The organism is Amycolatopsis sp. lyj-112 (genome assembly GCF_046549055.1).
In the GTDB taxonomy this organism is placed as follows: domain Bacteria; phylum Actinomycetota; class Actinomycetes; order Mycobacteriales; family Pseudonocardiaceae; genus Amycolatopsis.
Window position 1 is genome coordinate 113,915 of the sequence record NZ_JAJPWS010000014.1, and the last position, 57,671, is coordinate 171,585.

Here is a 57,671-nt window from a genome sequence, read left to right on the forward strand (position 1 = left end):
CGGTGACGCCGGACGCGCGCAGGTCGCCGGGCACCCGGTCGACCCCGGCACGACGCTGCCGGACGGGCGCGCCGAGCTTGCGGAGCAGGCTCCGGCACGCGCCCGCGACGGCCTGGATGTCCCGGCCGTGGAAGTACTCTTCGGCCTCTTTGAGCCATCCGGCCGGATCGCCCCAGCCGTCGGCGGCGGCCGGTTCGGCGATCAGGCGGAGGCCGAGGTGGCGGGCCAGGGGATAGGGCGCCGACGTCTCCAGCGCGGCCGCCACCGCGCGTTCGGCTTCGGCCGCGTCACCCCGTCTGCCGTGCTCGACGGCGTGTGCCAGTTCCACGAACTGGCGGTTCCACCGCATCCCGCTCACCGCGGACTCGGCTTCCGGGCAGGCGGCGCCGCCGAGGGTGTCCATGAGGGTCCTGAGCCCGTGCTGCCCGGCGAGGTGGAACCGGCTGGGCCGCTGTTCCTCCAGCGCGGTCACCTGCCCGAGTTCCCGGCGCGCCCGCTCGAAGTCCTCTTCGAGCAGGGAGCAGAAGACCCGCGCGAGCCCGATGCTCAGCACCATCTCCTGCGCGTTCTCGCCGCCGATCTCCCGGAAGTCCTCCAGCGCCCGCTCCATCGCCGGCCGGTCCGCCCGGTGCCCGGCCGCCATCGCCCTGGTCATCTGCGCGTACTGCAGCAACGCGGTGAGCCGGAGCCTGCCGAGCACGGCGAGGTTCTCCTCCAGCAGTGCCTGCGCTGTCTCGAACTCGCACCGCAGGATGGCGTGCATCGTGCGCACGGAGTCGACCGCGCAGTGCAGGGTGATCGACCCGGTCCGCTGCGCGTCGGCGCGGGCGAGCAGCAGGGTCTGCTCGTCGCCGTTCATCAGCACCCGGTGCCCGCCGAGCCGGACCAGCGCCTGCGTGCGGAGGTGGTGGAGATGGTTGTCCTCGGCGGTCCGCCGCGCGAGTTGCATGTAGTGCTCGGATTCGGTGAGGTCCCGCGAGAGCGCCAGCATGCCGAGCACCTGCAGCGCCTGGCAGACGACGAACGGCTGCTCCGTGGCCTCGGCGACGCTCCACGCCTGCCGCGCGAGCCGTTCCGCCTTGCCGGTCTGGCCGGGGACGTCGAGCCAGAGGTTCGCTTCGACGGCGTCGAGCGCGGCCTGCTGAGCCGGGGAGATCGCGGTACCGAGCGGGGCGCGGGCGCGCTCGATCTGGCCGAGGCATTCGTCGTGCCGCCCGGCGATGTAGGCGGCCCAGGCGAGCTGGGTGTGCAGTTTGGCCGCGCGTTCGAGTGTCCCGATCTCGCCGAACCCGGCGGAAAGCTCGACGGCACGGTCGAACTGGCCGATCTGCCCGAGCGCGTACAGCAGCGTCTCCAGCACCTCGGCCCGGTCACCCGCGTCGGCCCCGGCGAGCAGGTCGGCGGCCTTCGTAAGCATCGTGACGGCGGAGTCGGCGGCACCGGTGTCGAGGGCACGGCGACCGGTCTCGGCGAAGAGCCGTCCCGCCGCGCGCTCGTCCATCGCGGTCAGCCGGAGCGACGCGACGAGCGCGCACAGGTCGCCGGGCAGGCCGGGATAGAGCTTCTCGACGGCGTCGGCGGCGTGGCGTGCGAGCGCCGCCTTCCGGGCGGGGACTTGGCGTTCCAGCAACGCTTCCGCGGTCAGGGGATGCCGGAAGGCGTACCAGCCCGGGGTCGTTTCGTCGGTGGTCACCAGGTTCGCCGAGACCGCCGCGGTCAGGTGGTTGTGCAGGGTCCGGTCGTTCATCCCGGTGACCGTCTGCACGACCGACAGGGGAAAGCGGCGGCCGATGATCGCGGCGACCGACAGCAGTTCGCTCGCCTGCTCGCCCAGCTGATCCATCCGGGCGCCGATGCTGGTGACCAGCGCGGCGGGAACACGGGCGCGGAGTTCACCGATCACGCGCCAGCCGTCGCGGCCCTCGACCAGCAGGCCGTCGTTCACCATGCCGTGGAGCAGCTCCTCGACGATGAACGGCAGACCGGCGCTGTTGCGCCACAACAGTTCCGCCGCGGCCGCGGGCAGCAGGTCGGGCTCGGTCTCCAGACAGGCCGCGGCGAGCCGCCGGGTGTCGGGGAGGTCGAGGCGGCCGAGTTCGAGGACGGCGCAGCTCATCCGCTGCGCCCCGGAGGTCGCCAGGCGGAGCGCGTCGGACGGTTCGTTCCGCAGCGTGCCGACGAGCAGGGTCTGTGCCCCGGCGAGGTTGTCGACGAGGTATTCGACGATGAACAGCGTTTCGGCGTCGGCGTCCTGGAGGTCGTCGAGGACCAGGAGCGCGCCGCGGTCGCGGCCGGTGATGGCCAGCAGCCGGTACACCGCCTCGGCCAGGACCATCAGGGACGCCGGTTCCCGCGGCCGGTCGCCCTGGCTCCAGTCGGGGATCAGCTGGGCGAGCACGGGGACGAAGGGGTCGAGTTCGGCGACCGCAGGCGGCCCGCCGCCGCGGAAGTGCGAGAGCAGCGCCTGGGTCAGCGGCCGGAACGGGACCAGCGGTCCGATCGAACTCGCCCTGCCCTGCAGCACCGGGATGTCGGCGGTGACGGCCCGCGACGCGGCTTCGACGGCTAGCCGGGACTTGCCGATCCCGCCTTCGCCCACCAGGAAGAGCGCGCCGCCGCGGCCGGCGATGGCGCTATCGAGAGCTCCGGAGAGCTCTGCCAGTTCGGCGTCGCGGCCGATCACCCTCGACGAACGGATCCCCACCGCCGAGACTATAGCGAGCGGATTCCCCTGCTACGGCGAAGAGTTGATCACGAAAGCGGGCATAGTGCCGCCCGCCTTCGTGAGTCTGTCTCAGATCCAGCCGCCGGTGAAGACGCTGACCACGGACGGCGAGTTGGGGTCGCCCGAGAGCGTGGCGAGCGGGTTGGCGCTCAACCGCGGCTTGTTGCCCGCCAGCGCGTGGTTGCGCGAACCGACCTCGAGCGCGCGCGGCAGCGACACCGCGCCGAGCGCGTCTTCGGTGGCGGACAGATCTCTTTCGTACATGCGGTGTATCTCCTCATACTCGGTTTCCTGGCGGGACGACGGTGGCCGCGGGATGCGGCCGGTCGGGGCGGAGCAACAGCGCGGACGGGACCCGGTCGCCGAATCCCAGCCGCAGCAGGCCGTAGCCGATGCCCGCCAGACCGCTCAGCAGTCCGGGTGCGGGCACCGCGCCGGGGGTCCCGCAGCGGGCGCCGCGCTGGTCGATGGCGGCGAGCAGGTGACCGGTCCGGCGTCGTACCGCGGCGGCGGCGCCAGTGTGCCCGTTCTCGGCCAGCACGCACAACACCTCGGTGACCCCGGTTTCGCCGTGGCACAGGCTCAGATCCTTCAGGGGTGCCCCGTCGGCCAGCAGTTTGACGCTCCGGTCGAGTTCCCGGGCGGAGGCGGGATCGGGCAGGTGGGCGGCCTGGCCGAGGGCGGCGCCCGCGAGTCCGGCGCACCAGCCGGCGGTGCTTTCCGCCCGGGCGTCCGCCTTTCCGGGCACTTCTTCGCCGGTTCGATCGTGTGCCCGCAGAACCCAGTCGACACCCGCCGATCCGCGCGCGAAATCGGTCCTTTGTGGACGCTCGCGGGCGAGGAGCTGTTCGGCGTAGACGTCGGCCCGGGCCAGCGCCGTCTCCAGTCCTGTTTGGACATACACCGAGCGCATCGACGCGACACCGCCGGCGAGCCCGGTCATGAACCCGGCCGGGGTGTCTGCGGTGGCCTCGGGCATCAGGTCGACGGCCTGCTCGACGAGGTCTCCGGAGGGGAGACCGACCAGGGTGCTGAGCCGGGCGATCGTGTACGCGACCCCGCCGAGCCCGAGCAGGCCGCCGCAGCCGGCCGTGGCGGCCAGTTCCCGGTCGGCGCGGAGCGTCGCGAACAGGCCGGGCAGCGGCGCGATCGCGTAGGCGGCCAGGTCGCGGTAGCGCGCGATCCCGGTCAGCTCGGCGAGCTGGGCGAGGAACAGCGCGACACCGCAGTAGCCCTCGCCGAGCCCGGCGCCCATCGGCAGTACGGTCCAGTACCGGTCGTCGACGAGTTCGATCCCGAGCCAGTTCGAGCGGTGCTCGTCGGAGAAGGCGTTCGCGACGAGGTGATCGCCGATCCCGCAGGCGGTGACCAGCAGCCGGTCCGCGTCGGGTGCCTGGTTCGGCACCGCCGTCTCCGCGGTCTCCCCGCTGTCCTCATGCCCGGTGGTCGCGGTGCTGATGGCCAGCGTCGACGAGATCAGCCATTCCTGGTCGCGCTGGTCGAGCGGGTCCATGTCGGCGACCTTGGCCAGCACCGTCTCCAGCGACGGCCGGTCCACCACGCCTTCGACACTGTCGCCGCGTGAATCCAGCAGCGAGGTCGACCCGGGATTCGAGGTGAACATCGGGACGTCGCCGTCCCACAGGTCGGCCCGCTCGTGCGGGACGAGCCGGAGCAGCTTCTTCTCGCCCGCCGAGTCCTCGTCGAGAAGGTCGAACGCGCGGTCGCGGTCGGCGGCGTCGCGCAGCAGGTCCGGATGCGTGGTCTCGTCCAGCAGCCGGAAGTAGAAGTTCGTCGGCCGGATCAGCACCCGGATGGGATCGGCGGCGCACCGCCGGAGGTGGTCGGAAAGCTCGTCCCGCGCGGTGGAGATCGCGTCGTAGCCGATCCGGAACCCGGCCAGCAGCGCCGCGCTGTGCTCGGCAGGGGCGACGTCGCGGCCGTCTAGGCGCGGGAGGTTGTTCCCGCCGGACAGTTCGCCGGGCACGCGGACCAGCCGCATCCGGTCGGTACCGGCGTCGGCCCAGTCGACCAGGTCGGTGGGCAGCCTGCCGCCGCGGCCGGCGAGCCCGGAGATGTCGACCGCGCCGTGCTCCCCGGCGAACAGTTGCGGCAGCAGCAGGGTGCGCTGGACGGACCGCGCCAGCATCGCGGCCGCGGGATCGCCGTCCTGCGGTTCGGGCGGCGACGGCTGGAACAGCGTCTCGATGTCGATCAGCACCGGCTGGTCGCCACTGGCGATGATGTTCTCGTAGTGAACGTCGGTCGCGTCGAGGGCGTGCAGCAGAGCCAGCAGGATGCCCTGGCGCCGGTAGAAGCGGTCGACGTCGGCGATGTCGGAGCACGGCCGGTGCTCGACGAACCGCAGCCACCCGTACCCGTCGCGCAGCAGCGCGTCGGCGGTACGCAGTTCGAGGCCGGGCAGCCGTTTGTTGAGCCGCTCGACGACGTCGGAGAACCGATCGTGCAGCACCAGCGGGCGGGGTTTGTAGATCACCTGGGCGCCGCTGGAGAACCGGAGCAGCTTGACCGAACGTCCTCGGGCGTGCGAGTCGCCGATCCCGCCGGCCACCTCGACGAGCGTGCCGAGTTCGCCGTCCATCACCGAACCGGGCAGCGCGACGGCGTCCTCAGCGAACCGGGTGAGCATTTCGGCGTGCGCCTCGGCGGCGTGCTGACAGGCCTGAGCGAGCAGGCGGGCCAGCACCGGGTACTCGCTGAATAGACGGACGAGGCCGGCCGGGGTGGACTGCTGCCGGGCGAAGTCGGCGAAGCGCTCTTCGGACGTCTCGCCCCTGAGGGTTCCGGCGTTGCGGGCGCGGTGGAGTTCCAGGACCAGCGTCCGCACCGAGAGTTTGAGCAGGTGCTGGTCGAGCTGGACCACGAAACCCCTGCGGAGCGCGTCGACGTCGGCACCGGCGAGGTCTCGCGGGACCGCTTCGAGGACGGCGGCATCGACGAACGACCTGAAGACCCCGGCGAACTCGACGCGCCAGTCACCATCTGGGGGGCGCCCCGGCAGAGGCGAAGTGACGGCGCGTTCGGCGAAGTCCGCCCATGCGGGCTTGTCCGCCTTCCGTTCGCGCGGGGCCTGGCCGTGCACCCACCACTCCAGCGGCAGGGACGTCGCCGGTAGTTCGGGAGTCACGTCACTCATCGTGTCAGCCGGTGAGGACCCGCACATGGGGGCCGAGCCCCCACATTCGCCGCACGCATGAAGATGCCCGGAGAGTGACGGCCCGCAAGTAGTCCTCTGGTTGCGTTCGGCTTCAGCGCGCCGCGGGAATATGGGGTCCCGCTACCCATGCGCCGGGACCGGTCCCGGCCCGATCATGGTCGAGTGGGAGGAACAGCCCCGACAGCGGACCGGAGTACCCGCGGCGGTCGTAGGGGGATCGCCGCGGCATCTCGGAGATCGAGATCCGACTGAGCGGGCGCGGGCCGGTTTACTGGGGGTCCGGCCCGCGCCGCCGGAAGGGGCGCTCGCCGCCGCGCTGTCCCTCAGACGGTGGTGACAGGTCGGGGGATTTCCTCGCTGGTGCTCACGACCTGATGGTCATCCCGAGGACCCGGAGAGAGCCGCCGCTACTTCTTCGACCAGCGTTCGTCGGCCGCCTCGGCATGGACGACGGACCCGGAATGCCCCTGAGTGGGCCAAGCGCGGACGTAAGCGCACCGGCAAGCTGCGCGTCTTCGCCTAACATTTACGCCTGAGTCAATCGATGTTTCAATCACGATTCGTCCAGCCTTACCGAAACATTCTGGAAGCCTCCATTTTTCCATTTTGCGGAGCCGGTCATCTTCGTTGGCTTAATTCCCTGACACGAAGTGGGCTTAAGTGTGTATATGGGTTGATTCGAAATCACTTTTCCCGCAGGGTCGGTCGTCAGGGTAAGGGTCAGCACATTTCCGGATATTTTCCATGACCCCTTCCATTTGCTCGTAGCCTCGGCTCCTTGTGCGGCAAAACCATGAGCCCAGACTGCGGATTTCGGATAGACGTTGAACTCGCGGATGGCGGGGAAGGTCATCCCCGTACCCTTGCCTGTCAAGAAGATCAACCCATCAAGGTTGTCGTAGGATTCGAAGCTTTTGCCGCAGTCTGCCGTGGCGCCGCCAGTGGAGGCGGACGCCGCGCTCGCGTCAGTTGCGAGGAATGTTGCCGCGAGTAGCGTTACGCTTGCAGTAGTTGCAAGAAGCCGATTCTTCATTATTTGGAAAGCCTTTCAATTGTAAATAGACCGCTCTGTTATTACCGTAGATGACCGGTCGCCTTGGTCAATCATATTCACGCGACCAGGTTTCGAATTTCATCCTGTTGAGTCCTGCTCAATCTGCTGAGGTCGCCCATCGAAGCGGTTCGGCCCGATCACCTCACGGGTCGCGGCCGCCGCCGAGTTCGCAGCAACCCCCGCCAGAGGTAGTGGCATGCTTTCCGCTGGTGGTCTGAACCTGGGCGTAGGCTCTCAGGGATGCGGATCGGTGAGCTGTCCAGGCGTACGGGCGTGAGTCCGCGCTCACTGCGGTACTACGAAGAGCAGGGCCTGCTGAGCAGCTCACGTTCCGAGGCGGGGCAGCGTCACTATTCCGATGCCGAGGTCCAGCGCGTGTCGCTCATCCGACGGCTGTTCGATGCGGGTATGTCCAGCCGGGTGATCGCGACGGTGCTGCCGTGCGTGGACGTCCCAGGTGACCTGGGCGTCGCCGAGGAGACGTTCACGGCGATGACGCACGAGCGCGACCGGATCGACGCAGACATCGCGCACCTGATCGAGACCCGGGAAGCGCTCGACGTGCTGATCAAGGCCAACAGCCGGCACCGGGCGGAGCTGTCCACGGCCCCGGAACCGGTGGCGCAGTCGGCCTGATGCTGTGACCTCCACCTCAGCCGGTTGCCCCTTACATCGATGTCAGCGGTGAGGATGGCTACAGAGCCCGGAACCACCGGGGTCGGTCACCCGAGAGGCAGCAGAAAATGGGACAGGCGTGGGGTTTCGGCAAGCATGGCGGGCCCGAGGTGCAGGAGTTCTTCGATCGTCCCGATCCCGCTCCCGGTCGCGGCGAGGTGCTGATCCGGGTCACCGTGGCCGGCGTGAATCCCCTTGACCACATTGTGCGCTCGGGGCTGGTCGACGGGCTCGACGGCGGGCGTCCGTTTCCCCGTGTGCTGGGCATGGAGGCAGCCGGAACCGTTCTCGCCCTGGGTGAGGACGTCGACGGGCTCGAGGTGGGTGACGAGGTCTTCGGCTTCGCACTCACCGGTGGCGGCACCTACGCCGAGACGACGGTGCTGTCCGCGCCGAACACCGCGCGTATCCCGGCGGGTCTGTCCGCGACCGTGGCGGCAACGCTGCCGGTGGCCGGGACGACCGCGGTGGACGTGCTCGACCAGCTCGGCCTCCCGGCCGGTGCCACGGTCCTGGTCAACGGGGTCGGGGGTGGGGTCGGCCTCGCCGTCGCCCGGCTGGCCGTCGGGCGCGAGCTGCGGGTGATCGGCACCGGGAGTACCGCCAAGCGCGAGCACGCCGAGGCCATCGGGGTGCGGTTCATCGACTACACCGCCGGGGACGTCGTCGCCGCGGCACGCGTGCTGGTTCCGGACGGCTTCGACGGGATCGTCGACCTGGTCGGAGGCACCTCGCTGCGGACGGTCGCTCCGCTGGCCCGGGATCCCCGCAACGTCATCGCGGTGGGAGATATGTCCGTGCCCGACCTCGGCGGGCGTGTCGTCGAGCGTCGCCTCGACCGCGAGAACCTGGAGCGGTCCGCCCGGCTGGCCCTCGACGGAGTCCTCGCACCCGTGATCACCGCGGTCCACCCGCTCTCCGACGCCCCGGCCGCCCTCGCCACCGTCGAGAACGGTCACACCTCGGGGAAGGTCGTCATCAAGGTGGCATGAGACGTGCCCGGCCGCCCCGACGCCGTCGACCGTCCATTGCGGACTGACGAGTGTGTCCGGACAGCCGGAAGCTCAGACGTTTCCAGCTGTCTCAGGACTTTCAAGACCGGCTACCGGGAATGTTCGGCGACCCACTGGGCGAGGGCGGTGAGGGTGGTTTCGACGCTGCCTTCCATATATCGGCGGAGAGCGTCCAGGTCGGCGCGGGTTCGTCCCAGCACCGGGTCGAGGCGCAGGAGCTGCCAGGACTGCTGGACGAGGGTGCCTCGTCCTTGGGGCCGGAAAGTCCAGCTCCAGCGGACGATGCCGTCCTCGGCGCCGCCGACGACGAAGCTGAACGCCGCCGCTGGGTCGGCTTGCACCACCTGGGAGCGGGTGGTCCATTGCTTGCCGTCTCGGCGGTTGGCGCCGCTGAACCAGGCGCCGGCCCAAGGGCCGGCGCCTTCGTCGTAGGAGACGCCATCGGCTGTGGGGCTCCAGCGGCTGATCGCGGAGACGTCGCTGATCAGGTCGTAGACCCGGGTGGGCGTGGCGTCGACCCACGCGCTCCTGGCGAAGGCGAAGTCCACCGCGGCGAGGGTTTCATTGGTGATGTTCATGGTGCCAGTGCACCGGCCGAAACGGCCGGTATCCAGACCCGTCGCTGCCTATCCCCGGCTGGGGCAGGCTGAAGTGCGCCTGGCCGGTCGATACTGGATCCATGACCGGAAAGACACAGCTCGGAGCCTTCCTGCAAGCGCGGCGATCCCAGCTGCGTCCCGAGGACGTCGGGATGCCGACCTACGGCGAACGCCGGCGCGTGCCGGGGCTCCGGCGCGAGGAGTTGGCCCTGCTCGCCGGGGTGAGCGCCTCCTATTACACGCGGCTCGAGCAGGGCCAGTCGCTGAGCGCTTCTGCCGAGGTTCTCGACGCGATCGCCGACGCCTTGCGACTGGACGAATCCGAGCGGCGGCACCTGCACGACCTGGCGCGTGCGGTCCGCCGTCGTCCCCGGGATCGGCGGCCGGCGGCGGAGCGGGTGACCGAGGCGGCCGGCCAGCTGCTGGACGTCCTGGCGGACGTACCCGCGATCGTGGTCGGCCGGCGCACCGACGTACTTGCCTGGAACCGGCTGGGGCACGCGCTGTTCGCCGGCCACCTGGACTTCGACGCTCCGAAGACCGCGGCAGGCCGTCCGAACATGGCCCGGCTTGTGTTCCTGGACAGCCACACCCGCGAGCTCTACGCCGACTGGCCGGGCAAGGCGCGGGCGGTGGTCGGAAATCTGCGCCTGGTGGCGGGCCAGCACCCCGATGACGCCGCGTTGTACGCGCTGGTGGGGGAGCTCAGCGCGAAGAGCACCGAGTTCGCCGCCGCGTGGGCCGATCACCGGGTCAAGGCGTGCGCCGTCGCCGCGTACGAGATGCGGCACCCGCTGGTCGGGGCACTGACGGTCCTGCAGCAGACCTTGAGCAGCGGACCGGGCCCCGCCGTCGTGGTCGCGACCACGGAGCCGGGCTCGCCTTCCCGGGAGGCGTTGACCCTGCTCGGCCAGGCCATCGACCACGGCACCGTCCCGGTACCGCTGGAGTACCGGCCGGTCTGACTCCACTTGCCGGGCCGTCCGGTCCGGGCTGAACACACCAGTGCGCGCCGGTGTGTCGCTGCCGCGCGCCCTCAACCAGTGAAGGAACCATGTTCAAGAAGCTGTCCAAGTCCGCTGCCCTGGCCGCCGCGGCCGTCACCGCATTGACCGCCGTTCCGGCCTCGGCCGCGTCGGCGCCCCTGTGCGGCGCGAGAATTGCCGTGCACTTCGATCTGGCCGCGGGCCAGACGCCAGAAAACATCGCTCTGGCGCCCGGCGGTGCCGCGGATGTCACTTTCGCTGCGGGCCGCCAGATCGCCGAAGTGGCTCCAGGCGGCGGCATCCGGGTCCTGGCGACCCTGCCGAAGCCCGCTGACGGCGGTGTCCGCACCCCGGTCCTGGGGTTTCCGTTGACCGTCGGGATCACCCGAGCCGGTGACGGCACGCTGTACTTCCTTTACGCCACCGGCACGTCCGACCTCACGGGCGTGTGGCGCCTGCGTCCGGGTGGCCGTCCCCAGCGGATCGCTGCGCTGCCGGCCGCCGGCCTGCCCAACGGGCTGGCGCTGGACCCGCACACCGGCACGCTGTACGTCACCGACTCGGTGCTCGGCACGATCTGGCGGGTGCCCGCGACCGGAGGAATCGCCACCGTGTGGTCGGCGGCTCCGGAATTGGCGGCCGGCGGCTTCCTCGGCGTCAACGGCCTGAAGCTTCGCGGTGGAGCGGTCTGGGCCACGAACCTGGATCGGGGCACCGTCTTGCGTATCCCGATCCGGCGGGACGGCCGCGCCGGCGAGGTGCGCACGGTGGCGTCCGGGCTGCCGGGAATCGACGACTTCGCCTTCACCGGCCGTGGGGATCAGCTGCTCGCCGCGCTCAACGGCCCGAGCGAAGTCGCGCTGGTCCAGCCAGACGGCAGCCACTCGACCGTGCTGACCGCGGCCGACGGCCTGCAGAACCCGACGTCGGTCGCCCTGCGCGGCAACATGGTCTACGTGCTGAGCGCCGCGTACGTCACAGGCAACGATCCGAACCTGGTCGTCGCCCATCTGGCCCGCTGACGCTACGCCCGCAGGACAACCTTTCCCTGGACGTGGCCGGCCTCGAGGATGCGGTGGCCCTGCGCGGCGTCGGCGAGGTTGACGAACGCCGGAGACTACGCGCCGAGCGCCCGTCTTCGGTTCCGATGCGCCGACCCACGCCGTGACGAGCCCACCACCACCCCGAGCAGCGCCTCGGCCTTCAGATAGCCGAACTGACGCGAGTCGTAGCTGTCCTCGAGATTGTCGCCGACGACGACGAACCGACCGGGCGGCACGAGCGGCTCCTGGTATCCCCACAGCACCGGCACCTCGGCGCGCGGCACCCGGTCACCGGGCCCGGCCAGCACCCGCTTGATCATCCAGGAATGTTGTTTCTCGCGCGGCCTGGCGAACACGACGAGATCGCCTCGTTTGAGCGAGCGCGCTGCTACCCGGCGAACCAGCACCCGGTCGCCGGGCCGCAGCGTCGGTAGCATGCTGGTGCCGTTCACGATGACGCGCACGAGCCGGAAGCGCAGCACGACCAGGGCGGCCGTGAGCACCGCCGCGAGGACCACCGCGACTGTGCTCACGGCAGTGCCACCTCCTCGTGGTATCCCTTGGCCTGCAACGTGTACAGCCGGTGATACACCCCGCGGGCCGAGATCAGCGCGTGGTGGTCGCCGAGCTCGGTGATCCGCCCGTCGGACAGCACGGCGATCACGTCGGCGTCGCGCACCGCGCCCAGCCGGTGGGAGATCAGCACGCTGGTCCGGTCGGCCCGATGCGCGCGCAGCCGGGTGTGCACGTCGTGTTCGGCCTCGGCGTCCAGGCCTGCGCTCGGCTCGTCCAGGATGAGCAGGTCGCGCTGGTCCCGGAGGAACGCGCGCGCCAGCGCGAGCCGTTGCAGCTGCCCGCCGGAGAGCACCACACCGGTGGACGGGTCGTCCCGGTCGACGTTGTCGGTGAAGATCCGGCTGAGCATCGTCTCGTACCCACGAGGCAGCGCCTCGATGAACTCGTGCGCACCCGCCCGCCGAGCCGCCGCTCGCAGCCGTGGCTCGTCGGCGAGCGCGTCGAGATCGCCGACCGCGATGTTCTCCGCCGCGGTCAGGTCGTAGTCCATGTAGTCCTGGAACACCGCGCCGATGCGGGTGCGCAGGTCGTCCGGGTCGAACGCGCGGAGGTCGACGCCGTCCCAGTGGATCGAGCCGCGGTCCGGGTCGTAGAGCCGGCACAGCAGCTTGATCACCGTGGACTTGCCGGCGCCGTTGTGCCCGACCAGCGCCAGCGCACGCCCGACCGGGATGGTGAGGGTGACCCCGCGCAGCACCCATGGGTGGTCTTCGCTGTAGCGGAACCACACGTCGCGCAGCTCGATGCCCCGGCGCAGCGGTGGCACCGGTACCGGCGCCGCGGACACCGGCAGGTCGCCGGTCACCGCGGTGACGAACACGTAGTGGTCGAACAGAAGTAGCGCCTGGTGCATCCGGGCGGCCTGGTCGACACCGGCCGCGAGCGCGGCCTGGATCCCGGCCACCGCCGCGACGAACACGGCCAGATCCCCGACGCTCACCGCGCCGCTCGCGGCGGCGCCCACGACCCAGAACAACCCGTAGCCGGCGATCCCGGCGGACAGCACCGCGAGCAGCCCCTGCACCCGCAGCTCCCGGCGGTCCAGGACTCGTTCGGCCCCGTAGATCCCGCGCAGCTCGGTCACCATCCGGGTGCGAAAGAACCGGCCGAGCCCGAACAACCGGACCTCCTTGGCCGCGCGCGGACCGGACAGCAGCTGCGCGTAGAAGAGTTCGCGCCGCTGTGCCGGTTCGACCTCCCACATCATCCGGGCCCGCTGCCGTGCCAACGCGAACTCGGCCACCCCGACCGGAAGAGCGCCGATCAGCACGATCACGGTCACGAACGGGCCGATCAGCAGCAGTGACACGGCGAAGCCGACCACGGTGATCGCGCCCCGGACCAGCTCGACCGCGCCGGACAGCACCGACGGCGGGCTCGCCCTGCCCGCGTCGGCGGCCAGCTGCAGCCGGTCGTGGAAACTCGGGTCCTCGAGCTTGCGCAGACCCCGAAGCCGTTCCAGCGCACCGAAAAGCCGGTCACGGGCGAGGATCCCGACCGACCGGTCGAGTTCGGCACGCAGGTACCGCTCCACGTTCGGCAGCACGGCGGCGCACACGCCGACCACGACCAGCGCGAGTGCGAGACTCACGAACGACTGGGCGGAGCCGGCCGCGATCCCGTCCAGGACGGTCCTGGTCAGCCACGCCACCGCCACCGGCGCGGCGCCGGCCAGCACCGCGACCGCGAGCTGTCCCGTCGCCGCGGCCGGGTTGGCGGCGAACGCGAGCACGATCGCGGCGCGCAGGTGGCGGATCCCGGCGCGAGCCGGCTCGACTTCACTCATGCGGGTTGATGCTGCGGGAGATCCGCCACCGTGTGCGAGGCCTGCATCACCGAGCCGTCCACGACCACCACGAACGCCGGGTATCCGCGCGTCTTGAAGGCTTTCTGGACCGGACCGGTCAGCTCGGCCTCGGTGACGATCCGGCCGAGCCCCTTGAGCGCCGAATGGTACTTCGCACCGCTGGTTTCGCTGGTGATCACGATGAGCGTCCGCTCGGGACCACCGGGAAAGGTCCCCGTGTACTCGACAAAAGGCGTCAGCTCCTGCTCGCACGCCGGGCAGTCGGGGGAGAAGAACGCCACCAGGTTCGCTTCGGCGAGGTCGTCGGCCGACACGGCCGCACCGTCCACAGTGGTCGCGGTGAACGGTGCGACCAGCTCGCCGGGCTCGGCGATGGCCGTCTCCCCGGGGGCGGACTGCAACGCGGTCAGCCGGGCGGTGTGGTCGCGCAGCCGGCGGATGACGCCGAGAGTGAGCACGAGGTCCAGCAGGCACAGCATCCCGACGAGCGCGACGGCGACGGACAGGACGGTCATGAGGGAATCCCTTCGTGATGGTGCGGGGGCGACGGCACACCCAGGAACAGGTCAGCGAGGGCGTCGAAGCTGATCACCAGCAGGGCCACGACGACCCCGGCGACGGCGGCCAGGCCCAGTGCGGCCGGATCACTCCCATCGCCGTCGCGGCCGGGCAGCACGAACGCGAGGACGGCGAGCACGATCAGCAGTGCGTTGCGCACCAGCTGGCGAGCGCCCAGAGGAGCGGCCGAGCCGCCGAAGCACCGGCACGACGCCGTAACGCCCCGGCGCAGGGCGGCGGCGATGGCCACCGTGAACGCCGTGAACAGTGCCCCGGCCGCCAGCAGCCCGGCGGTCGCGGTGTTCGGCACGGCCAGTCCCACGACGATGACAAGCTCGGTGACGACTACCGCAGCGGCCAGTGGGGTGCCGTGACCGCGTGCGGCCGGTACCAGTTCGACGGTGGCCCGGCGGAATGCGGCGAACGACTCCCGATTCCGGGATTTGGAGATCGCGGACACCGCGAACACGACGATCAGCGCGCACCGGCAGCCGAATACGACGTAGAACATCATTCTCCCGACGGGGTAGGGGCGGCGGGAGGTGCCCGCCGCCCCGGAGACGGAAATCAGCCGCCGCAACAACTTTCGGCCATCTGGCAGCTACCGCATACTCCGTTGCAGCAACGGCGATAGCGTTGGACGCAGCCCGAGCAACCGCCGCAGTTCGGGTAAGTGCACGCCGCGGTGGTCGCCGCGTCGGCGACGATCGGGACGAACACGCCCAGGATGCGCTCACCCAGCCGTTCCATCAGTGCGACCATCGGATCTCCCCTTTCAGCAGTCGTACACGAGGTTGCAGCCACACCCCGCACACGGGCGGTACCTGGCCTGGCGGTTCCGGCAGTAGCAGAAGATCTGCGCTTTGGTTCCCACGCCACCCGCCTGCGCCTCGACGACCGGAACGACCTTGCCGAGCAGTCGGTCGCTGAGCTTGCCTAATTTCGCGATCATGTGATTTCCCTTCCTGTGGCGAATACATCACTTTGAATTCCGACGGTTCTTATCCGCCCGACGACCGTCGCACCGCAGTCAGCCAGGTTGCTGCGTCTCTGCCTCACGGATGTCCCGGTCATGACCCTGTCGGGAGTGATTCCTATCGGTCGTTTGTACAGATGCTGGGGATGTAGCCTGACCACCCGGCATAACCGTCGTGGCGCTTGATCCCGTCCTGGACCAGGATCCATCCGTTCATGCCGGTGTATCCGCACGCCTTGTAGCTCGCACCGACGACCAGCTTGCGGCACGGGAACGTCTCCCCGGCGAAGACGGTGAAGATCGTTGGGGACGCCGCGTCGGGTCGGGCCTTGGCGGCCACGGTGTCGTGGACGTCGACCCATGACCCGGTGCACTGGCCGCCCGCCATGACGGTGGGGCCCCCGCTCTCCGCCGCGACACCAGTTCCGGACGCGACAGCCGAGGCCGCCACCACCGTGGCCGTCAGGGCTGCCAACGGGAACAGCTTCGATTTTCGCATTTCTTCCCCTTTCGTATGCCTGCCAGCCCATTCGTTCGAGCTGTGAGCAAGGTCCTTCTTTAGCGTCTGCCTCCTTCCGGTGATCTCGCGCGACCATGACTACTTAACCGGTCGGGAGTCTGTAACCGGAAAGGATTTGAGCCAGTTGAAATCAACACGCGTGTGGTCAGCCGACGTCGATCGAGGTCCTGCCATCTGTGTAGTGCGGATGGGTTGTCCGGCGCCGGAGGCTGGACGCCGGACATCAACCTCCGGACAAGGGCAACCGGGCAGGGGAGGGGTTGGGGAGGAGATGTCGCGTTCTGAGCGACCGTTAGAGCTGCGGCCGTTCAGCTCAGCGGTCTTCGATGGTTTGACCCAAGGCCAACAGATCGCCGGTGTGGCTGCTGTACTTGAACGAAGCTGCCCGGAAAGTGTATCTCGCGCTCAAGCCGGTGAATTTCGGCGTCCAGCACCGGGTCTGACCCGGCCCCACCATCTTGTTCCCGCCCGGGCTGTCGCAGGTGATTTCACTTTCCCAAACGTCATCCCGGTACCTGCCGAGGTGTACCTGCGCATATTGACTGGCCGTCATCGGGCTGGTGTAGATGACGAAGCCCCAGTATTTGTAGGCACTGTCACGACAGATCTCCACGGTACCGACCCGGCTCCCGTCGGCCTCGGCTTTCACCGGTGCCGTGGTCACGATCGTGCCGTAACTGGTGCCCCACTGGCAGTCCGGGGCGGCCTGCGTGTGGGCCGCCGCGGGCATCGCCATGCATAGAACGGCCGCGCTCGAGATCCCTAGCGTCGCGATGATCTTCTTGATCATGGGATTCTCCATTCTGGATACGTCCGTTTGCCGTAGTCGTATTTCGGTTGATTCCGATGAGTCCTGGCCGCGCCGCGGCGGTTACCGCCGCCGCGGCGGGTGCATTTTCGTGGATTCTTATCCCCTTCGTGTACGACCCAACTCAATCAAGCAAGAACCTGTGAAGGGAAAAAATTCGAGTCAGCTCAAATCCAGTGCGGCAACTGTTAACGTCAGCCGGTGTTCACGCTGCGGGTCGACCCCGAGACGGTGTCCAGGACGCGTTGGTCGCCATCGCCGGCGTCGGAGTCCATGGCGTGGCTGAAACTCGCCGCCGCCTCGGGGAGGCATCCGGTCTTCGGGGATCCCGGTGCGCTTGCTCGCGCGTCACTCGCCCATCGGGACGTCGCGCTGCTCGTGGACCTGTTGCCTCAAAATGGCGACACTTACCTGCCTGACCTGCTCACTCCGCAACCTGGAGCGGGTACCCGGCGCAATGACTTGATCGAGGAACAGATCGCACGGATCGAGGCGACCACGCAGGAGGACCTGGAAAGTCAGGTGTTCACCTGGACTCAGGTCCACTGGAGCAGGCCGTTGTCGACCGGTACCCGTCGGCTCGCGGAGTCCGGACGGCTGCAGCGACGCCTGGCCAACGGCCTGGCTCAGTTCTGGCGAGTCGCGTTGTCCGACAGCTGGTCCGAACTCGGCTCGATCGTCGACCAGGACATCTCACATCGTGCGAAGTCCGTTATCGGCCATGGTGTCGGCCGGGCGCTGGGAGAACTTCATCCGGATATCGGGTGGGTAGGTGACGCTGTCACCCTCGCCAAGCCATGGGACGGCGAACTCGATATCGCCGGCCGGGAACTGGTCCTCGTGCCCGGCGTGCTCACCTGGCCTGACGTCATCGTCCAGGTCGATGTTCCCGGGGAGGTCGTCGTCTACTATCCCGCCCACCGGATCGGAACGGGCCGGGGCCACAAGCCGGGAGCGATCGCGCAGGTGGTCGGTTCCGCCCGCGCGGCCTTGCTGGAGGACCTCGAAACCGCGCGATCGACCGCGGAACTCGCCGGCCGGACCGGATACAGCGCGGGCACCGTCTCCTATCACCTCAGCGCGCTACATCGCGCGGGCCTCGTCAGCAAAGTCAGGGACAAACGCTATGTGCTGTACCAACGGACGCCCCAGGCGGTGGTTCTCCTCGAAGACACCCGCGACCAGCGTCAGTGAACTCCCCGCGACAAGGAGCCGTGACGCCTCACGCCGGTGCTCCGTTCGGCCTGGGTGAAAGGCATAGCCGGGCAGTTCGCGGGCCGGGGAATCGACCTCGCCACCGCGGCCGAGCCGGACCTCGTGATCGATCGCTTCGACAACTGGGCCAACCAGTCCAGTGAGATCGTTTTCAACTGCTTCACGGGTCCGTGCTGTACCGCGCCGCCCCTGGCCGAGACAGCCTGACAGAAGTTGGCAGCAGCCCCTTCCAGGGCGTTGCGTGACGCCTGCCGGCCAGCAGGCGCGCGACAGCGAGAACTGGGCGGCGAAGATCGCGGGGCCGGCTGAAGGACGAAGACGCTGCCGCGATCGCTGCGGGTCGCGTCCGCTGCTCAGCGCAGTACGGCCGCCAGCAGGTCGGCCCCCAGCGTTGTCAGATCGGGCAGGTTGAGGGTGTAGCGGACGTAACGACCGTGCCGCTGGGCCGTGAGCAGGCTCGCGCGGCGCAGGACAGCGAGGTGGCGGGAAACCTCCGGGGGTGAAAGTTCCCAGGCGCGGGCCAGCTCGCTGGTCGTGTGCGGGCCGCGGGCCAGGGTGCGCAGCAGCCGCAGCCGTACCGGATGCGCGAGTGCCTCCAGCCGTAGCGTGACCGTTTCCAGCGATACCGGCTCCGATGGACTCGACTCGGCCACGGGGTACTGCACCACCGGCTGCCACCCGGGCGCGTGGATCACCACCAGGTGCGGGCGGCCGAAGACGCTGGGGAGGAAGGTGACCCCGGTGCCGTGGGCGGCGGTCGCGTTGTCCTGCAGCTTGTCCACGATGATGCGGTTGCCGTCCGGCGCCAGAGTGACGGCGTCGGAGATCGACGCGAGCGCCGCCCCGATGCCGTGGCGCTTCAGCAGGTTGTTCTTCAGGCGCAGATCGGTGGCGAGTTGCCCGGCGATGCCCGTCCAGGCGGCGTCGAAGAAGGCCTCGGCGCACTGTTCGAGGGTGTGCCGCACCCATGCCCGCACGGCAGCGGGGTCCGCGAGCAGCCGTTCCGCGAAGGCCCCTTGGAGCGCGCCGCGGGCCTGGGCGAGGTCCAGGGCCCGCTCACGCTCCGCCGCGTCGGCGAGCGGCGACGGTGTGGCGAAGTGGACCCGGTTGTTGCCGCACGTGGTGATGAGCGCGGCGGTCACATAGGTTTCGTCGTCGATCCGGTCCACATCGTCCAACTCCTCGGTGAGGGTCGGCCGGGGACGAGCGGGGACCAGGAAGTCGGCTCGTGAGGAACGCCAGAGGAACTCCGCCTCCCTGAGCCGCTCGGCCAGCTCCGGTCGCAGCCCGGCCCAGACGGTCCCGGCCCAGCCGGCGAGCTGCGGGTGATGCCCGGGTTCGGCCAGCACATGCAGCATCGCGGTCAGCTCGGCCAGCGGGGAGACAGTGAACCGCAGCCGCCCGGACGGCAGGCCGCCGATGTCGATCCTCAACGTCATCCGCTCATTCTCGCTGGTCGGATGGCCGAGAACCGCGTCGGTTGACGGTGTCCGTCAACCGACGCGGTCGGACCGGCGGCCGAGCGCACCGTTGGCGCCATGGCAACCATCACCAGGATCCGGCCGCGCGCCCTCGTCCGTGCCTCCGGAGGCCCCCGCTATGCCGTCGCCCTGGCCGTGGACGCGCTCGGCACCGGCATGCTGCGGCCCTTTTTGCTGCTCTACGGGGTGACCGTGCTGAGGCTGTCCGCGCCGGCCACCGGCATCGCCATGACGGTCGGCGTCGTCGTGGGTCTGGTGTGCACGCCCGCGGTCGGCCGATGGCTGGACCGGGGCGCACGCAGCACGGTCGTGGCAGCGTCGATGCTGGTGCGGGTGCTGGGCGTGGCGCTGCTGCTGGCCGCCCCGGCAGGGCACGTCTGGCTGTTCGCGGCGGCGGCGCTCTTCCTCGGCATCGGCAACCAGGCATGGCCGGCCGCCCATGCGGCCCTCGTGGCCACGGTCGCCCACGGCCGCGAACGCGACGTCGCTCTCGCGGCAGGCCGCGCCCTGCGCAACGCCGGCATGGGCGTGGGCGCGCTACTGGCCACCGCGTGCCTGGCGGGTGGCACCACCGCATTGCAAGCGCTGGCAGCCGTCACCGGGCTCGCCTATCTCGCCGCGGCGGCGTTGGCGTGGTCGATCCACCTGCACGCGCATCCGGCCGCTACTCCCGCCGAAGACAGGGACGAGGTGCCCGCACCACGGATGCGCGCGCTGCTGGCCGCCAACGTGGTCTACGCCTTCTGCCTCAACATCTTTGAAATCGCGATCCCTCTGGTATTGGTGACCCGGTTGCACGCATCCCCGATGTGGTCGGCAGCCATCTTCGTGGCCAACACGGTGCTGGTGGTCACCCTGCAGGTTCCGGTCACCGTCCTGATGTCCCGCTTCTCCCGGCGGACCGTGCTGGCTTTCTCCGGCGTGGTAATCGCCGCGTCCTACCTCGGCTTCCTCGCGGCCACCTCACTGGGACACGGCTGGGGCCCTCCCGTCGTCGCCATGGTGGCCGTGGTCTGCACCGTTGGCGAGATCATCTATGCCGGCAGCGTCACCGCACTCGTCACCGCCCTCGCCCCAGCTCATCTCCTGGGACGCGCCCTCGCTCGCTTCCAGCTCTCCACGGGCTTCGGCCTCGGCGTCTCCCCAGCGGTCATCACCGCCCTCGCCTCCCACGGCTCGCCCGCCCTCTGGGGCGGCCTCGCCGCCGCGACGCTCTGCTCCGCCTCCGCAGTCGCCACCGGGAAAGATCAAAGGGTCAGCTGAAGACGACGGACCTCAGTTTCAGGCGATCGGAGGCGCGCCCGCCGGCGCGCAGCGTGTAGAACGCGTCGCCCTCGCAGCCGGAGGCTTTGAACATGGTCACGGACGAGTAGGTCCGGTTATGTGGCCGGAAGGCCTCGGCGTCAGCGAAGTCGGCGATCTCCGGGATTTCCAGGCAGTATCCACTGGGAGGGTCTACCAGTACTCCCTGCTGGGGCTCTCCGTCGTCGTTGTACAAGTAGGTGAATTCGCCTTCGGTGGCTGACGCGGATGCCGGGACCGCGATGCCGAGGGCGCAGGCGCTCATGACAGCGAGCAGGGCGGCGCGAATACGCATGGCAGGTCGTTTCCTTTCACGGGATGCGGCGCATCGACCTGGTCGGCGAGCGTCCGCATCGACACCGATTGTGATCGGCCCGTCACTGAGTCCACAGGCTTCGCCGGGTCGGCGTCCACCGTGATGCCTCGTCCAGGGTCACCCGCAAGACCATGACCGCGCGGGCGTCAGACGATGAGTGAGCACGTCTTTTGTCAGCTGAGTAGCTCACCGGCGTTCACGTTCGTGGTCATTCTCGTGGGCGACGCCCGGCAAGCGACACGCACGCTTCGTGAGCATGCAACGGCTTGAATCGGAGAGCGCTACATCCTGCAAGACGCGGCCGAGGAATGCCCGCCGGGCTTGCGGGGTGACGCGGCGGTATCGCCGTGGCATACGTCACGGGGGTATAGTCATTGCCCTACCCCCCAGGGGTATGTAGGGTCGGTCCCAGGAGGACGCGAGATGCACGGATACAGCCAGGACAAAGACGAATACCTCGCGCGGCTACGACGGATCGAAGGACAGATCCGGGGCTTGCAGCGGATGGTCGAAGAAGACAAGTACTGCATCGACATCCTCACCCAGGTCTCCGCCGCCACCAAGGCGCTGCAGTCGGTGTCGCTGGGGCTGATGGACGAGCACCTCAGGCACTGCGTGTCCGACGCCATCGCCAAAGGTGGCACCGACGCCGGCGAGAAGATCCAAGAAGCGAGCGAGGTCATCGCCCGCCTCGTCCGTTCTTGAAGCCACACAACGAAAATCGGAGGAGAACCACGATGAGCGAGACCACCTACAACGTCACCGGCATGACCTGTGGCCACTGCGTCAACTCGGTCACCGAAGAGATCGGCAAGATCGACGGCGTCACGGACGTTCGTGTCGACCTGCCGTCCGGCGCGGTGACCGTCGTCAGCCCCCAGGAACCCGAGGTCGCGGAGGTGCGCGCGGCCGTCGAAGAAGCCGGATACGAGCTGACCGCCTGATTCGCGGGACGGCTCTCTGATCGCGGGTTTCGGCCCGTACTAAGGACTTCACGATGAATACAGCAGCGAAGCTCTCCGCCTACGGTGTGGCGCTTGCCCTGGTCGCCGGTGGCGCCTGGGTCGCAGGCACCGCTGTCGGTCCTTTCGCCGGCGCTGCCGGCCTGCCTGGCGGCGAGGACGCCGGGCATGGGGACGCTCACAGCGGCACCGTCGCGGAGGCGGCGCAGACCGACGAGCCCGGCGGGCTCGCGTCGTCCAGGGGCGGCTACACCCTCACGCCCATCTCCACGACGCTCACGACCGGGACGACCCAGCCCTTCTCCTTCCGGATTCTCGGGCCCGATGGCGCGCCGGTCACCGGCTACGACGTCGAGCACGAGAAGCGAATGCACCTCATCGTCGTCCGCCGCGACACGGCGGGATTCCAGCACATACATCCCGAACTGGGCGCGGACGGCACCTGGACGGTTCCGCTCGCGCTGCCGCAGGCCGGCAGCTACCGGGTCTTCGCGGACTTCAAGCCGACAGGCGGGAACGCCACGACGCTGGGCGTCGACGTCGCCGCGGCCGGAGACTTCACGCCCGTCGAGTATCAGCCGTCGCGCGTCGCGAACGTCGACGGCTACCAGGTGCGCCTGGACGGCGAACTGGCGCCGGGCAGGTCGTCGAAGGTGACTTTGACGGTGACCAAGGACGGCCGGGAGGTGACCGATCTGCAGCCGTACCTCGGCGCTTACGGACACCTGGTGGCGCTGCGCGGCGGCGACCTGGCCTACCTGCACGTCCACCCGGACGGCGAGCCCGATGACGGCCGGACCACTCCCGGCCCCACGGTCACCTTCTTCGCGCAGGTCCCCTCGGCAGGCACCTACCGGCTGTTCCTGGATTTCCTGCACCAGGGCAAGGTTCGTACGGCCGAATTCACCGTCGCCACCGCGGGCGTGCCCGCCACAGCCCCCTCAGCGGCTCCCAGCCCGACGCAGCCACCGGCGGCCGATGACGGTCACGGCGGGCACGGCTGACCGCGAGAGATGGGAAGGAGACCCGACATGACAACGGAACTCGACCGGGTGGCCACCGCTGAGGTCGAACTCGCGATCACCGGGATGACCTGCGCGTCGTGCGCGATGCGTATCGAGAAGAAGCTCAACAAACTCGACGGTGTCACCGCGACTGTCAACTACGCCACCGAAAAGGCGAAGGTCGTCTATGACGAAGGGATCGAGCCGAGCAAGCTGATCGAGCAGGTGGAGGCGGCCGGCTACACGGCCGCCCTGCCCGCTCTGCCGGAAACCGGGCAATCAGGCGGACCGGCCGAGGAGGTCGACTCGACCGCTCCGTTGCGGCAGCGGCTGATCGGCTCGGCGGTGCTGTCGGTTCCGGTGATCCTGCTCGCGATGGTGCCCGCGCTGCAGTTCACCTACTGGCAGTGGATCTCACTGACGCTGGCCGCGCCGGTGCTGGTGTGGGCGGCGTGGCCGTTCCACAAGGCGGCGTGGGCGAATCTGCGTCACGGCGCGGCCACAATGGACACTCTCATCTCGATGGGCACGCTCGCCGCGTTCCTGTGGTCGTTGTACGCCTTGCTGTTCGGCACCGCCGGGACGCCGGGGATGACGCATGCCTTCGAGCTGACGGTGCGGCGGATGGCCGGTGACGGCAACATCTATCTGGAGGTCGCCGCCGGCGTCACGACGTTCATCCTCGCCGGACGGTATTTCGAGGCTCGTTCCAAGCGCCGGGCCGGTGCCGCGCTGCGGGCGCTGCTCGAACTGGGCGCGAAGGACGTCGCGGTACTCCGTGACGGCGATGAAGTGCGCATCCCGGTCGGTCAGCTGGTCGAGAGTGACCTGTTCGTCGTGCGGCCGGGGGAGAAGGTGGCCACCGACGGCGTCATCGCCGAAGGCACATCGGCGGTCGACGCGAGCATGCTGACCGGCGAAAGTGTCCCCGTCGAGGTCGGACCCGGCGACGCGGTGGTCGGGGCGACGGTGAACGCGGGCGGGCGGCTCGTCGTCCGCGCGACACGGGTCGGTGCCGACACCCAGCTGGCGCAGATGGCGAAGCTCGTCGAGGACGCGCAAACCGGCAAGGCACAGGCCCAGCGGCTGGCGGACCGGATCTCGGCGGTGTTCGTGCCGATCGTGATCGCGCTCGCCGCCGGCACCCTGATGTTCTGGCTCGGAGCAGGAGGAACCGCGTCAGCGGCGTTCACCGCCGCGGTCGCCGTCCTGATCATCGCCTGCCCGTGCGCACTCGGCCTCGCGACGCCGACCGCGCTGCTCGTGGGCACCGGCCGCGGCGCGCAGCTCGGGATCCTGATCAAGGGACCGGAGGTGCTGGAATCCACCCGCGCGGTCGACACGGTCGTGCTGGACAAGACCGGCACCGTCACCACCGGACGGATGGCGCTGGTCGAGGTCCACGTCGCCGAGGGCGTCGACACCGAGGAGGCGTTGCGGCTCGCGGGTGCGCTGGAGAACGCTTCGGAGCACCCGATCGCGCAGGCCATCGTGGCCGGTGCGCGGGGCCGGGTCGGCGAACTCCCGGCCGTCGAGGACTTCACCAACGTCGAAGGCCTTGGTGTGCAAGGGATCGTCGAGGGCAAGGCGGTGCTGGTCGGCCGCAGTGCGCTGCTGGAGGAGTGGGCGCACCACTTGTCCGATGACCTCGCCAAGGCCAAGTCCTCCGAAGAGGAACTCGGCCGGACAGCGGTCGTGGTCGGCTGGGACGGGAAGGCCCGTGCGGTCCTCGTCGTCGCCGACACGGTGAAACCGACCTCTGCCGAAGCCATCACGCAGTTGCGGGCGCTCGGCCTGACCCCGGTACTGCTCACCGGTGACAACGCGGCCGTGGCCCGTGCGGTGGCGGCGGAAGTGGGGATCACCGAGGTGATCGCGGAGGTCCTGCCTCGGGACAAGGTCGAGGTGGTCAAGCGGCTGCAGGCCGAGGGCAAGGTGGTCGCGATGGTGGGCGACGGTGTCAACGACGCGGCGGCGCTGGCCCAGGCCGACCTCGGCCTGGCCATGGGCACCGGCACCGACGTCGCCATCGAGGCGAGCGACATCACCCTCGTCCGTGGGGACCTGCGGGCGGCGGTGGACGCGATCCGGCTCTCGAGGCGGACGCTGCGCACCATCAAAGGAAACCTGTTCTGGGCCTTCGCCTACAACGTCGCGGCGCTGCCCTTGGCCGCGGCGGGGCTGCTCAACCCGATGATCGCCGGCGCCGCGATGGCGTTCAGCTCGGTCTTCGTGGTCACGAACAGCCTGCGGCTCAAGGGATTCCGCAGCACAGCGAGCTGACCCTCGCTGGATTTCGAGGCGCTCTCACAACACGCTTTCGTGTTGTGAGAGCGCTTGTCGTTCAGATCCTCTTTCCCCACAGGTACTAGAGACCCTGGTTGGCGAGGAACCTGCGGATGGCGGGCGCGAACGCCTCGGCGAGATCCTCGGCGGTGCGCAGGGTGCTCGACAGGGAAACAGGCGCGAGATGGCCGTCGGGCATGATGCGGGCGGCGTTCTCCGCCAGTGCGGTCGGGTGCCGTTGGTCCATGCCGGGGAAGATCAGGGTGGGCGTCGTGATCGCGGCGAGGTCGTCCACAGAGCGGAATGAGCGGTCGCGGCCGATGGCGGCCGCGGCGGCGACGCTCGCGGGGTCGGAGCGCGGGATGGCGTCGCGCACCAGAGCGCCGATGACCGGCGCGAGGTGGGGCAGGATCGGCGCCCAGGCCGCCTCGACGCCCTCGGTCCGGACGCGTGCGGCGAACGCGTCCATGAACGCGATTTCAGCTCGCTTCGCTTCGTCGTCTTCGATGTCTTCGACGCTGATCAGGATCGCGGCGCGGGCCCGGCTGGGATGTTCGAGGCAGGTGCGCTGGGTGATCGTCGCGCCGAGTCCGGTCCCGCCGACGACGGCACGCTGTTCGCCGAGGTGGTCCAAGAGCGCGGTGACGTCGTCGGCGTATCGGGTCCAGGTATGGCGGGCCGGGTCGGTGCAGACCGATCGTCCGTAGCCGCGTACGTCGGGGAGTACGACGGTGTGGCGGTCGGTGAGCTGCCGGGCCAGTGGGAGGAGACTGTGGTGATCCGGACCGCCCCCGTGCATGAGCACAAGGGGCGGCCCGGAGCCGAGTATGGCGGCGAACAGCGGACAGCCGTCGCTGCCGTGATAGGTGATGGTTTCCATCGCGAGCGGTCAGTGGTGGTAGGCGTGCACCACGGCGTGTCCGGAGCCGCGGCCGATGAGCCACTTGTTCACCGGGGTCGTGAGCACGAAGGCGACGGCCAGCGCGAAGGCGAGCGCGCCCCAGAACAGCCAGCTGGCGAGTCCGGCTTCCATCGCGCCGGGGACGGCGATCATCACTCCGTTGTCGACGATCTCCATGACGAGGATCGACACGGTGTCCGCGGCGAGGGCGATCTTGAGAGCCTGCTTGAAGCCGACGCCCGCGCGCAGTACGCCGCGCATGGTCAGCGCGTAACCGAAGACGAAGGCCAGAGCGACGGCAAGCACGATGGTGGCGACGTTGCCCCAGCCCAGTGCGGTGCCGATCACCATGCCGAGCACTTCGCCGATAGCGCAGCCGGTGAGGCAGTGCAGGGTGGCCGACGCCGCTGTGCCCCAAGTGGTCGGGGGTGCGTGGTGCTGTTCGTGACCGTCGCCGGGTGCGTGGCCGTGGTGTTCGTGCTCAGTGGACATGAGCGGTTTTCTCCTTTGTGGACTGCTCGGCAGGTGCGGGTTCGAGCCCTGCGACGAGATTGAACGAGCCGGTGAGCAGGTTGAGTGTCACCAGTCCCACCGTGTCGGCGATGATCCGATCGCTCCAGCCGTGCCCGCGCAACTCGGCGACGTCCTTGTCGCCGATCGAAGCCGGTTCGGCGAGCACCCGGCCCGCATGTGTGCCTCCAGGCACAAGGCACAACCGATCCACTCCTGCAAGGCGAGCGAGATCTTTTCGCTCAGTGCCCGGGGAAGCTTGACCCGCTTCATGGCTCTCGAGAAGTCGAGGTAGCCCTGCAGGAGAGCCGGCGAGCGGGCCATCGCGGACACCATCGGGCCCACCGAGCCGCGACGATCGATGATCTCGCCGAGTAGCTCGGCGGATTTTGCCGGCGCGTCGGCATGATCGAGCGGCTGAAGACGCTGCACGGGGTTCCTCCTGGCGTTGTCCGGGGGAGCGGATCAGAACTATATACCTGTAGGGGGTATCTGTCGAGGAAGGCGCGACCTTCCGACGCTTTGCCGCACAAGCGTTTTCGTCGAGAAGCAAGCTTGTGACGAGCGCGACATAGATACCCCCTAAGGGTACTTGCGCCGCGGTGGTGGCGAGCCTACGTTCGGGTCTGACATATACCCCCTAGGGGTAACTGGATCTCGAAAGGACGGTCGTCATGGCGGAGACAACCCCGGACCCACGACGGTGGTGGGCGCTGGGACTCATCGCATTGGCCCAGTTCATGGTCATCATGGACACCTCGATCATCGGCGTCGCCTTACCCGCGATGCAGCAAGACCTCGGGTTCTCCCCAGGAGACCTGTCGTGGGTGTTCAACGCCTACGTCATCGCGCTCGCCGGGCTGCTGCTGCTCGGCGGACGCCTCTCGGACCTGTTCGGGGCGCGGAAGATGTTCACCGCCGGATGGGTCGTGACCCTCGGCGGATCGGTGGTCGCCGCGGTCGCGGGCACCGCGTGGGTCGAACTCCTCGGCCGGGTCCTTCAAGGCGCCGGTGCGGCACTGATCGCGCCGTCCGCGTTGACCCTGCTGATGATGCTGTTCGGCGCACGCCCTCGTGAACTGACGAAGGCGCTCGCGCTCTACGGCGCGGCCGCACCCGCCGGTGGTACCGCCGGGGTGTTCCTCGGCGGCGTGATCACCGAGTGGCTGTCCTGGCCGTGGATCTTCTGGCTCTATGTCCCGATCTCGCTGACCGCCATTCTGGCCACCGGCAAGCTGATGCCTTCCGCGCCTGCCCGGCGTGGTTCCGTCGACCTTGCCGGCGCCGTCGCGGCGACCGCGGGCCTGGGACTGACGGTGTTCGGCGTCGTCCGCGCACCGGAAGCGGGCTGGGACTCGACAGGTACCTGGGGCGCGTTGGCGGGTGGTATCGCCTTGCTCGCGGTGTTCGTGGTGATCCAGCGGAGGCGTGAGGTGCCGTTGGTGCGGCTGGGCATCTTCCGGACGCCGAACCTCGGCGGCGCGAACCTCGCCCAGTTCCTGCTCGGCGCGGCATGGATCCCGATGTGGTACTTCCTCAACCTGTACCTGCAGCAGGTCCTGGGCTACGGGGCCTTCGCCAGCGGGGCCGCGCTCCTGCCGATGACCGTGCTGATCGTCGTGCTGATGGTCGCCGTCGCACCGAAGCTGATCGGCCGCTTCGGGCCGAAGCGGATGATCATCGGGGGTCTGTGGGCGCTCGCCGCGGGCCTGGTGTGGCTGTCGTTCGTCAGCCCGACCGGCAACTTCGTCATCGACGTCCTGCCCGCTTCGCTCGTAGCCGCGCTCGGTCAGGCGCTCGCGTTCATCCCGTCGCTCGGCACCGCCATCTCCAGCGCGAAACCGGAGGAAGGCGGTCTCGCGTCGGGAATCGTGAACACCTCGTACCAGATCGGCTCGGCGCTCGGCCTCGCCGCGATGACCGCGGTCGCCGTGTCCTTCGGCGCGGGACGGACCGGCGACCCGGTCGCGCTGACCGGCGGGTACTCGGCGGCGTTTCTTGGTGCCGCGGGCATCGCGATCGCCGGTGGCTTCCTGGCCATGGCCACCCTGCGCACTCCCGAGCGTGAGCCGAGCGACGTCGGCGGAGGTGAACCGGCGGTGCAGCGATGACCGGCTGTAGCCCCGCGTGGAGGGCGAGACCCGCTCAAGGGTCCTGCCCTCCACGCGGCGTTCTGCGTTCGGTTCGTGGTCCTATCGCGGTACGACACGCGAACTTGCTCCTGTTTCCGAAGAGAGCGAGTCAGCGGAGCCACTGGTTGCGCTCCACAAAGGACATTCGCCACTAGCGTTCGCGTAGATGACGTGGTAGTCGATGACAGGTGATCCGCAGGACGGCGAGGCTCGTCTCGCCCGCGCCTGGCCGGTATGTCGGACGGTGACGGCTTCGCGTTGTCCGCGGTCAACGGTCGCCATGGGATTCGTGGTCATCACCTGATCCATACGAGCACCGGGCACGCTGTTCGCGTCGACGACCAAGCATTCCCGCAGGCGCCTTGTGGTGGGGGCACCCGGAACCTCCTGGCACGTGCGAATGTCACAGAGAACCCGTGACACGCTCGTCGTCGACATCGTGGACAAGGATTCAAGAGTCAGGGGTCGGCTTGGCTGCAGTCCGTTCACCGTCCGCGTCGCTGGGAGGTCTGGGAGGTTCAGTCATGGTTCGCGGGTGCACGGGGAGGCTGTCTACTGTGCTCGCGGGGTGCGGTAGCCGTGGTGACCGCCGCGCCGGCTTCCGCTCGCGCTGCTGTCGAGAACAGCGTGCTCGGGTGAGGGCTCAGCGACGTTCACGGCGTCACGGCCGGGCGGCTCCCCGCTGACTGCGCGAACCGGGCACAAATCGTGGATCCGTCTGGTGTCGGCGTGCGGGCGGGAGTACATTTCGTGCAGGTGCGCCGGGAAGTCTGGTCGGCAACAGAGTTCGCCGACCACGAAGGGACTCCCATGTCCTCCCTTTCCCAGCCACGTCCTCCCGCTGTCCATGTCGATGGATTGACCAAGCGGTTCGGCCGCACCGTCGCGGTCGATGGCTTGACCTTGTCCGTTCCCTGCGGTGAGGTGTTCGGATTCCTCGGCCCGAATGGCGCGGGCAAGTCCACGACGATCCGGTTGCTGCTCGGCCTGATCCGGCCGTCCGCCGGGACGGCCACCGTGTTCGGTGTCCCCGCGTCGGACGTACGCCGGGCGCACCGGTTGCTGGGGTATGTTCCCGGCGACGTCGCGTTGTGGCCGGATCTCACCGGCGCTGAAATCCTCGAGCTGCTTGCCAGGGTCGGCCCGGACGTCGATACGCGCTATCGCACGGAACTCGTCGGGCGGTTCGCGCTCGATCTGGACAAGCGGGCCAAGACCTACTCGACGGGTAATCGGCAGAAGGTCGCCTTGATCGCCGCGTTCTCGACGCGGGCGGAACTGCTCGTTCTCGACGAGCCGACCAGCGGCCTGGATCCGTTGATGGAACAGGAGTTCCGGCGCTGTGTCAGCGAAGCGCGAGAACGTGGCCAGACCGTTTTCCTCAGCTCACATCAGCTCGCCGAGGTCGAGGCCGTCTGCGACCGGGTCGGGATTCTGCGTGCCGGACGGCTCGTCGAGATCGCCGGGATCGCGGAGCTGCGCAAGTTGCGCCGCACCACCGCCGAGGTGACCTACCGAGGGCCGGAACCATCCTTTGTGGACGTACCCGGCGTCGTCGACGTCGAACGGCTGGACGGCGATCGCCTCCGGTTCACCCTGTCCGGGCCCCCGGGCCCGGCGTTGCGGAAACTCGCCGCCACCGACGTCGTCACTATCTCGATGCGCGAACCGAGGCTCGAAGAGATCTTCCTCGACTACTACGGGGAGAACGCGCGATGACCACGACATCGCCGGAAACCCTGGCGAACACGGCAGAACCGGCAGGGCGGGGGAGAGCGGAGGGAGCCGTCACCCGCCACTTCGCACGCCGTATGCGCCGCGGCGTCGTGATCGTCGCCCTCGCCGCGGCCGGTATGTCCGCCCTCGTGGCAGGCCAGTACCAGAGCACCTTCGCAGGCGCCCTCGACGGATCGGCACTGCGGGCGTTGGCGGAGAATCCGGCCATCCGGATCCTGTTCGGGCCACCCGTGGCACTCGACGATCCCGGTGGGTTCACCGTGTGGCGCACGGGAACTCCCGTTCAGGTCCTGGTCGCCGTATGGGCGCTCTTGACCGCGACCCGGCTGACCCGGGGTGACGAAGACGCCGGACGAGCCGGCCTGCTGCTCGCCGGACGGCTCCGGCCACAGGACCTGCTCATCCGGTGCATGACCGCATTAGGTGTCGCGGCGGTCGTGATCGCCTCGGCCGTGGCATTGGCCTTGCTCCTCACCGGAACACAACCCACCGGCGCGATCATCCACGCCGCCGGTGTGCTCGGCGTGATCCTGACCTTCGCCGCCGTGGGGGTGCTCGCGGCACAGATCCTGCCTGCCCTGCCGGCGGCCACAGGCCTGGCCGTGGCCATTCTCGGCGCGGGATTACTCTTGCGCATGCTCGCGGACGGTGCCGAGAAACTGTCGTGGGCCGCGTGGATCACTCCCTTCGGCCTGACCGGCGAAGCCGCGCCTTATGCGGACAACAGGGTCTCGCCGCTACTCGTGCTTTTCGCCTTCCCGGTCGTGCTCACCGTCGGCGCGAGCGTGGCCGCCGCGCACCGAGACGTCGGCCGCGGCCTGCTCAACCCGTCCGGCCGCCGTCGGCCGAGGACACGACTCCTGGGTTCCATCGCCGGCTTCGCCGTACGGCGCACTCTGCGCGCCACGGCGGGCTGGGTGTTCGGGATCGCCGCGTACTTCTTCCTTGTCGGGGTCCTCATCTCGTCCGTTCTTCGCTTTCTGCAAGAGAACCAGCGGTTCGGGGACCTCGCGGCCGTGGCCGGGTTCGCCGGTCTCGGAACCGCCGAGGGATTCGCCGCGGCCATGTTCGGCCTCCTCGCCATCCCGATCGGCCTCTACGCAGCCACCCGCATCGCCACTTTTGCCTCCGACGAAACCAACCGCAGATGGACCCCGTTGCTCGCGCTGCCCATTCCGCGCCACAGAATCGCCCTCACGGAGATCACTGTGACCTCGGCCGCGCTGCTCATGCTCCTCGCCGCGGCCGGGTTATCGCTCTGGACGGGCGCCACTATCGCGGCCGCACCACTCGGCCTGATCCCCGCTCTGGCAGGGGCGTGGAACACGGCACCGGTCGCGCTGCTTTCGCTCGGCGCCGCGGTGTTCGCCCTCGGCTGGGCACCGCGTGCGGTCGCCGTGCTCGGAGCGCTGCCCGTCGTCGGCGGATTCCTGCTCAACGTCGTGCTGCAAAGCGTCGAAGCACCCTCATGGCTGACTTACCTGACGCCCTTCGGCCACCTCACCTCGGTCCCCGCCGAGCCACCGAACTGGAACGCCATCATCGTCCTCCTCGCGGTAACGGGCTTCCTCGTTTTCGCGGGCCTGGCCGGCTACGGCCGCCGAGACCTGACCACCTGAACGCGACCGGGGTGTGGTTCGCGGCCCGCCCTCGTTGCGAGAAGCTATTCCACCGGTCAGCTTTCGATCATCTGGTAGCGGTGTCGTAGCTGCGCAAGGCGGCTCCGACCGCGGCGGCGGTTCGGAGCGACGGCGTGGTCGTGGCCGGCGCCGTCAGCACCGCGTGGCGCAGGTTTTGCGCGACGTCGCCGTGGTCGACGTGGCGGCCGTCGGCGAGCAGGTAGCCGAACCGGTGCAGCGAGCGGGTTCCGCTGTGCAGCTGGCCTTCTTGGAGGGTGAAGCCGAAGGTGTTGGCGAGGCGGTTGACGATGTTCCACACCAGGTTCACGTGCAGGGCTTCGATGACGGCGTGTTCGGGGAGGTCGGTGACCGCGGTGGCGTCGGCGCGGTCGGGATCCAGGGTGATCGACTCGAGGAATGTGCGGACAGCGCGGAGTTCAGGTCGTGCGGAGGCGGGGTCGTCCGGGTCGATCTCGCCGGTGCCGGCGATCCGGGTCAGCTCGGCGTGCGTGACGACGCAGAACGGGCACTCGTGCAGCTGCGCCGTGCTCATGGCGAGGAATTCGCGTTCTCCCGCGGTCCAGTACGAAGGTCCGCGCATCACCTCGGCCGTCAGGTCGAGCACTGGTCTGGCGAGGAATCCGGGGCGATAGAGCAGCATCTTCACGATGTCCGGACTGGCCACGCCCGACGTCTTGGAGGTGACAGCGAGGAAGAGCTTCGCGCGGCGGCGGTGGTCGTTGTCGAGAATGGACAGTCTCATCAGGACTCCGGTGTTCCGAGGGTGTGCAGGCGGCCGGCGAGGAAGCGCCGGTCGGCGTGATTGGTGGCGAGGTCGTGAGCGCGCCGGTATGCCTGGGCCGCGTCGTGAGTACGGCCGAGGCGGCGCAGGAGGTCGGCACGGGCCGCGTGCAGCAGGTGGTAGCGGTCGAGGCCTGAGCGTGCATGATCGCGATGGCGGCCTGCAGCTGGTAGGGGCCTGGTGTGCCGAAACGCAGCGCGCGGTCCAGCAGGCCGACGGCTTCGGCGATCTCGGCGTGGTCCCAGCGGGAGCGATCCTGATCCTCGAGCAGGACGACGTCGCCGGTAGGGCTGTAGCGGGCTGCGGAGCGTGAGTCGTGGACGAGCAGCAAAGCCGCCAGGCCCAGCGCCTCGGGTTCGTCGGGCATGAGGGTGGCGACCAGCTTGGCGAGCCGGATCGCCTCCTGCCGCAGCTCGCGATACTCCGGCCGGTTACCGCCGGCGGTGTAGCCCTGGGTGAAGATCAGGTAGATCACCGCGAGGACTCCGGAGAGCCGCTCGGGCAGGAGGTGGTCGGCGGGTACTTCGAAGCCGATTCCGGCGTCACGGATCTTGCGTTTGGCCCGCACCAGCCGTTGGGCCAGGGTCGGTTCGCCGATCAGGAAAGTGCGGGCGATCTGTCCGGCGGTCAGCCCGGCCACGGCCTGCAGCGTCAGGGCGACGCGGGCTTCTTCGGCCAAGGCGGGATGGCAGCAGGTGAAGATGAGACTGAGCCGCTCGTCACCGATGCCGAGGAGGCTGTCGTCACCGAAGTTCATGGTCATCCCCACCGTCTGGTCTCCGAGCAGGGCGAGCTTTTCCTGCCCACGCCAGATACGGCGGATCCGGTCGATCGCGCTGTTACGGGCCGCGGTCAGCAGCCACGCGACCGGGTCGTCCGGTGTCATGCCTTCCCATTTGCTCAGCGCAAGCGCGCACGCTTCCTGCAGGGCGTCTTCGGCGAGTTCGAAATCGCCCAGCGCACGGACGAGCGCGGCGAGCATCCGGGACCGGTGCTCGCGGTAGACCTCCAGCAGGACCGGTGCCGGGGTCATACGTCCGCTGAGGGCCGGTGGTCGAGGTCCGGTACCCCGGCGATCGGGCGGACCTCGATCGTGCCCTGCTCGGCCATCGGGCACAGTGCGGCCAGTTCGAGGGCTTCGTCGAGGTTGCGGCAGTCGAGAATGTACGTCCCGCCCAGGTGCTCGTGGGTCTCAGGGAACGGACCGTCGGTGATCAAGGTCTTGCCTTCGCGGACGGTGACCGTGGTGGCGGTGTGCTCGCCCTGCAAGGGGTGGCCGGCGACGAACGCGCCGCGGCGGCGGCATTCGTCGGCGAAGGCGTTCACTCTGGCCAGTGCCTCGGGGAAAGCCGGGTCTCCCGGTTCGGGGCGGTCGCAGTTGTAGATCAGCAGCATGTAGTGCATGTGTCCTCCAGCTCGGGCGGTGGCGATCCGTCGAAGAGGATGACGAACAGCCCGACCGTAACTCGACAGGCGTCGGCAAGCCTCTTTGTGAACAGCGAACGCACTCATCGTCGTCCGCAGCGACACGGCGGGATTCCATACACCCCGAACCGGGTGCAAGGGCGACAACGCTCGCGGTCTGGCCGGGCAGATCCTCAAGACTGAGGCGACCACCGGCAGGAGAACGGTCGGGTACGCTCCCGACATGCCCGACGGTGCATGGAGACACGGGAACCTGATTTGTTCCGGCGGCTGGAGCGCGTCGTCGTGGAGCTGGGTGCGGCGGCCTCATCGGATGATCCAGGCGGCGCCGTGGGCCAGCTCACCGATCAAGACGGGCGCCTCTTCACGTTGTTCGAGCGGGTTCCCGCTGGCACGGAGTGGGAGGGCACTCGCCAAAAGGAAAGAGGAGGCCTTGGATCTCCGATTGTCGTGGTGATGAGAGGGGATCACGTGGAATCTCTGTGGACGACACTCGGCGTCGCGGCCGTGGTGGTGATCGTCGTCCTCGTTCTGGTCGCGCTGTTCCTCGTGGTCAAGCTGGTGCGGAAACACCGGCAGGTCCATCAGCCGGGCACGCCGATGCAGACCAAGGCCGCCTACTGGCTTTCCCTGGCCTACACCGTGTTCCCGTTCGACCTGTTGCCTGACCCGGTGTACTTCGACGACATCGTGGTCCTGACCAGCGGGCTGGTCTACGTCAGCAGGTCGCTCACCAAGAAGACGCGCGACGACCGCCGGGCGGACTGAAGCACGGCGGCCCTGTGCCCGGCCGTCGCCGGGCTTTCCGGGGTCACTGTTTCGCGCTTGAGGCCGCGCCTATGAGGGCGATCAGCTCAATCGGCCCGAGCCGGTGCCGTTGACGTGGTCCAGCACTGAGCGACAGGTGGCGGCGGTGGCCTCGGCGGTTCTGGGTAGGCGGCCTGGCGAAGCTCCGGACCGATTGATCCTGAGCCCACGCCCGCATCCGCGCGCTCGGCGAACGCGCCGTCTCACTGCTCATGGCTGGAAAGTCCTGGCCGAACTCCATTGCTGCCCACGCCGGGCCACCGCGATCGTCGCGGCCATCCTCGTCCTGCACCACATCGAGACCCGCCGCCAACCACGATGAAAAGGAGGTTTATTTCACGGCGATTCCGCGGGCCTTGAGGGTGTCTTCGGCGCCGGGGGCGGCCATCATGGCCTCGTCGCCGCCGTGGATCACGCGGAGGTTGGGTAGCAGGGCGAGGTCGTCCAGTGAGGTGACGTCGAAGAGGTCGTCCTCTCCGTCCCAGAACGGCGCGCACTGGTGGTAGATCTCCAAGCCGCCGTCAGTGGTCAGTTCTTCCACGGCGGCCAGTTGGTCGGGGGTGATCTCCAAGTCGGTGAAGTACTGGCGGGCTTCCTCAAGGACGGTGTACAGCAGGTCTTGTTCGCGCAGGTACTTCCACAGGTCGCCGGTGGCGCCCTTGGCGTGGAGAATGTCGGCGATCCGGAAACGGGGCTGGATGAGCTTGTCCTGGTACATGAGCTTGTCGATGACCAACAGCTTGAAGTTGAAGTCGCGGAACATGCCCCATCATCTACCAGACCGCCCCGACAATCCGGGCAGTCAACACACACCTTCTGATCGGCGAATCGTGCACACTGAGCCCTTTTCATCGTGACGTCGCAGGACACGGCACAGGCCGGCGGCTGGGCGCGAACGGGCGAGGCTCTCGGAACTCGTGCTGGTAGAGCCGGAGCCACACGAAGGCGTCTCCTGACACCGGAAGCCACTGCGACTCGCGTGCCCTTGCGCTCGACACCCACCAGCTGCTGCCCGGCGCCGACCCGATGACACGGCGTTTCGCGCAAGCGGACTCGCGCCATCGAGCCCGGATGTTTGTGCTGGGGCTGCGCTGAGTACGAATAGATCGCCGCCGTGCCCTGCCATGATGGCTCAGTGCGCGAACTGGTCTATCTCTCCGAACGGAAGCTCCGGCAGTTTGTCGTCAGGCGCCGGCGCCGGCTAGGCCGTGCCCAGGTCGAGGGTGAGGTGAAGTTTCCCGGCTTCGGCGGTGTCAAGGTCAGCCCGGCAGCCCCGGGCCAGGAGGCGACGCCTGCCCCGGACCTGGACACGGTGATCTCCGCTCTGGACTCCTCCGACCGGGCCGCGAAGTGGTTCGCCGACGACGACGTACGGCCCGGTGACTGGGTGCACTTCGAGGCGCCGATTAGCTACACACAAGCCTGGTTCTCGGTCATCTTCGTTGATCTCGACCAGCCGACCGAGAGTTACCCCACCGGCGGCGCGGTCCGGTTGATGCTGCACGGCTCGGACAAGCACATCGTGGGCAACTGGGCTGAGCGCGAAAACTACGACAGTGCCGCCGGTGATCTGCCGGAGCCTACGGGGTCGGAACTCCTTCGAGTGTGGATGCTGCTCAAGAAGTTCGACGACGTCTACACCGACGATGCGGGGCAAGAGCGATCCGACAGCGCGGGATTGCCGGAATTGTTCAGCTCTGAAGGTGATGACCCGATTACAGAAAGGTTCGGAAGAGTCCTCGACGCACTGAGCAAACGCTTGGCGCTGCGGCAAACCGCAGCGTGGATGGCAGGCTATGCCCGCGTTACCGCCGTGCTGGCGCATGCCACGGATCGCAGAATCATCACCGCTACGCCTTTGTACGTCGAGTATGTCTCCGAGCCACCGACGCTCGGCTGACCTCGCGATCCGGCCAGACGGTAGGAGTCGGTGCCGGTCTCGATAGCCGGCGGGCAAGCACGCAGTCCGTCAGGTAGGCATGAACAGGCTCCTGCACCGCCTCCGCGGTGGGATGCCCGTTACCGTTGGGGGTTTCGAGCCTCAACAGTGATCTCCTCTGCGAAGGCACGCGCCCGGCCGCTGTCCTCCGCATGCCAGACCACGCCGAGCACGGATTCCGGCAGCCCGGTGAGGGGCACGAAGACGACCGAATCCCGGTGTCCTTGGTGTTCGGCGGTCGAGCGGCACAGCACCATGCCGCCTTGGCCTGCCGCGGCGAGGCCCATGCCTTCCTGCAGTGTGCCGACGGTCGGTCCGCGCGGTATCCGGCGGCCGCCGGGGGTGATTTCGGGGGCTTGGGCGTGGCGCCAGTATTCCGGGGCCGGGCCGCGGATGCCGATCAGAGGACATTCCGCCAGCTCCTCGACGGTGACGGACTCCCTGCGGGCGAACCGATGCCGAGGCGAGACGGCGAGCATCTGCGGCTGACGGGAGAATACCGGGCCGAGCATGAGATCCGGTTCCTGCACCGGAAGCAGCACCACTGCGGCATCGATCTCCCGACGACGGAGCGAGCCGAACGGATCGGCCAGCGGGATTTCGGTGAGCTCCACCGCGCAGTCCGGGTGGTGCTTCTCAAATCCGCCGATGGCGTTCGCGAGGTGGTCGTCGATGATGCCCTGGAAACCGATTCGCAGCACACCGCCGATCCCTCGCGCGGTGGCGCGCGTGTGATCGACGGCGGCCCGCAGCGCCTCGTAGGCCGGACGCAGTTCGGCGAGGAACTTCTCCCCGAGCGGAGTCAGTTCCACCCGGCGGCTCGTGCGCTCGACGAGCGTCGCGCCGATCCGTCCCTCCAGCGAGCGGAGCAGCTGACTGACCCGGCTCTGAGAGACGTACAGGCGTTCGCCTGCCCGGCCGAAGTGCAGCTCCTCGGCGAGTACCAGGAACGCCTCCAGCTCACGGATCTCCAAGCCGCTCATCGGTCTTCCCCTCCGTGGATCCAGTAGTCCTGCTCATGGAAGGATGAGACATCGGCCATTGTTCCCGGCAGCGGGCGACGGTTGCCTGGAACACGTGACGACAAGGGAAACCGAACAGAGGAAAAATGGCTGGCCGGCGGTGAGCTCGCTCGCCGGGGCGACCTTCACCGTGGTCACCTCGGAAATGCTGCCGGTGGGGCTGCTGACCCCGATCAGCCGCGACCTGCAGGTCACCGAAGGCATGGCGGGTCTGACGCTCACGGTCACCGGCCTGGTCGCGGCGGTCTCCGCACCCCTGCTGATCCCGGCGCTCAGGAATCTCGACCGGCGGGCCGTGCTGTGCGCGTTGATGGCGCTGCTGGCGGCAGGGAATCTCCTGGCAGCGTGGTCGCCTGGGTTCGGCGTCATGCTGGTCGCTCGAGTCCTCGTCGGAATCGGCATGGGCGGAGTGTGGGCGATCGCTGCGAGCTTGGCCGTGCGGCTGGTTCCGCCGCGGTCGATCGGATCCGCGACTTCACTGATTTTCAGCGGAATCGCCGTGGCGTCGGTGCTGGGTGTACCTGCAGGCACCTACCTCGGGGAACTGGTCGGCTGGCGGGCTGCCTTCGTAGGTGCCGGTGGCCTGTCACTGGTGGTACTGGCCGCCCTGGCGATGTCACTGCCGTCGTTGCCGACGGAAGGGGCCGTTCGCCTGGGCGCGATGCTGCGGCTGGCGGGTGTGCCGCGGGTGCGCCTCGGGCTGATCGTGGTGGCGCTGATCGTCATCGGGCATTTCGCCGCGTACACCTATGTCCGGCCGGTACTGGAGAAGGTGTCCGGGGTGAGTGCGGGGCAGATCGGAACGCTTCTCCTGGTCTACGGGCTCTTCGGGGTGGCGGGCAATTTCGCTTCGGGCGCCGTAGCGGCGCGATCACCACGGGTGGCCCTGCTGGTGCTCGGCGGGACTTTGTCGGCGACGATGGCGCTGGTTCCGCTTCTGGGGCTGACCACACTGGCAGCGGCGGCGCTGTTGGTGGTCTGGGGCCTGGCGTACGGCGGTGTCTCGGTGGCCTCGCAGTCATGGATGCTGGTGGCCGCCCCGGAGGCCCGTGAAGCGACGTCGGCTCTGTTCGCTGGAGTGTTCAACGCGGCGATCGCGGTCGGAGCGTTGGTCGGCGGGCTGGCCACGGACGCAGCGGGGACCACCGCGGTGATGTGGCTCGGCGGGGTATTCGCGGCCGGGGCGGTGCTGGTTCTCGCCACCGCCGGTGGCCGGTCCGCCTAGCAGGTCATGCGGAGTTCGCGGGACGTCGCGCAAGAGTGTGAAGCTGCCCGAGGTGGCGACGACATCGTCCCCAGGCAACGGCATGCGCGGCCGTGAGCATACGCCTGTGTCTGACCAACGCCTGGCACGCCGGGCAGTACTGTCCACTCAGGACCGTTGATTGGGGTGGCGTCGGCCGGCGGGCTGTCGTGTTCATCCGACGTGCCCGCCGCATTCGGCTCAGTAGCCGCGTTCCGAGTCGCCGCAAGGATGTTCCTCCATGCGGCAACTGGCTCGTCAGCCGTGCGAGGCGCACATAACGACGGTGCGGGCGATTTGTCATAGACCTTGTGCCCAGCGGCGTATCTCCGCGTGGGGGTCGTCGTGCGGGATGGTCGCGGCCTTGACGGCGGAGTCGATGTGATCGCGGTCTTTGGTGGAGGGCCAGAATTGCAGGAGGAAGTTCTCTGTGCGGTGGATCGTGTCGTGGGGGTTGGCGTAGAAGATCGTGTCAACCTGATCGCCGCCCCAGCGGTAAACGCGCACCTGGTAGTGCCCGGGGTTACTTAAGTCGAGGAAGTCTGTTTCGCTGGCGGGGGCCGAGAATCCTCTGGCGCCGATTTCGTGATGGCCGAAGGACGCTTCGATCGTTGAGGTGTCGCTTTCCGGTGGTCCGCTGCTGGCTGGTTCTCGGGGCCATGCCTCGAGTCGCACGGCGGCTGCGGTTGTCCATTCGCTTGACGGCTGGAGGGTCATTGCGTTGATGCTTGCGAAAGCCCACCCGGAGTCACCTGGATCGAGGTGCGGGGGTTGCTCCAACCCCCGCACCTCGATCACGAACCGGCCGTGGTCGACGCCGGTATGGCCTTCCACGAACGCGGTCGGCGCCGGTGGCACTTCAGGTGGCCAGTTAGCGAGCCCAGACGTAGAACTCATCCAGCGCACCGCTCTGCCGCGAGCACTCTGAGTGCGGAGAGTACATCCTCGCGCCGTTCGGGCCATGCGACATCCATGGGCACATGGTGCCAGATAGCTATTGGATTCTCCGCTCCATTTCAGCAGCTAAGGTGCCGACACAAACGTAGGCGCCGCAACGATCACAGGTCTCCTAGCCGAGGTCTCGCGACCCTGCGAGAGTCAGGTGAAGAGCGTGGGCGGACCAGCCCGCTTGCGCAGGGAGAACGGGCATGCCGCTGCCGGAGATGCGGACGTCGCCGGACCAGCCCCACGCGCGCGGGGAGAACTCGATTCCACTCTGCGAAAGCAGGGCGGGACGCTGTTGTCCTCGGGTTCTTCCTTGGCTCGAGCTCGGGTCATGCCCGGCCAGACGATATCGGGCACATGGCGCCCGCGTCGCATGCCGTAAAGGGGTGCGACGGCAGTGCGAAATTTGATGCGGCGGGGCACGGATCTCGCCGAGGACCCAGCTGTGCGGTCGCCTCCATCTACTTGTGCCTCATGGCGTGCCTTTCGCCTGCCAGACGATGCCTGTCGACATGCCTCCACGGCGCATCTCAGTGGTGTTTTCGCAGATGAAGCGTGTGTCCCCGAGTATTCACGCAGTCCAGGCGAAGTGTAGATCGCTGATATGGGGCCTGCCGTAATCTCGAAGTGAAAGGAACACCGGCAGGCCAGGTGATTTGGTGGGGGAGCGATTCGTGCACAGCTCTGAAGAGATTCAGAAATGGATCGTGCAGTGGCTTTCCTCGTGGCTGAAGTGTCGCCTCACCGACGTGGACCCGCAATACACGTTCGCGAAAGCAGGTCTGTCATCGGTCGGCTTGGTTCGTATGCTGGGGGATCTCGAGGAAGCGCTCGATATCGACATCGACGTCTCCGCCGCTTTTCAGTGGCCGACACCGCAGGCGTTGGCCCACGGACTTATCCGCGGTGCCGCCGAACGAACTCCGGCCGCTGTGTCGACCCCCGATGCCGGCGACCATGTCGCCGTAGTGGGAATGGCCTGTCGGTTTCCGGGCGGTGCGGACAGTCCTGCGGCGTTCTGGCACAACCTGGCGACCGGAGTCGATGCCGTTACGGAGGTGCCAGGCGAACGATGGGACGTGGGCAAGTACTTCGATCCGGACCCGGGTGTGCCAGGTGCGAGTTATACCAGACGTGGTGCCTTTCTCAGCGAGGTCGCGGGTTTCGACGCCGAATTCTTTGGGCTCACTCCACAGGAAGCGCTACGCACCGACCCGCAACAGCGCCTGCTCATGGAACTTGTCTGGGAGGCCACGGAAGACGCCTCGCTCACCGGGCCGGCGTTGAGCCGGGGCATTACCGGACTGGTCGTGGGCCTGATGGACACCAGCCAGTACACCCACGTCCAGATGGACAGTCAGGGCGATTCCTGTCTCGCTGACCCGTACTTCGCCATGGGCAGTGCCGGGAGCGTGGCCGCGGGACGCATCGCCCACTTCCTTGACCTGCGCGGCCCTTCGTACACAGTGGACACAGCGTGTTCGTCGGGTCTGGTCGCGGTGCATCTGGCCGCCCAGGCACTGCTTCGCGGTGAATGCGATGTGGCAATGGCGGCAGGTGTGTCTCTCAATGTTCACCCCAATTCATACCTCCACGCATGCAGCATGTCGATGCTGTCCCCGGATGGAACGTGTAAGACTTTTGACGAACGCGCGGACGGTTTCGCCATGGGTGAGGGTGGCGGCGTGGTGATTCTCAAGCGCCTGTCGGACGCGAAGCGCGACGGGAACAGAATCAGGGCCGTACTTCTCGGATCGGCGACGAACCAGGACGGCCGGACCAATGGGTTGACGGCGCCGAACCCTGCCGCACAGGCCGCGGTCATCCGCGATGCGTTGGCAATGGCCGGGATGACGCCGTCGGACGTCGGCTTCGTCGAAGCACACGGGTCGGGTACGTCGCTGGGTGACGCCGTCGAACTCACCGCGCTCCACGAAGTGTTCGGCTCGCGGCCGGCGACAGATCCGCTGCTGGTCGGTGCGGTGAAGACGAACATCGGGCATACGCTGGCCGGTGCCGGTATGGCCGGACTAGTCAAGGCCGTGCTGGCGCTCGAGAACGACGTGATGCCCCCCAACCTCCATTTCGAGCAGCCGAGCGACGCCATTCCCGAGGATGGCACGATCCGGCCGGTTTCGGCGCTGACGCCCTTGGCCACCGGGGTCTGCGGGGTCAGTTCGTTCGGGTGGTCCGGCACGAACGCACACGTCGTGCTGAAGAAGGCGCCTGTTGTGGCACCGCCGGTTCCCGGACGTCCGTGGCAGGTCCTCACGATGTCCGCGAACAGCGGACAGGCGCTGGACGTGCAGGCACGGCGGCTGGCCGAAGCGTGGCCATCGAACGCCGACCTGGCGGACGTCGCGCACACCACGCAGACCGGGCGGACCCCGTTACGCGTCCGGCGGTCCATCGTGTGCAGGGACGCAGGAGACGCCGTCCGCAGACTGGCCGATCCCCACCTGCTGCCACCGTCGCGACCCGCACGCCCGGAGGCGCCGCGGGTGGCGTTCCTGTTGCCCGGAGCGGGTGACCAGCGCGCCGGTATGGGTGCGGAGCTGTATGAGACCGAGCCGGTGTTCGCCGGTGTCATCGACGAGTGTGCCGGGTTGCTGCCCGAGGCGGATCTACGGGCGGCGGTGCTCGGCGAGGTCGCGGCGCGGTCGCTGGCGGAACTCATCGGGAGTGCGGAGCCGACGTCTTCGAGTGACCTCGACCGGCCCGAAATCGCACATCCGGCGGTGTTCGCCGTCGAGGTGGCGCTGATCCGTCTCCTGGAGCACTGGGGGATCCGGCCGGATCTGCTGGTGGGCTACAGCCTCGGCGAGTACACGGCCGCCTGCGCCGCGGGCGTGTTCACGCTGTCGGACGCGGTGCGGATCGTGCGGCGCCGCGCGGAGCTGATCGGCAGCCGGCCTGCCGGCGCGATGCTGGCAGTCGCCGCGGGAGAAGCCGACACGACGGCGTGGCTCGGCGAGGCGGGTGCGCGTGCCACGGTGGCGGCCGCGAACGGGCCGTACATGACCGTGTTGTCCGGAGACGCCGGGGACATTGCGGTATTCAGCGGCTGGTTGTCCGAGCGCGGCATCGCCGCCCGTCCCTTACGCGTCACCCACGCCTTCCATACGCCGTCGCTCGCCCCCGTCCAGGACGAGCTTCGGGCGGCGATCGCCGGTGTGCGGCGGATGCCGAACACCATCCCCATCCTGTCCAACGTGACCGGCGCGCCGGTCACTCCCGAGGACGTGACCGATCCGGACTACTGGGCCGCCCACCTGTGCCGACCGGTGCGATTCGGTGAGAGCGTGCGGCACCTCGATGCCGATGTCGTGCTCGAGGTCGGCCCCGGAGCGACGCTTTCCGCGCTGGTCCGGCAGAACCTCGCCGGGGAGTCCGACATCGACGTCCTGACGACGATGCCGTCGGTGGTGTCCGGTGAGAGCGCGCGCGAGCGATTGCTGACATCGGTCGGTGCGCTCTGGCAGCTCGGTGCCGACGTGCGGTGGGACCGGACGCACGACGGCAGGCGCGGGCATGCCGATCTGCCGGCGTATCCTTTCCAGCGCGCCCGGTTCTGGCCGGAGCCCGGTCAGTCGCGCGCCACGAAACGGCAGAGCGCCGAGGACTGGTGCTACGCGCCTCGATGGGAGCTGGCGACCGCTGCCCCGGAGCCCGTTACAGGCGCGCTCATCGTCTTCTCCGACGACCGCACCGGTCTGGTCGACCTCGCTCGCGCGGCCGGCATGTCGATCACCGAAGTTCGTCGTGGAAGCGGGTTCAGCACGAACGGGTCCACGGTCACGATCGATCCAGGACGCGGAGACCATTACCGGGCGTTGTTGGAAAGACTGCGGCCGGACACGCCCACCGCCATCGTGCACGCGTGGAGCTTGGGAACCCGGCAAGACGCGGGCACCGAAGAGGCGATGCACGACGCCGTTCGCCTGGGGTTCGACAGCCTGCTCCTGCTGGTGCAGGCCCTGGGCGAACTGACGAACGTGCCGGACGTTCGCCTGCTCACCGTCAGCGCCGGTAGCGCGGACGTGGTGGGTGGTGATCTCGTTGCGCCAGAACGGTCGGTGGTACATGGACTGGGACGGGTGATTCCCGCCGAGTACCAGCGGTTCTCCTGGCGTGGCGTCGATCTCGACCCGGCCCGCGCCGATGACGTCGGCGCGCAGCTGTGGACGGAGTTGTGCGCGGAAAGCTCCGGGGCACGGGACGGGGTGGCGGCGTGGCGGTCAGGGCGTCGCTGGGACCGGACGTGGCGACGTGTCCGGATGGGGGAGGAAACCGGACTGTGGCGCGCAGACGCGGTGTACTTGATCACAGGCGGCACCCGAGGGCTCGGCATGGCCATGGCCAAAGACGCGGTGCGGGCAGGGGTGCGCAGGCTTGCTCTCGTGTCCAGGACCCAGCTCCCGCCACGATCGGACTGGCCGGGAATATCCGTCGGAACATCTGGTGACCAGACGGAACGAACCGTGCGCGATGTCGCCGAGCTGGTCGATACCGGTGCGGAGGTGCTCGTCCTCCGTGCGGACGTAGGGGTACCCGACCAGATGAGACATGCGCTGCGGCAGACCCGGTCACACTTCGGCCACTTGGACGGGGTGATCCACGCGGCCGGTCTACCCGGTTCCGGAGCGATCCAGCGGAAAGAGATGGCGTCCGCGGCTGCAGTACTCGCACCGAAGTTGCTCGGGATCGTGCCGTTGCTGGAACTGGCCGCCCCCGACACCCCGGTCGAGGAGCGACTGGAATCGCTGGTGTTGTTCTCGTCTTCGGTCAGCGTCCTCGGCGGGTTCGGCGAAAGCGACTATTGCGCGGCCAACACCGTCGTCGACGCCTGCGCCGCAAGCGTCGCGAAAGGGACCCGGGTGGTCTCGGTGGCGTGGGGGCCGTGGCAGCACGACGACTGGACAGCGGTGCGGTCGTCGAACCAGGCCGCGATGGTGCGCGACTACCGAGCGCAGTTCGGTTTCACAGGCGCGAGCGGAGCCGACATCCTCGGCCGGATTCTCGCGTCCGGAGAACCGAACGTACTCGCGCTGCGGCAACCGCTGCCGGAGCTGACGTCCTTCTGGCATCGGCTGAACGACACGAGAGGGCCGGCGCCCGAACCCGACCACGTACAGGCGCGGCACCGGCGCCCGAGCCTCCAGGTGGCGTGTGTGCTGCCCCGCACCGACGTGGAGCGCCGGATCGCCGCGGTGTGGGAGCGATTTCTCGGCATCGAGGGGGTCGGGGTCGACGATCCCTTCTTCGATCTCGGCGGCAACTCCCTGATCGGCACCGCGATGATGAACGCACTGCACCACGAGCTGGGGGTGTCCATCGCCCCCGCTCTGCTCTTCCAGTACCCGACCATCGCGGCCATGGCGCGATGGATCAGCGCCGCGGCCGGTGACGAGGACCAGAACGCGAACGAGTCTTTGCTGGGCAGCCGGGATCGAGGCACCAGCCGGCGCGGGATGCGTCGCGGCGGACCGGTTTCCGGACGAACGCGGGGGGTTGCACCATGACGATGGCCGAACACGACGCGGAACCTTCGTCGGACATCGCGATAGTGGGGATGGCCGGCCGGTTTCCCGGCGCGGGCAGCGTGTCCCGGCTCTGGGAGATGCTCCATTCCGGTGAGAGCGGCATCTCGCGGTTCACCGACAACGAGTTGCGCTCAGCGGGGGTGCATGGGGACCTGCTGGCCGATTCGACGTACGTGCGGGCCGGTTCCGTGCTCGACGACATCGATCTGTTCGACGCGGACTTCTTCGGGCTTCCGCCCATGGAGGCCAAGATCCTCGATCCGCAGCAGCGGCTGTTCCTGGAGTGCACCTGGGCGGCGCTAGAGGACGCCGCGTGCGATCCGGCGAGATTCACCGGGGCCATCGGCGTGTTCGGCGGCTCGGCGTGGAGCACCTACCTCACCAACAACCTCGCGAAGCGGCCCGACGTCCTCGACACCATGGGGGAGCTGGCGATCGCACTCGCCAACGAGAAGGACTCGCTGGCCACGCGGGTCGCGCACACCTTCGGTCTTTCCGGACCGGCCTTCGCGGTGCAGAGCTACTGTTCCACGTCGCTCGTAGCCGTCGCGACGGCGGCGAGCAGCCTCGCCAACGGCGAGTGCGACATGGCGCTGGCCGGTGGTGTTTCGGTCGCCGTGCCGCACCGGGTGGGCTACCTGTACCAACAGGGTGGAATGACGTCACCGGATGGCCGGTGTCGCGCGTTCGACGCGAACGGCGCCGGCACCCCGGTCGGCAGCGGCGTCGGCGTCGTTGCCCTGCGGCGGCTCGGCGACGCGCTCGCCGCCCGCGACCGGATATACGGGGTGATCCGCGGCTGGGCGGTGAACAACGACGCGGGCGACAAGGTCGGCTTCTCGGCGCCCGGTGTGCAGGGACAGGCCGAGGTGGTGATGGAGGCGCTCGGGAGCGCGGGCCTCATTCCCGGCGACATCGACTACCTCGAGGCTCACGGCACCGGCACCACACTGGGGGACGCCGCGGAGATAGCGGCGTTGCAGAAGGTGTTCCGCGGTGAGCGGGTTCTTCTCGGTTCGGTCAAGACGAACCTCGGGCACCTGGACCGGGCAGCGGGTGTCACGGGACTGATCAAGGTCGCACTCGCGTTGCACAACGGGGAACTGCCGCGCACGCTCAACTTCTCGGAACCGAACGAGCAGTTGCGCACCGGCGAGGCCGACCTGCGGGTGCTCTCCACGGCACACCGGTGGCGCCGGACGGACGAGCGCCCGCGGCGTGCCGGGGTAAGTGCGTTCGGCATCGGCGGTACGAACGCGCACGTGGTCGTGGAAGAGGCGCCACATCCGCCCGCCCGGCCGGACTCTCCGCGACGGCACGAGCTGCTCGTATGGTCCGGACGCACCGCCGCCGCCGCCGATGACGCCACGGCAAGGCTGGCGGAGCACGTCGGCGACGCGGATCTGACCGACCTTGCCTATACCCTGCAGACTGGACGTCGCTCGTTTGAACACCGGCGGATGGCCGTCGCGACGACCGGAACCGGTGCGGCGGAAGCATTGCGGGCCGGGCGTTGCCTCATGAGGCAGGAAAGTCGCGGTGACCGGCAGACCGGCTGGCTGATCGCGGGGGTCGGTGAGCAGTACCCCGGAATGGCGTTCGACCTGTACCGGACCGAGCCGGTGTTCCGGGAGTCGCTGGACGAGTGCCGCCACATGCTCACCGAAATCCTCGGCGTCGATCCGGTCTCCTCGTTCCTCGGTCCGCGTGTCCGGGAAGCGGGCTCGTTCGCGCGGACGATGGGGCGCGGGAGCGACGGTCCCGAGGACGTTACCGCCACGGAAGTCATCCAGCCGGCCGTGTTCGCGGTGGAGTACGCCCTCGGCGCGCTGTTCCTGTCATGGGGTGTCCGGCCGCGGGTGATGGCGGGGTACAGCGTCGGCGAGTATGTCGCCGCCACGTTCGCCGGTGTGCTGTCCCTCCGTGACGCCTTGGCGGTGGTGGCCTACCGCGCCCGGCTGATCAGCGCGCTGCCCGGCGGGACCATGGCGGCAGTGCCGCTTTCCTCCGCCGAGGTCACGGCGCGGATAGGCCGCCTCGGCCTGTCAGCGCTGGACGTCGGGGCGGAAAACGGTCCGCAGCTGACCGTGGTCAGCGGCACGCACGACGACCTGCGCGCCCTCACTGACTCCCTGGTCGAAGAGGGTGTGCCCGCTCGAGAGCTGAGTACCACGCACGCATTCCACTCGCGGATGCTCAACGGTGCGTGTTCCGCGTTGACGGCGTGGATCGGCGACGAGATCCGGCTGAGCCCGCCACGGATTCCTTATCTGTCCAATGTGACCGGTGCGTTCGTTACGCCGGAGCAGGCGACGGATCCCGGCTACTGGAGTGAGCACATGTGCTCTCCGGTCAAGTTCGTCGACATGGTCTCGGGTTTGTTGCGTGACAACGATCTCGCGTTGCTGGAGATCGGACCGGGGCAGTCGCTCGGGGCCATGGTGCGCGGCCACGCCGAATGTGCCCGTGAGCGATGGCCGCTCATCATCCCGACGATGCCGGGTGCCGCCGACGACCGGTCGGCCGACCACACGATCACCGAGGCCGTCGGGCGCCTGTGGCTGACCGGTGTCGCGATCGACTGGGAGGGGTACCAGAAGGGGCGCGCGCCACGGCGAACCGATGCGCCGGGCTATCCCTTCCAGCGAAAGCGGCACTGGATCGACCCGCCGGCCGCGGTCCCGGAGACACCGGTGGACGTCGTGCCTCCGGGACGTGCCCCTCGCGCACTGGTGCCGTCCTGGCGGATCGTGGAGCGGCCGACGGGCACCTTGACCGGACCGTGCCTCATGATCCCGGACTCCGGAGGAGCGGCCGCCCGGCTCAGGGATCTGCTGTCGGAAACGGGCGTCGACGTACGCCTGGTGGCCCCCGGCGAGGTCGGGGCCGCCGGCCCGGTCGACGGCCGGACCGCCGTCGTCGTCGACCTGCGCCCGCTGGACTTCGATGGCGGAGGAGACCTGGTCGGTCTCTGCCGGCTGATGGCCGACGTGGGGACGTCACACCTCCCCGGCACGCGTGTCGTCGTGGTCACGAGAGGTGCCTGCGCGGTGCGCCCCGCGGACGCGGTCGTGCCGATCCAGGCAGCGGTGGTCGCGATGTGTGTGGTCGCCGGACAGGAGTACCCGGATCTGGTGGTCAGGACCGTCGACCTGGATCCGGGCTCGACGGATCTCCAGCAGCTGCTGGGGGAACTCGGCGCCACCGAGGCGCCGGAGGCCGTGGCCTGTCGCGGGGAAGACCGGTACGTCGTTGACTACGTCGACGCCGAGAGCGCTGGTGCGGCGCCCTCGCCTGTCACCATCCGGCCCGGCGGCACATATCTGATCACCGGTGGCACCGGCGACGTGGGCAGGCTCGTGGCCCGGCACCTGGCCGACCGCGGCGCCGGCCGGATCTTGTTGACCAGCAGGACAGGCCGGCTTCCGGAACCTTTGCCGGACATCTCGGCGGAGGTGGTCGTCGTCGCGGCGGACGTCACCGACCTCGATCGCATGCGATCGGTGTTCGCCGAACACGGCTCGGTCGACGGCGTCATCCACGCGGCGGGGGAGACCGACGTTTCCACGCTGCGGCCACTGGGTTCCGTGACCGTCGAACTGCTCGAACGGCACTTCGCGCCCAAGGTTCGCGGTACGGCCGTGCTCCGGCAGCTGATCGGCGAGCTTCCGGTCGAGCACCGGCCGGGCTTCTGCGTGCTCTTCTCCTCGACGTCGACGGTGCTCGGCGGCCTGGGCTTCGCGAGCTACGCCGCCGCCAACGCCGGGATGAGCGCGATGGCCGTCCCGGACGCGACTACCCGCTGGATCGCGGCTGCCTGGGACACGTGGGCGCCCACCGCGGCACGGATCAAAGGGGGTCTCGGTGCGTCGATGGCCGAGAACTCGATGAGTGAACCCGCGGCACTTGCCATGTTCGACCGGATCCTCGACGCGCCCCGGCCATCCGTCCTGGTGGTCGTAGGTGACCTTGCCGACCGGCTCGGCCTGTCGGCGACAACGGTGGAACCGGTGGCACTCCCCGTCGCCGACCGCGGGCCGCGGCCGGACCTCGCGCAGCCGTTCGCGCCTCCGGTGTCCGACAGCGAGCGCGAGGTGGCGGAGCTGTGGGCGGGTGTGCTCGGGATCGACGGGATCGGGCTCGACGACCCGTTCTTCGACCTGGGCGGCAACTCGCTGCTGGGCCTGCAGATGCTGAGCCTGGCCAAGCGGAGGTTCGGGAAGGCGTTCCCCGCGGTCACGCTGTTCGAGGCTCCGACGGTGCGGGCGTTCGCCGCCTTGCTCGCGCCGCCCAGACGCTCGGTTCCCCCGCGCGCGGCACGTACTCCGGTCGCGCCCCGGAGCGGGCAGGACCGGATCGCGATCGTCGGGATGGCGGGCCGGTTTCCCGGCGCGGGCGACCCGGCCGCGCTGTGGCGGAACCTGATGGCCGGACGGGAATCCATTGCGTCGTTCGACCCCGCCGAACTCGCCGCGTCCGGGGTGTCCGGCATGTCCATCGCGGATCCCGACTACGTACCCGCGCGTCCGGTACTCGACGACATCCGTGGTTTCGACGCGGCGTTCTTCGGCTACAGCGCCCGTGCGGCCACCACCACCGACCCGCAACAGCGCATCTTCCTCGAGATCTGCTGGGAGGCGCTCGAAAACGCGGGTTACGGCCATCCCGCGCACCGCGGCCCGGTCGGTGTGTTCGCCGGTACGAACATCAGCACCTACCTGCTGAACGCGCAGCAGCGGATGCGCGGTGACGAGAACATCAACGACTACGAACTGGTCATGGGCAATGACAAGGACGCGTTGGCCACGACGGTGTCCTACGTCCTCGATCTCCAGGGCCCCAGCCTGGCCGTGCAGACCTTCTGTTCCACTTCGCTGGTCGCGGTGCACCTGGCGTGCCAGAGCCTCCGCGCAGGGGAGGCCGAAATGGCCATCGCGGGCGGTGTTTCGGTGCGTGTCCCGGATCGTGTCGGCCATCTGTACCAGCCGGGAGGAATGGCGTCGCCGGACGGTCACGTGCGGACCTTCGACGCGGCAGCGCGCGGGAGCATGTTCGGCGACGGCGCCGCTGTGGTCGTGCTGAAACCACTGGCCGACGCGATGCGGGACGGCGACACGATCTGGGGTGTGATCCGCGGCTCGGCCATCAACAACGACGGCGCGATGAAGGTCGGCTACACCGCCCCCAGCGTCGCGGGCCAGGCGCGCGTCATCTCGGACGCGTTGGCCGCCGCCGGCGTCGACGCGTCGGACGTCGGCTACGTCGAAGCGCACGGGACCGGCACCGAGCTGGGCGATCCGATCGAGGTCGCGGCGCTCACCCGGGCGTTCGGTGCGACCGCGGGTGAGGGGTACTGCCCGATCGGGTCGGTCAAGACCAACATCGGCCATCTGGACCGCGCGGCCGGGGTCACCGGACTGATCAAGGCCACTCTCGCGCTTCATCACCAGGTCATCCCGCCCCATCTGCACTTCGAACGGCCCAACCCCGAGATCGACTTCGCGAACAGCCCGTTCTACGTGCCCACCCGGCCGGTTCCTTGGCCGGTGGACTCCCAGCGGCTGCGGATCGCGGGGATCAACTCGCTCGGTATGGGCGGCACCAACGTGCACATCGTCGTCGAGGAGGCGGTGGTCCGCGAAGCCGACCGCACGTGGCGTCGCCGCCACCACGTGGTGCCGTTGTCCGCCCGCACCGAGTCCGCGCTGGCGCCCATGTGCACGCGGCTGCGGGACGCGTTGGCCGCCGAGCCGACGACCGACCTCGCCGACGTGGCCTACACGCTCCAGGTGGGCAGGAAGACCTTCCCGCACCGGGCGGTCGCGGTGAGTTCCGGCGTGGCCGGGCTGATCGGCGCGCTCACCGACGGGGACCTCCTTCGCCGGACGGACCCTGGCGAGGGCCGTCCCGTCGCCTTCGCGTTCGGCTCCGGTGAGCCACATCCGGATCTGATCGCGGATCTCCGCGAGAACGAACCGGAGTTCCGTGCCCGGCTCGGGGAGTGCGTGGCCGTGCTGGCCGGGACAGGCGGTGCGCCAGGGCTGATCGACCTCCTGAACGGAGAACGGGCGAGCGCGCACGACGGCGTAGACGGCACGGAAGTCGCGTGGCCCGCGCTGTTCGCCGTCGAGTACTCCCTCGCCAGAACCCTTATGGCATGGGGAATCCAGCCGACGGCAATGATCGGACACGGCTTCGGGAAGTACGTGGCGGCCTGCCTCAGCGGGGTGCTGTCCCTCACCGACGCCCTGCGCCTCGTGTCCCACCAGGCGCCGCTGGTCGCGCGGGGAGCGATGGTCGACGAGCTGACCGAATGGATCGGCGAGAACATCACCCTGCACGCACCGGTGACGCCGTATCTCTCCGACGTCACCGGCGAGCCGGTCGACGCGGCGCTGGTACGCGATCCTGGGTACTGGGCGCGCCAGTTGTGCGAGACGGGGCGCTCCGACGACGGCGCGCAGGCGCTCCTCACCGAACCGGAGCTCGTGGTCGTCGAGATCGGCCTGGGCGGCGAGCCCGTCGACTCCACCGGCAAGTGGCCGATGGTCGTCGCCTCGCTTCCAGCACGCGGGGACGAGCGCCCGGCCGACCGTGTGCTGGCGGAATGCGTGGCGCGGCTGTGGTTACTCGGCGTGTCCGTCGACTGGCAGGCCCATCACGGCGCGGGTGCAGACCCGGACGGGCCGCCACCCGTCCGGCGGATACCGCTGCCGACCTATCCGTTCGAACGGCAGGAGTACTGGCTGGACCCGGACACGTCCACAAAGGACATGTCCGGCGCGAGCGTGTTCGACCGGCTGGGCGCCCTGCCGAGGTTGCCGGAGTCAGACTGGCTCTTTCTCCCGGTATGGCACCAAAAACCAGGCGCTCCCGCCCCGGCCGACGGACCATGGCTGGTCTATGCCGACGACGTGCTCACCGACGACGTGCTGCACGAGACCCACCTGGCCGGTTTGTCCGGGGGCGACGTGGTGCGGGTTTTCCCCGGCGACCGGTTCGCCGAGACCGACGAGGGATACCGTCTGCGTCCCGGGTCCGTGGCGGACACGGTGGCCCTGCTGTCGGCTTTGCGTGGCAAGGGAAAGCTGCCGCGGCGTGTGGTCCACCTGTGGACGTTGTCACGAGCCGCGGCAGAGGACGAGAGCACGGCGACCGACCGCGGTTTCCGCACACTGGCGGCACTCGCCCGCGCGGCCGGTGAAGCCGGGATGGACAGCTGGTCACTGGACATCGTGACCACGGGCACCCAGAACGTCATGGCCGGTGACGTCGTCGACCCCGGCATGGCGATGCTCACCGGTCCCTGTCGGGTGATCCCGCTGGAGTCCCCCGGAGTGACGACCCGTTTGATCGACGTACCCACCGCCGGCCCGGACGCGGCGTGCGATATCGCGGCCGAACTGGTGCGGGCGCCGGACGAGCAGGTAGTGGCGTTGCGCGGCGGGCGGCGCTGGGTGAACCGCTTCGCGCCGTTGCCCGGTGAACCCGAGGGGACGGCGGTGCGACCGGGAGGGGTGTATCTGATCACCGGCGGGCTCGGCGGGCTGGGGCTGGCGATGGCGGAACGCCTGGCGCGCGACTACCAGGCCCGGCTTGTGCTGATGAGCCGAACCGGGCTGCCGACGGGCGATGCGGACGTGGACGGCGCCATGTCCCGGCGGGTGGCCGGTGTCCGGGCGCTCACCGACCTGGGCAGCCAGGTCGAGATCGTCGTCGGCGACGCGAGCCGGGAGGACGACCTGAGCCGCGCGGTGCGGGTGGCGATGACGAGGTTCGGCGCCCTCCACGGAGTCCTGCACCTCGCGGGCGCGCCGGGCATGGGCCTCATGCAGTTCAAGGACACCGACGGGGACCCTGACGTGCTCGGCCCGAAGACCTCGGGTACGTCGGCGCTGGGCAGGGTGCTCGCACTGGACGGGCCGGACGAGGTACCGCTCGACTTCCTGGTGCTGTTCTCGTCGATCACGTCGGCGACCGGCGGTGGCCCGGGTCAGGTGGACTACTGCGCGGCGAACGCCTACCTGGACGCCTTCGCCGAGCGTTACAACACGCCCGCGCGCCGGGTGGTCGCGATCGACTGGGGGGAGTGGCGCTGGAACGCCTGGGAGCGCGGGCTGGACGCGTACGAGCCGAAGCTGCGGGAGTTCTTCCGCAACAACCGGGCCAGGTTCGGTATCGAGTTCGATGAGGGATGGCAAAGCCTGCTGCGGGCGTTGTCGACCGGTGAGAGCCGGGTGATCGTGTCCACACAGGACTTCGCCGCGATCGCGGAGCTGAGCACCTCCTTCACCACGGACGTCGTGGGTGGGCGAGGACGGGACGGCAGCGGCGGCAAACGGCACAGCAGACCGGAACTCGTGACCGAGTACTTCGCGCCGCAGACGCCGACCGAGCAGCTGATCGCCGACCTGTGGGGCGAGACGCTGCGCCTCGACCGGATCGGGCTCATCGACAACTTCTTCGAGCTGGGCGGCAATTCGCTGGTGGGGCTCGACCTCGTGGCACGCCTGCGCCGGTACTTCGGCCTGGACGAGTTGGCGCCGCACGTGATCTACGAGGCACCCACGACCGAGACGCTTGCCGCGCTCATCGACCGCAAGCTCGGGGACCCGGACGGTGACGGGCAGGCCGTCGAACAGCAGACCGACCGGCAGGTGCGCGCGGAACTGCGCAGAACGGGTCAGGCCGGGCAGGCACGGCAACGCAGAAGGGCCGGCCGGTGAACGCCGAGGAGGAGCAGTACGCGTCGGTGGCGCTGGTCGGGATGTCCGGCCGGTTCCCCGGTGCCGACGGGATCGACGAGTTCTGGCGCGATCTGGTGACCGGAACCCCCGGCATCCGGATCGTGACTGCTGAAGAGATCGCCGACGCGGGCGTCGATCCGGCGGTCGCGGCCGACCCCGGCTACGTGCGGGTGGCCGCGCCCTTGGCCGATATCGCGCTGTTCGACGCGTCGTTCTTCGGCTTCACGCCGAGAGAGGCCGAAACCACCGATCCCCAGCACCGGCTGTTCCTGGAATGTGTCTGGGAAGCGCTGGAATCCGCCGGTTACCGGCCGGACGCCATGGTCGCCAGGACGGGGGTGTTCGCGGGCAGCGGCTTCACCAACTACCTGCTCCAGAACATCCACACCCGGCCGGATCTGATGGCCGATCTGCACAAACTGCAGCTGGCCGCGGGAAACGACCGCGACGCGCTGTCCACAATGGTCTCCTACAAGCTCGGTCTGCGCGGGCCCAGCGTGTCGGTGCAGAGCTTCTGTTCCACTTCGCTGGCGGCGGTTCATCTGGCGGTGCAGAGCCTCCTGACGTTCGAAAGCGACGTCGCGCTGGCCGGTGGCGCCTCCATCGACCTGCCCCAGCCTGCGGGATATCGCTTCGAGGAAGGCGGCATCACCTCCCCGGATGGTGTGGTGCGGAGTTTCGACGCGCGCGCCGCGGGCACCGTGATCGGCAACGGGGTCGGTGTGGTGGTGCTCAAGCGCACCGAAGACGCGTTGCGGGACGGCGATCACCTCTACGCGGTGCTCCGCGGATCCGCGATGACCAACGACGGGCGCGCCAAGGTCGGGTACTCGGCCCCGGGCCTCGATGGCCAAGCCGCGGCGATCGAGGACGCGATCCGGATCTCCGGGATCGATCCGCGCACGATCGGTTACGTGGAATGCCACGCCACCGGCACGATGCTCGGCGATTCGGTGGAACTGTCCGCGCTCGACCGGGCGTTCCGGGCGGTGGAGGCAGACCACGAGTCGTCCGGCACAGACCGGCCGGTCACGGTCCTGGGCTCACTGAAACCCACACACGGCCACCTCGACCGGGCTTCCGGCGTCAGCGGGCTCATCCGTGCCGCGCTGGCCATCGAGCACGGACTGCTGCCGGGGACGCCGAACTACGGCATGCCGAATCCCGCGCTCGTGGCCGCCGCGGGGCGGTTCGAAGTGCTGGCGAGTGACCGCGCCTGGCAGTCGAGCGGACCACGGCGGGCCGGGGTGAGCTCATTCGGCCTCGGCGGGACGAACGTCCACGTGGTGCTCGAGCAGCCGCCGACCGCCACGCCGCGACCCGAGTCCTCAGGCCCACGGCTACTGGCGCTCTCCGCTCGTGACCTCGATGCGCTCGACGAGGCCACCGGGCGGCTCCGGGACTTCCTGGCGACCCGGTCCGACCTCGACCTGGCCGATGTGGCCTTCACCCTTCAGCAGTCCAAGACGGGCTTCACCGTACGGCGCTACATGGTGTGCGACGACCTCGCGGACGCGGTCAAGGCGCTCGGCGACCCTTCGCGGTGGACCACGGAGACCGTCGTGCGCCGCAATCCACAGGTCCGGCTGACCCGTGCCGCGTACTCGGCCACTCCGGACCGCGCTCTGGCCGAAGTCCGCACCGCGCTCCCGCTCGGCGACGAAGCGGAAGACGTCGCGGATCTGCTGATCGCCGCCGGGCTACCGGTGGTCGCGACGGGTGGCGAGTTGGTCGCCGAGGCGACCCCAGGGCTCGTTCCCTCCGGTCCCCGCTGGTTCTGGGAGCAGGTGGGACGGCTGTGGCTCGCCGGGGTGGACTGGGACTTCACGGTCCTGGCCGACGGGCACCGGCGCCGTGTCGCGTTGCCGACCTATCCCTTCCGCCGGACCCGCCACTGGGTCGAGCCCGGCGTGCCCCGTGGCGAAGAGATGCCGCCTGCCGCCGCTCGTGGCCGCAACGAGGCCCTCCGCGACTGGTTCTACCAGCCGGTCTGGCGGTCACGGCCGCTGATCGAACCGGCGCCGGTCGCCGCACTGCGCGAACTGGGGCCCTGGCTGGTCTTCGCCGACGATCCGCTCACCGAGCGGATGGCAGGCCACCTGCGCACGGTGGGCGCGGATGTCACGATCGCCCGGCCGGGAACGGAGTTCGGTGGCAACGGCCACGACTTCATCGTCCGCCCAGGCGAACCCGGTGACCACGACCGGCTGGTGGACGCTCTGGCGTCCTCGGCGGGGACACCGCCGAGGACGGTGGTGCACGGGTGGTCCCTCGCCATGCCGGGCGAACTGTCCGCACGTCTGTCCGACCGGCTGACGTCATTCGACATGGCTCAGTCGCGCGGTTTCCACGCGGTACGCACGACGGTGGGCGCACTCAACCGCCGTCACGCGGCACGCTCGGTGCGGCTGGTCGTGCTGACCGGCGGCGCCGCGGCCGTCAACGGCGTCGCCCCGAGTCATCCGGAGCAGGCGACGCTGTCGGGGCTCACGCCGGTGATCTCCCAGGAGTGCGCGGAAATCTCCTGCCGGCAGATCGACGTGGAGCCGACCGGATCGCTGTCGCCGGAGACGATCAGCGGGCTGGCGCTCGACGTGGTCACCGAGATCGCGACGGCGTCCGAGACCGTGGTCGCCTATCGGTTCGGTGTCCGCTGGACGAGGGACTTCGAACCGTTGGCCGTGCCCCCGGCGGCGGACGGGGTGCTGTCCACCGTGGTACCGGACGGCGCAGGCGTCCTGATCACCGGTGGTCTCGGCGACGTCGGTCTCGAACTGGCGAGGCACCTGGTACGGACTCGTGGGGCGCGGCTCCTGCTCACGGCGACCACGCCGTTGCCGGATCGCGTGGCGTGGCCGGACCACGTTCGCCGGGGAGACCTCGGTGAACGACGGTGCCGTCAGCTGCGCCTCCTTCTCGAACTCGAGGAGGCCGGTGCCGAGATCGTCACCGCCGCGGCCGACACCGCCGACGTCGAGGCCATGGCACGGGTGGTGCGCACGGCCGAGAGCCGGTTCGGCCGGCTGGACCTCGTCGTACACGGGGCAGGCGTGTCCGATCCCAGCTATTTCAACGAGTCCTGGGCGTTGACGCCCGATCAGTACGACGCCCACTTCCGGGCCAAGGCGCACGGATTCCTCGTGCTCCAGGAAGCGCTGGCACGCACGGGGCAGCGGCCGACGGGAATCACGTTGTCCTCGTTGGCCGCGGTGCTC

The 57,671-nt window shown here is 69.0% G+C and carries 43 protein-coding genes and 2 pseudogenes (2 of these 45 running past the window's edge); 21 read left to right on the plus strand and 24 right to left on the minus strand.

Annotated elements, in window-relative coordinates; genetic code table 11:
• The 4 genes from ACLJRL_RS33855 to ACLJRL_RS33870 form a co-directional block, all read right to left on the minus strand.
• Nucleotides 1–2,704, minus strand: the 5' portion of a protein-coding gene (locus ACLJRL_RS33855; RefSeq protein WP_410660423.1) for a helix-turn-helix transcriptional regulator. Its footprint begins 185 nt before the window's first position; the window shows 2,704 of its 2,889 coding nt (coding positions 1–2,704); the start codon lies at nucleotides 2,702–2,704; its stop codon lies off the left edge, out of view.
• Nucleotides 2,705–2,794: 90 nt separating this feature from the next.
• A complete protein-coding gene (locus tag ACLJRL_RS33860) occupies nucleotides 2,795–2,989 on the minus strand; it encodes a hypothetical protein (RefSeq protein WP_410660424.1) in 195 nt (64 codons plus the stop codon).
• A 13-nt stretch (nucleotides 2,990–3,002) separates the two neighbouring features.
• Entirely contained in the window at nucleotides 3,003–5,882 is a 2,880-nt protein-coding gene (locus ACLJRL_RS33865; protein ID WP_410660425.1) for a type 2 lanthipeptide synthetase LanM family protein, read from the minus strand.
• A 574-nt stretch (nucleotides 5,883–6,456) separates the two neighbouring features.
• Nucleotides 6,457–6,936, minus strand: coding sequence for a hypothetical protein (locus ACLJRL_RS33870; protein WP_410660426.1), 480 nt, complete (start codon nucleotides 6,934–6,936; stop codon nucleotides 6,457–6,459).
• 261 nt (nucleotides 6,937–7,197) lie between these two features.
• Here ACLJRL_RS33870 and ACLJRL_RS33875 point away from each other — a divergent pair, with 261 nt between their 5' ends.
• Together ACLJRL_RS33875 and ACLJRL_RS33880 are read left to right on the plus strand one after the other, a co-directional pair.
• Nucleotides 7,198–7,593: a MerR family transcriptional regulator gene (locus tag ACLJRL_RS33875; RefSeq protein ID WP_410660427.1), complete on the plus strand. Its 396-nt coding sequence runs from the start codon at nucleotides 7,198–7,200 to the stop codon at nucleotides 7,591–7,593.
• A gap of 107 nt (nucleotides 7,594–7,700) precedes the next feature.
• On the plus strand, nucleotides 7,701–8,624 hold the full coding sequence (locus ACLJRL_RS33880) for an NADP-dependent oxidoreductase (protein WP_410660428.1): 924 nt from the start codon (nucleotides 7,701–7,703) through the stop codon (nucleotides 8,622–8,624).
• Nucleotides 8,625–8,734: 110 nt separating this feature from the next.
• Here ACLJRL_RS33880 and ACLJRL_RS33885 read toward each other — a convergent pair whose 3' ends face one another.
• A complete protein-coding gene (locus ACLJRL_RS33885) occupies nucleotides 8,735–9,223 on the minus strand; it encodes an SRPBCC family protein (RefSeq protein WP_410660429.1) in 489 nt (162 codons plus the stop codon).
• Between the two features lie 101 nt (nucleotides 9,224–9,324).
• Between ACLJRL_RS33885 and ACLJRL_RS33890 the strand changes: the two genes are divergently transcribed.
• A complete protein-coding gene (locus ACLJRL_RS33890) occupies nucleotides 9,325–10,209 on the plus strand; it encodes a helix-turn-helix domain-containing protein (protein ID WP_410660430.1) in 885 nt (294 codons plus the stop codon).
• 89 nt (nucleotides 10,210–10,298) lie between these two features.
• Complete coding sequence (locus ACLJRL_RS33895) at nucleotides 10,299–11,252, plus strand: hypothetical protein (RefSeq protein ID WP_410660431.1); 954 nt, start codon at nucleotides 10,299–10,301, stop codon at nucleotides 11,250–11,252.
• Between the two features lie 95 nt (nucleotides 11,253–11,347).
• On the opposite strand, the gene lepB is transcribed toward ACLJRL_RS33895, so the two are convergent.
• The 8 genes from lepB to ACLJRL_RS33935 all read right to left on the minus strand — a co-directional run bounded on the left by lepB (nucleotide 11,348) and on the right by ACLJRL_RS33935 (nucleotide 16,500).
• Nucleotides 11,348–11,806 (minus strand): signal peptidase I, encoded by a 459-nt coding sequence (lepB, locus tag ACLJRL_RS33900; RefSeq protein ID WP_410660432.1) that lies wholly within the window; start codon nucleotides 11,804–11,806, stop codon nucleotides 11,348–11,350.
• Nucleotides 11,803–13,635, minus strand: coding sequence for an ABC transporter ATP-binding protein (locus ACLJRL_RS33905; protein ID WP_410660433.1), 1,833 nt, complete (start codon nucleotides 13,633–13,635; stop codon nucleotides 11,803–11,805). Before ACLJRL_RS33905 ends, lepB begins: the two co-directional genes overlap by 4 nt.
• Nucleotides 13,632–14,171, minus strand: a complete 540-nt coding sequence (locus ACLJRL_RS33910) for a hypothetical protein (protein WP_410660434.1) — start codon at nucleotides 14,169–14,171, stop codon at nucleotides 13,632–13,634. The genes ACLJRL_RS33905 and ACLJRL_RS33910 overlap by 4 nt, the downstream gene beginning before the upstream one ends.
• On the minus strand, nucleotides 14,168–14,725 hold the full coding sequence (locus ACLJRL_RS33915) for a MauE/DoxX family redox-associated membrane protein (protein WP_410660435.1): 558 nt from the start codon (nucleotides 14,723–14,725) through the stop codon (nucleotides 14,168–14,170). Before ACLJRL_RS33915 ends, ACLJRL_RS33910 begins: the two co-directional genes overlap by 4 nt.
• 56 nt (nucleotides 14,726–14,781) lie before the next feature.
• Entirely contained in the window at nucleotides 14,782–14,976 is a 195-nt protein-coding gene (locus ACLJRL_RS33920; protein WP_410660436.1) for a hypothetical protein, read from the minus strand.
• 13 nt (nucleotides 14,977–14,989) lie between these two features.
• Nucleotides 14,990–15,166, minus strand: coding sequence for a hypothetical protein (locus ACLJRL_RS33925; protein WP_410660437.1), 177 nt, complete (start codon nucleotides 15,164–15,166; stop codon nucleotides 14,990–14,992).
• 142 nt (nucleotides 15,167–15,308) lie between these two features.
• The gene (locus tag ACLJRL_RS33930) at nucleotides 15,309–15,689 is read right to left on the minus strand and encodes a hypothetical protein (protein ID WP_410660438.1); all 381 of its coding nucleotides are present in this window, start codon (nucleotides 15,687–15,689) and stop codon (nucleotides 15,309–15,311) included.
• Between the two features lie 334 nt (nucleotides 15,690–16,023).
• On the minus strand, nucleotides 16,024–16,500 hold the full coding sequence (locus ACLJRL_RS33935) for a hypothetical protein (protein ID WP_410660439.1): 477 nt from the start codon (nucleotides 16,498–16,500) through the stop codon (nucleotides 16,024–16,026).
• A 219-nt stretch (nucleotides 16,501–16,719) separates the two neighbouring features.
• Between ACLJRL_RS33935 and ACLJRL_RS33940 the strand changes: the two genes are divergently transcribed.
• Nucleotides 16,720–17,712 carry an ArsR/SmtB family transcription factor gene (locus ACLJRL_RS33940; RefSeq protein WP_410660440.1) on the plus strand — a complete coding sequence of 331 codons (993 nt, stop codon included), beginning with the start codon at nucleotides 16,720–16,722 and terminating at the stop codon, nucleotides 17,710–17,712.
• Between the two features lie 54 nt (nucleotides 17,713–17,766).
• A complete protein-coding gene (locus ACLJRL_RS33945) occupies nucleotides 17,767–17,940 on the plus strand; it encodes a hypothetical protein (RefSeq protein ID WP_410660441.1) in 174 nt (57 codons plus the stop codon).
• A 146-nt stretch (nucleotides 17,941–18,086) separates the two neighbouring features.
• Here ACLJRL_RS33945 and ACLJRL_RS33950 read toward each other — a convergent pair whose 3' ends face one another.
• Nucleotides 18,087–19,172 (minus strand): DUF5937 family protein, encoded by a 1,086-nt coding sequence (locus ACLJRL_RS33950; protein ID WP_410660442.1) that lies wholly within the window; start codon nucleotides 19,170–19,172, stop codon nucleotides 18,087–18,089.
• 99 nt (nucleotides 19,173–19,271) lie between these two features.
• On the opposite strand from ACLJRL_RS33950, the gene ACLJRL_RS33955 reads away from it, so the two are divergent.
• Entirely contained in the window at nucleotides 19,272–20,477 is a 1,206-nt protein-coding gene (locus ACLJRL_RS33955; protein ID WP_410660443.1) for an MFS transporter, read from the plus strand.
• Here ACLJRL_RS33955 and ACLJRL_RS33960 read toward each other — a convergent pair.
• Nucleotides 20,470–20,811: a hypothetical protein gene (locus ACLJRL_RS33960; protein WP_410660444.1), complete on the minus strand. Its 342-nt coding sequence runs from the start codon at nucleotides 20,809–20,811 to the stop codon at nucleotides 20,470–20,472. The two genes, ACLJRL_RS33955 and ACLJRL_RS33960, sit on opposite strands and share 8 nt — an antisense overlap.
• A gap of 444 nt (nucleotides 20,812–21,255) precedes the next feature.
• On the opposite strand from ACLJRL_RS33960, the gene ACLJRL_RS33965 reads away from it, so the two are divergent.
• Genes ACLJRL_RS33965 through ACLJRL_RS33980 form a run of 4 tightly spaced genes read left to right on the plus strand, consistent with a single transcriptional unit; the run spans nucleotide 21,256 to nucleotide 25,081 of the window.
• Complete coding sequence (locus tag ACLJRL_RS33965) at nucleotides 21,256–21,537, plus strand: metal-sensitive transcriptional regulator (protein ID WP_410660445.1); 282 nt, start codon at nucleotides 21,256–21,258, stop codon at nucleotides 21,535–21,537.
• A 32-nt stretch (nucleotides 21,538–21,569) separates the two neighbouring features.
• Nucleotides 21,570–21,776: a heavy-metal-associated domain-containing protein gene (locus tag ACLJRL_RS33970; RefSeq protein ID WP_410660446.1), complete on the plus strand. Its 207-nt coding sequence runs from the start codon at nucleotides 21,570–21,572 to the stop codon at nucleotides 21,774–21,776.
• Nucleotides 21,777–21,829: 53 nt separating this feature from the next.
• Nucleotides 21,830–22,798: a hypothetical protein gene (locus tag ACLJRL_RS33975; RefSeq protein ID WP_410660447.1), complete on the plus strand. Its 969-nt coding sequence runs from the start codon at nucleotides 21,830–21,832 to the stop codon at nucleotides 22,796–22,798.
• 27 nt (nucleotides 22,799–22,825) lie between these two features.
• Entirely contained in the window at nucleotides 22,826–25,081 is a 2,256-nt protein-coding gene (locus ACLJRL_RS33980) for a heavy metal translocating P-type ATPase (RefSeq protein WP_410660448.1), read from the plus strand.
• Nucleotides 25,082–25,166: 85 nt separating this feature from the next.
• Here ACLJRL_RS33980 and ACLJRL_RS33985 read toward each other — a convergent pair whose 3' ends face one another.
• The 3 genes from ACLJRL_RS33985 to ACLJRL_RS33995 are packed head-to-tail and all read right to left on the minus strand — an operon-like array spanning nucleotide 25,167 to nucleotide 26,691.
• Nucleotides 25,167–25,964, minus strand: a complete 798-nt coding sequence (locus tag ACLJRL_RS33985; RefSeq protein ID WP_410660449.1) for an alpha/beta fold hydrolase — start codon at nucleotides 25,962–25,964, stop codon at nucleotides 25,167–25,169.
• Between the two features lie 9 nt (nucleotides 25,965–25,973).
• Complete coding sequence (locus ACLJRL_RS33990) at nucleotides 25,974–26,477, minus strand: DUF4396 domain-containing protein (RefSeq protein WP_410660450.1); 504 nt, start codon at nucleotides 26,475–26,477, stop codon at nucleotides 25,974–25,976.
• A complete protein-coding gene (locus ACLJRL_RS33995) occupies nucleotides 26,467–26,691 on the minus strand; it encodes a hypothetical protein (RefSeq protein ID WP_410660451.1) in 225 nt (74 codons plus the stop codon). The genes ACLJRL_RS33990 and ACLJRL_RS33995 overlap by 11 nt, the downstream gene beginning before the upstream one ends.
• A 478-nt stretch (nucleotides 26,692–27,169) precedes the next feature.
• Here ACLJRL_RS33995 and ACLJRL_RS34000 point away from each other — a divergent pair, with 478 nt between their 5' ends.
• From ACLJRL_RS34000 to ACLJRL_RS34010, 3 genes are all read left to right on the plus strand, one after another.
• The gene (locus ACLJRL_RS34000; RefSeq protein ID WP_410660452.1) at nucleotides 27,170–28,606 is read left to right on the plus strand and encodes an MFS transporter; all 1,437 of its coding nucleotides are present in this window, start codon (nucleotides 27,170–27,172) and stop codon (nucleotides 28,604–28,606) included.
• Nucleotides 28,607–29,437: 831 nt separating this feature from the next.
• On the plus strand, nucleotides 29,438–30,346 hold the full coding sequence (locus ACLJRL_RS34005; RefSeq protein ID WP_410660453.1) for an ATP-binding cassette domain-containing protein: 909 nt from the start codon (nucleotides 29,438–29,440) through the stop codon (nucleotides 30,344–30,346).
• Nucleotides 30,343–31,983 (plus strand): ABC transporter permease, encoded by a 1,641-nt coding sequence (locus ACLJRL_RS34010; protein WP_410660454.1) that lies wholly within the window; start codon nucleotides 30,343–30,345, stop codon nucleotides 31,981–31,983. The genes ACLJRL_RS34005 and ACLJRL_RS34010 overlap by 4 nt, the downstream gene beginning before the upstream one ends.
• 67 nt (nucleotides 31,984–32,050) lie before the next feature.
• On the opposite strand, the gene ACLJRL_RS34015 is transcribed toward ACLJRL_RS34010, so the two are convergent.
• The 3 genes and pseudogenes from ACLJRL_RS34015 to ACLJRL_RS34025 form a co-directional block, all read right to left on the minus strand.
• Entirely contained in the window at nucleotides 32,051–32,746 is a 696-nt protein-coding gene (locus tag ACLJRL_RS34015; RefSeq protein WP_410660455.1) for a carboxymuconolactone decarboxylase family protein, read from the minus strand.
• A pseudogene (locus ACLJRL_RS34020) lies at nucleotides 32,746–33,818 on the minus strand (RNA polymerase sigma factor). The gene ACLJRL_RS34015 and the pseudogene ACLJRL_RS34020 overlap by 1 nt, the downstream one beginning before the upstream one ends.
• A complete protein-coding gene (locus ACLJRL_RS34025; RefSeq protein WP_410660456.1) occupies nucleotides 33,815–34,189 on the minus strand; it encodes a YciI family protein in 375 nt (124 codons plus the stop codon). The pseudogene ACLJRL_RS34020 and the gene ACLJRL_RS34025 overlap by 4 nt, the downstream one beginning before the upstream one ends.
• Before the next feature lie 492 nt (nucleotides 34,190–34,681).
• On the opposite strand from ACLJRL_RS34025, the gene ACLJRL_RS34030 reads away from it, so the two are divergent.
• Nucleotides 34,682–34,978, plus strand: coding sequence for a YkvA family protein (locus tag ACLJRL_RS34030; RefSeq protein WP_410660457.1), 297 nt, complete (start codon nucleotides 34,682–34,684; stop codon nucleotides 34,976–34,978).
• A gap of 203 nt (nucleotides 34,979–35,181) precedes the next feature.
• Nucleotides 35,182–35,339: pseudogene (locus tag ACLJRL_RS34035) on the plus strand (IS5/IS1182 family transposase); the annotation flags it as partial.
• Between the two features lie 9 nt (nucleotides 35,340–35,348).
• Here the strand turns inward: ACLJRL_RS34035 and ACLJRL_RS34040 are convergent.
• Complete coding sequence (locus ACLJRL_RS34040; protein ID WP_410660458.1) at nucleotides 35,349–35,780, minus strand: DUF6892 domain-containing protein; 432 nt, start codon at nucleotides 35,778–35,780, stop codon at nucleotides 35,349–35,351.
• A 372-nt stretch (nucleotides 35,781–36,152) separates the two neighbouring features.
• Between ACLJRL_RS34040 and ACLJRL_RS34045 the strand changes: the two genes are divergently transcribed.
• Nucleotides 36,153–36,917 (plus strand): SAVMC3_10250 family protein, encoded by a 765-nt coding sequence (locus ACLJRL_RS34045; protein WP_410660459.1) that lies wholly within the window; start codon nucleotides 36,153–36,155, stop codon nucleotides 36,915–36,917.
• 119 nt (nucleotides 36,918–37,036) lie between these two features.
• Here ACLJRL_RS34045 and ACLJRL_RS34050 read toward each other — a convergent pair whose 3' ends face one another.
• Entirely contained in the window at nucleotides 37,037–37,939 is a 903-nt protein-coding gene (locus ACLJRL_RS34050; protein WP_410660460.1) for a LysR family transcriptional regulator, read from the minus strand.
• Between the two features lie 94 nt (nucleotides 37,940–38,033).
• On the opposite strand from ACLJRL_RS34050, the gene ACLJRL_RS34055 reads away from it, so the two are divergent.
• Complete coding sequence (locus ACLJRL_RS34055) at nucleotides 38,034–39,203, plus strand: MFS transporter (protein WP_410660461.1); 1,170 nt, start codon at nucleotides 38,034–38,036, stop codon at nucleotides 39,201–39,203.
• Nucleotides 39,204–39,521: 318 nt separating this feature from the next.
• Here the strand turns inward: ACLJRL_RS34055 and ACLJRL_RS34060 are convergent, their stop codons facing one another.
• Nucleotides 39,522–39,938, minus strand: a complete 417-nt coding sequence (locus tag ACLJRL_RS34060) for a hypothetical protein (protein WP_410660462.1) — start codon at nucleotides 39,936–39,938, stop codon at nucleotides 39,522–39,524.
• A 935-nt stretch (nucleotides 39,939–40,873) separates the two neighbouring features.
• On the opposite strand from ACLJRL_RS34060, the gene ACLJRL_RS34065 reads away from it, so the two are divergent.
• The 3 genes in view from ACLJRL_RS34065 to ACLJRL_RS34075 are tightly spaced (each overlapping or abutting the next) and all read left to right on the plus strand, a layout consistent with a single transcriptional unit that may run on beyond the window.
• Nucleotides 40,874–45,688, plus strand: coding sequence for an SDR family NAD(P)-dependent oxidoreductase (locus ACLJRL_RS34065; RefSeq protein ID WP_410660484.1), 4,815 nt, complete (start codon nucleotides 40,874–40,876; stop codon nucleotides 45,686–45,688).
• Nucleotides 45,685–54,435 carry an SDR family NAD(P)-dependent oxidoreductase gene (locus ACLJRL_RS34070; RefSeq protein WP_410660463.1) on the plus strand — a complete coding sequence of 2,917 codons (8,751 nt, stop codon included), beginning with the start codon at nucleotides 45,685–45,687 and terminating at the stop codon, nucleotides 54,433–54,435. The genes ACLJRL_RS34065 and ACLJRL_RS34070 overlap by 4 nt, the downstream gene beginning before the upstream one ends.
• A protein-coding gene (locus tag ACLJRL_RS34075; RefSeq protein ID WP_410660464.1) for an SDR family NAD(P)-dependent oxidoreductase crosses the window boundary here: on the plus strand, nucleotides 54,432–57,671 show its 5' portion. Its footprint extends 651 nt past the window's final position; only the first 3,240 of its 3,891 coding nucleotides appear in the window; its start codon is at nucleotides 54,432–54,434; its stop codon lies off the right edge, out of view. Before ACLJRL_RS34070 ends, ACLJRL_RS34075 begins: the two co-directional genes overlap by 4 nt.

Coding starts and splice junctions, on each gene's coding strand:
- ACLJRL_RS33860 (WP_410660424.1), bottom strand. CDS start 2,989: ATGTACGAAAGAGATCTGTCCGCCACCGAAGACGCGCTCGGCGCGGTG.
- ACLJRL_RS33865 (WP_410660425.1), bottom strand. CDS start 5,882: ATGAGTGACGTGACTCCCGAACTACCGGCGACGTCCCTGCCGCTGGAG.
- ACLJRL_RS33870 (WP_410660426.1), bottom strand. CDS start 6,936: ATGAAGAATCGGCTTCTTGCAACTACTGCAAGCGTAACGCTACTCGCG.
- ACLJRL_RS33875 (WP_410660427.1), top strand. CDS start 7,198: ATGCGGATCGGTGAGCTGTCCAGGCGTACGGGCGTGAGTCCGCGCTCA.
- ACLJRL_RS33880 (WP_410660428.1), top strand. CDS start 7,701: ATGGGACAGGCGTGGGGTTTCGGCAAGCATGGCGGGCCCGAGGTGCAG.
- ACLJRL_RS33885 (WP_410660429.1), bottom strand. CDS start 9,223: ATGAACATCACCAATGAAACCCTCGCCGCGGTGGACTTCGCCTTCGCC.
- ACLJRL_RS33890 (WP_410660430.1), top strand. CDS start 9,325: ATGACCGGAAAGACACAGCTCGGAGCCTTCCTGCAAGCGCGGCGATCC.
- ACLJRL_RS33895 (WP_410660431.1), top strand. CDS start 10,299: ATGTTCAAGAAGCTGTCCAAGTCCGCTGCCCTGGCCGCCGCGGCCGTC.
- ACLJRL_RS33905 (WP_410660433.1), bottom strand. CDS start 13,635: ATGAGTGAAGTCGAGCCGGCTCGCGCCGGGATCCGCCACCTGCGCGCC.
- ACLJRL_RS33910 (WP_410660434.1), bottom strand. CDS start 14,171: ATGACCGTCCTGTCCGTCGCCGTCGCGCTCGTCGGGATGCTGTGCCTG.
- ACLJRL_RS33915 (WP_410660435.1), bottom strand. CDS start 14,725: ATGTTCTACGTCGTATTCGGCTGCCGGTGCGCGCTGATCGTCGTGTTC.
- ACLJRL_RS33920 (WP_410660436.1), bottom strand. CDS start 14,976: ATGGTCGCACTGATGGAACGGCTGGGTGAGCGCATCCTGGGCGTGTTC.
- ACLJRL_RS33925 (WP_410660437.1), bottom strand. CDS start 15,166: ATGATCGCGAAATTAGGCAAGCTCAGCGACCGACTGCTCGGCAAGGTC.
- ACLJRL_RS33930 (WP_410660438.1), bottom strand. CDS start 15,689: ATGCGAAAATCGAAGCTGTTCCCGTTGGCAGCCCTGACGGCCACGGTG.
- ACLJRL_RS33935 (WP_410660439.1), bottom strand. CDS start 16,500: ATGATCAAGAAGATCATCGCGACGCTAGGGATCTCGAGCGCGGCCGTT.
- ACLJRL_RS33950 (WP_410660442.1), bottom strand. CDS start 19,172: ATGACGTTGAGGATCGACATCGGCGGCCTGCCGTCCGGGCGGCTGCGG.
- ACLJRL_RS33955 (WP_410660443.1), top strand. CDS start 19,272: ATGGCAACCATCACCAGGATCCGGCCGCGCGCCCTCGTCCGTGCCTCC.
- ACLJRL_RS33960 (WP_410660444.1), bottom strand. CDS start 20,811: ATGCGTATTCGCGCCGCCCTGCTCGCTGTCATGAGCGCCTGCGCCCTC.
- ACLJRL_RS33965 (WP_410660445.1), top strand. CDS start 21,256: ATGCACGGATACAGCCAGGACAAAGACGAATACCTCGCGCGGCTACGA.
- ACLJRL_RS33970 (WP_410660446.1), top strand. CDS start 21,570: ATGAGCGAGACCACCTACAACGTCACCGGCATGACCTGTGGCCACTGC.
- ACLJRL_RS33975 (WP_410660447.1), top strand. CDS start 21,830: ATGAATACAGCAGCGAAGCTCTCCGCCTACGGTGTGGCGCTTGCCCTG.
- ACLJRL_RS33980 (WP_410660448.1), top strand. CDS start 22,826: ATGACAACGGAACTCGACCGGGTGGCCACCGCTGAGGTCGAACTCGCG.
- ACLJRL_RS33985 (WP_410660449.1), bottom strand. CDS start 25,964: ATGGAAACCATCACCTATCACGGCAGCGACGGCTGTCCGCTGTTCGCC.
- ACLJRL_RS33990 (WP_410660450.1), bottom strand. CDS start 26,477: ATGTCCACTGAGCACGAACACCACGGCCACGCACCCGGCGACGGTCAC.
- ACLJRL_RS34000 (WP_410660452.1), top strand. CDS start 27,170: ATGGCGGAGACAACCCCGGACCCACGACGGTGGTGGGCGCTGGGACTC.
- ACLJRL_RS34005 (WP_410660453.1), top strand. CDS start 29,438: ATGTCCTCCCTTTCCCAGCCACGTCCTCCCGCTGTCCATGTCGATGGA.
- ACLJRL_RS34010 (WP_410660454.1), top strand. CDS start 30,343: ATGACCACGACATCGCCGGAAACCCTGGCGAACACGGCAGAACCGGCA.
- ACLJRL_RS34015 (WP_410660455.1), bottom strand. CDS start 32,746: ATGAGACTGTCCATTCTCGACAACGACCACCGCCGCCGCGCGAAGCTC.
- ACLJRL_RS34025 (WP_410660456.1), bottom strand. CDS start 34,189: ATGCACTACATGCTGCTGATCTACAACTGCGACCGCCCCGAACCGGGA.
- ACLJRL_RS34040 (WP_410660458.1), bottom strand. CDS start 35,780: ATGTTCCGCGACTTCAACTTCAAGCTGTTGGTCATCGACAAGCTCATG.
- ACLJRL_RS34050 (WP_410660460.1), bottom strand. CDS start 37,939: ATGAGCGGCTTGGAGATCCGTGAGCTGGAGGCGTTCCTGGTACTCGCC.
- ACLJRL_RS34060 (WP_410660462.1), bottom strand. CDS start 39,938: ATGACCCTCCAGCCGTCAAGCGAATGGACAACCGCAGCCGCCGTGCGA.
- ACLJRL_RS34070 (WP_410660463.1), top strand. CDS start 45,685: ATGACGATGGCCGAACACGACGCGGAACCTTCGTCGGACATCGCGATA.